This window comes from Corallococcus sp. CA041A (genome assembly GCF_003612075.1).
In the GTDB taxonomy this organism is placed as follows: Bacteria; Myxococcota; Myxococcia; order Myxococcales; family Myxococcaceae; genus Corallococcus; species Corallococcus exiguus.
In genome coordinates this window covers 1-46579 of sequence record NZ_RAWF01000037.1, presented here as the reverse complement: position 1 = coordinate 46579, position 46579 = coordinate 1, and the positions used below count along the sequence as shown (strand labels likewise).

Genomic DNA, 46579 nt, shown 5'->3' with positions numbered 1-46579 from the left:
GGCTCGGGGGGTTGTGGGGCTGGGGCGCGTGCCTAGCTTGGCCGCGTCCATGAAGAACGAAATGCACCCGACGGCGCGCCCGACGCGCGTGGCTCACGTGATGTATGGCCTGGAGATGGGCGGACTCGAACAGCTGGTGGTCCGGCTGTCCCAGCATGGCCGCGAGCGGGGCATCGACTCCGTGGTGCTGGCCCTGGGGCCGGACGGTCCGGTGCGCGAGCTGCTCCAGCGCGCCAACGTCCCCACGGTCTGGTTGGGAGGCCTCGCAGGCATGACGCCCGCGGCCATCCGCCGGCTGGCCCAGGAGGTGGATGCCTTTGGCGCTGACGTGGTCCATGGCCACGACGTGGGGCCCTGGCTCAACGCCGTCGCCACCCGGACGCTGCGTCCGCGCACGCCCGTGATGGGCACCTTCCATCAGACGGTGGAGCCGCAGGGCAAGCTGCGCCCCGCGGCCATGGCCGCCGCCATGTTCACCCAGTCCCTGGTCGCGTGCGGCAGCGAGGTGCGCGCCAGCCTGGAGCGCTGGAGCCCGAAGCTGCTCTCCAACGTGGTCACCATCGAGAACGGCGTGCCGCTGGAGGTGGCCACGGGCGAGGAGGCCCGCCGGGCCGCGCGTGAGCGGCTGGGTCTTCCCCAGGACGCCACGGTGGTGGGCTACCTGGGCCGCCTCTCCGAGGAGAAGGGCCCGGACCTGCTGGTGGACGCCTTCCTGCGCCACTTCGCGGACGCGAAGGACACGCACCTGGTGATGATTGGCCCCGGCCCGATGGAGGCCTCGCTGCGCGCTCGTGCCGCCGCGTCTCCGCTGTCAGGACGGGTGCACTTCACGGGCGCGCTGCTGGAGGCGAGCAAGCTCCTGCCCGCGTTCGACGTCTACGTGCAGCCGTCCCGCCGTGAGGGCCGCTCGCTGTCGCTGCTGGAGGCGATGGCGGTGGGGCTGCCCACGGTGTCGCACGCCATCCCGGCCATCCGCGAGGTGCACAGCGATGGTCAGACGGCGCTCCTGGTGAAATCCGAAGACGTGGATGCGCTCGGTGGCGCGGTGAAGCGTCTGGCCCACGACGCGGAGCTGCGCTCCCGGCTGGGCGAGGCCGCGAAGCGCGAGGCGCAGCGCTACTCGCTGTCCACGATGGTGGATACGTACGCGAAGCTCTATCGGGGTGCCGCGGCTCGCGCGCAGGCGTGAGAGGGCACGGAGGACCACGCGTGCCGCACTCCACCATCCTCCATGTGCGCAGCACCTGCGGCCTGTATGGCGCGGAGCGGGCGCTGCTGTCGCTGGCCTCGTCCACGCCGTCGCCGTGGCGCGCGCAGGTGTGCAGCCTCGTTTCGCCCGGGCGGGTGGACGTGCTGTCGGGCGCGGCTCGGGAGCAGGGGCTGGACGCGCTGACGCTGGAGGTGCCCGGCCGCTTCAGTGCGATGGCCGTGGCGACGCTCGCATCGGAGGTGCGCAGGCGCGGCGTGGGGCTGCTGCACGCGCATGACTACAAGTCGCTCACGCTGGGAGCCGCCGCGAGCGCGCTCGCCGGAGTGCCGCTGGTGGCCACGTACCATGGGGACACCGGCGCCACGCCCGCGCTGATCGCCTATGAGGGCTTCGCGCGCGTGCTGGGTAACTGCACACGCGCGGTGGCGGCGGTATCGCGCGAGCTGACCGCGCGCCTGCGCCGGTACGTCCACCGCTCGCCGGTGGTCTACATCCCCAACGCGCTGCCGCTCGCGGATGAATGCACGGAGGAGGAGCGGCTCCTGGCCCGTGAGGCACTGGGGCTCGCGCCGGAGGGTTCCGTCATCGCGCTGGTCGGACGCCTGTCGGTGGAGAAGGGGCCCCAGGTGCTGCTGGACGCGATGCACCGGCTGGCCCGGACGCCTGGCGCCACGGTGCCCACGCTGCTGCTGGTGGGCGATGGCCCGCTGCGCGAGTCGCTGGAAGCGCAGGCTCAAAGGCTGCCGGTGCGCTTTCTGGGATTCCGCTCGGAGGTGCGCAGCGTGTACGCGGCGGCGGACGCGGTCGTGATGCCATCCCTGCGCGAAGGCATGCCGCTGGTCGCGCTGGAGGCGATGGCGCTAGGAAGGCCGCTGGTGGCTTCCGGAGTAGGGGAGTTGCCCCACGTGCTGGGCACGGGGCGCGGGCTCGTGGTGCCTCCGGGCGACGCGGGCACGCTGGCCTCGGCGCTCGCGGGATTGCTCACGGCGCCTGGATGGCGCACGCGGATGGCGCAGGCGGCGCGTGAGTACGTCGTGGCCCACCACGCACCGGAGCGGATGGCGAATCGCTACATCGAATCCCTCTACCTGCCCGCCATGATGGACCCACGCGACGAGCAAGTCGCGGCCGGGTAGGGCAACCGAGGCATCACCGCCTCATTTCCCGGAAATCGCCGCGGCACCCCTCCTGTCCGAGACGGGCCAAGCCTGTCCGACAGTCGGACCGGCTTTTCACGGCTCGGATGGGCGGAGGCCCTCGTCGGCTTCGGCCGCCCAAAAGCTGTAGGACAGTCGGACAGGTTTTCAGGGGCCGGATGGGCGGAGGCCCCCGTCGGCTTCGGCCGCCCAAAAGCTGTAGGACAGTCGGACAGGTTTCCAGGAGCCGGATGGGCGGAGGCCTCCGTCGGCTTCGGCTGACCAGAAGCTGTAGGACGGTCGGACAGGTTTCCAGGAGCCGGATGGGCGGAGGCCCCCCGTCGGCCTCGGCCGCCCAAAAGCTGTAGGACAGTCGGACAGGTTTCCACGGTTCGGGTGGGCGGAGGCCCCCTCCAGCCGAGGCCTCCGAGAACGTGTCCGACTGTCGGACAGGTTTGTGCCGTGCTCTCCCGGCGGGCGAGCCCCTCGCGGAACCCATGTCCGCGGGCCTGGACGTGCGGTGGCGGCCCACCGCACCGGGCCGGAGACTCAGTTGGCTTCCGCTCCGGAGAGCTTCTCCCCTTCGCCGCTCACGGACACCGCGTTCAGGTAGAGCTCGCCCAGCCCGGCCCCGATGCCGTCCCATGCGAAGGACTCCGCCATGCGCCGGGCGTTCTGTGCCAGCCGGCTGCAGAGGTCCGGATCCTTGCGCAGCCGGCGCAGCGCGATGGCGAACTCCTCGGGGGACTCCGCGAGGAGGACGTGCTGCCCCTCCACCACCGGCAACCCCTCCACCGCCAGGCGCGTGGCCACCACGGGCACGCCCGCCGCCGCGGCCTCCAGTACCTTCAGGCGCGTCCCGCTGCCTGCTCGCAGCGGAATGGCCGTCGCCAACGCGCGCGCCAGGTACGGCGCCACCGACGGCACCGAGCCCGTCACCACCAGCCGCTCGTTCTCCAGGGCTCGCACGGACGCGGGCGGACTGCGGCCCACCACCATCAGCTTGCTGGTCGACAGGTCCGACGACACCAGCGGCCACACCTCGCGCGCCAGCAGCAGCACCGCGTCTTCATTGGGCCACCAGTCCATGGAGCCCACGAAGACCAGGTCGTCGCCCTTGCTCTCACGTGGCTCGAAGTCCGGCAGCTTCACGCCGTTGGGTACCACCTGCACCCGCTTCGCTCCCATGGCGCGCAGCTGCTCCGCGTCCACGGACGAACACGCCAGCACGGTGTCCGCCTGCCTCACGCACTCGCGCTCCAGCCGCTCCACCCGCTTGAACTGCCATTTCAGGAATGGACGCATCGGCGGCGGGCTCAGCGGCGCCATCCGCGCGAGCAGCTGGCTCTCCACGTTGTGCTCGTCGATGACCAGGTGCGCGGACGGGTTGAGCTGCCGCGCCACCGGCAACAGCTGCGCCATGTGCAGGTGGTCGAAGTGGATGATGTCGAAGGGGCCTCGCTCCGCTAGCACCCGGCGCAAGGCGTCCTGCACGCCCTGGCGCGCGAAGCGGACGTAGGTGAGCGGCGTGCCCCGCAGGAAGGCCCTCGTGCTGTTCAACGTCTCCTCGGGGGCCACGCGCGGCAGGTCCACCAGATGCAGCCTCGATGCCGGAACGCCCAGCTCTCCCAGCCAGCGCTTGAAGCCCTCTGCGTCGTTGCCCGCCCGGTGCACCGCGAACACGTCCAACGAGAAGCGCGAGGCAAGGGCGCGCACCAGCTCGAGCGTGCGCAGGGTGCCGCCCGTATCCGAAGGCAGCGGAACATAGGGAAGGATGGCGAGTACGCGTCGCACGGTGGGAATCCAGGCCTGCTTCAGGAGACGGGTGAAGCCCGGCCGCGTGCTCCTCACCGCGGCCACCGGCTTGGTAAGCACCCTCGTTCCATGGGCCCAGGCCCACGCGGCGCTTTCCCGTCAATGGACAACACATCGTCCATCCGCGGCGTAACGGGATGCTGCATCGCGTCTTCCGAGCAACAGCCGTATTCCCGGCGGTCTTGACCCGGCGGGTGGGCCCCTGCCCGTGAGGGGCCTCGAAAAGGCGCGCTGTTTCCGGCATGAGGACGCACGGCGCAACGACGGAGGATGCCATGGGCCTTGAGCAGACGCAGGGGGCCGCGGCGCGCGAGCGAATCGCGCGGGTGCGGCAGGTGATGCGGGAGCGTGGTGTGGCGGCGGTCTGGGTCCCGACGAGCGACCCGCACCTGTCCACCTACGTGCCGGCCCGCTGGAAGGGGCGGGAGTGGGCGTCTGGCTTCACCGGCTCGCTGGCCACGCTGGTGGTGACGGCGGACTACGCCGGCCTCTGGGTGGACAGCCGCTATTGGGATCAGTCGGACGCCCAGCTGAAGGGCAGTGGCATCGCGACGGTGCGGACGACGAACGCGCCCGGGCAGTCACACCTGGACTGGCTGGCCGCGAACGTGCCGCCGGGGCAGACGGTGGCGGTGGATGGGGCGGTGCTGGGCCTGGGCGTGGCGCGCTCGGCGGCCTCGCAGCTGTCCGCGGCGGGGTTGGTGCTGCGCACGGACCTGGACGTGGTGGCGGAGGCGTGGGCGGACCGGCCGCCGCTTCCCTCCGCGCCCGTGTTCGCGCACGCGCTGTCACCCGTGCCGCGGACCGACAAGCTGCGGGCCGTGCGCGCGGAGATGGGCGTGCTGGGCGCGACGCATCACTTCATCTCCACGCTGGATGACGTCGCGTGGCTGATGAACCTGCGCGGCGCGGACGTGGACCACCTCCCGCTGTTCCTCGCGCACCTGCTGGTGGAGCCCGGTGGGGCCCGGCTGTTCATCGGGGAGGGGAAGGTGCCGGACGCGCTGCGCTCGGCGCTGGAGGCGGATGGCATCACCCTCCACCCGTATGGCGAAGCGGCCCGCGCGCTGGGGGCGTTGGCGGACGGGACGCGGCTCCTGGTGGATCCCCGGCGCATCACCCACGGCCTGCGGCAGGCGGTGCCCAAGGGCGTGACCGTGGTGGAGGGGCTCAACCCATCCACCGTGGCCAAGTCGCGCAAGACGGACGCGGAGCTCTCGCACTTCCGCGACGCGATGGAGCAGGACGGCGCGGCGCTGTGCGCGTTCTTCGCCTGGTTCGAGTCCGCGCTGGGCCGCGAGCCCATCACCGAGCTGACCGTGGATGAGCGTCTCTCCGCGGAACGGGCGCGGCGCCCGGGCTTCGTCTCGCTCAGCTTCTCCACCATCGCCGCGTACAACGCGAACGCCGCCATGCCGCACTACCGGGCCACGGAGGCCTCGCACGCGACGGTGTGCCTGCCGGGGCAGAAGCCGCAGGGCCTGCTGCTCATCGACTCCGGCGGCCAGTATCTGTCCGGCACCACGGACATCACCCGCGTGGTCCCCGTGGGCGAGCCCACGCCCGAGCAGCGGCGCGACTTCACGCTGGTGCTGCGCGGAAACATCAACCTGTCCCGCGCCCGTTTCCCTCGGGGGACCCGCTCCCCGAACCTGGACGCGCTGGCGCGCGCGCCGCTGTGGGCGGAGGGGCTGGACTACGGCCACGGCACGGGCCACGGCGTGGGCTTCTTCCTCAATGTCCACGAGGGGCCGCACGGCTTCTCTCCGACCCTGCCCAATGACCTCACCACGGCGATGGAGCCGGGGATGATCACCTCCAACGAGCCCGGCCTCTACCGTCCGGGCCGCTGGGGCATCCGCATCGAGAACCTCATCGCCGCCGTGCCGGACCGCAAGACGGAGTTCGGCGACTTCCTGCGCTTCGAGACGCTGAGCCTCTGCCCCATCGATACGCGGCTGGTGGACCCGGCCCTGCTGTCCCGCGAGGAGGTGGATTGGCTCAATGCCTATCACTCCACCGTGCGCGAACGGCTTGAGCCCCACGTCGAAGGTGCGGCGCGCGACTGGCTGCTCCAGCGCACCCAGCCGCTCTGAACCGCACTGCTCGCGACCTGACGGAAAGGCAGACGCGTCACTGGACGCGTCGCGCTGAAGGCGCGCAAGCTGAGCTGAGCGGGGGGCCGGCTCCGCATGTGATGGGAAGGACTTCGCATGCGACTGACCCGAGTGCTGTTCCCCCTGCTGGCGATTCTCCCCCTCCTGGCCTGTGGAGACAGCAATGGCGGCGTGGGGGAGAGCTGCGGTGAGGACGGCTGTGATTCCGGCCTCTCCTGCCGGAGGGACTTCCCCGGCACCTTCTGCGCGCAGGACTGCACCGCGGAAGGGGAGGGCGGAGGCTGTCCGTCCGGCACGCTGTGCACGCGCCAGTTCGACGCACTGATGTGCTCGCCCGTCTGTGACGCCGAGTCCGACTGCCGGGACAGCTACGCCTGCAACGGCGTCAGCAACACGAACCTCAAGGCCTGCCAGGTCAAGCTGTAGACGTGACAGGTGGTTTTGCAAGCCTGGCCATTGATGAATGGAATCCAGGGAATGCAGGCTCGTGGGCATGAACGGTCCCTCCTGGTCGCTTCGTTCCCTCCCACCCGCGGTCCGCCCGACCTCTCCAGTGCCCCGGTGGACCAACGCAGCTGCCACGCGGGCTTCGTGCTGACCACGACCCACTTCGAGACCTGGTCCGCGCCCAGCTCCATCTGGACGGGCACTTCCCGCAACTACACCCCGGGCCTCTTCGAGCGCGCCCCCAACGACGTCATCGCCATCATTGACGGACTGGGCACCCAGCGCGTCCTGGTGCGTTAGCTGGTTCGGGCGGACAGTGTCCGCTGGCGGGGAATGGCCAGGACCCCGGACATGGGCTGGATTGGGGCCCATGTCCAAGTCCCCGCCGTCGCGCCGCTGGATGCTGACCGCCTTCCTCGTCTGGCTCCCCGGGCTCGTGCATGTCTTCCCGTTCCTGGGCGTCTACATGCTGATGTTCAACAAGGCCTACGCCCTGGCGATGTTCGTCGGCTTCGCCCTCACCGGGCTCGCCCTGGGCCTCATCCAGGCGCTCACGCGCGGCCTCAGGGCGCTGTGGGTCACCCCGGCGTCCTTCGTCGTGGGGTGGACGCCGTTGCCGCTGCTCATGTCCATGGACGCCCCCTTCGGCGTCGTGTGGGTGCTGACCCTGTTCACCTCCGCCGGGTGCGTGGGCCTGGGCCAGTGGATGCTCCGCTCCGACGCTCCGGCCTGAATCGCCCTGGAGGGCATGACGCGGCCGGACAGGAGCGGGGGCTCCTCGGGGAAATTACATAGCGTCCGCTATGCCTCCCTGCGTCATGTGGGGCCCGCGCGATCCATGTAACCCGCAGAGCGACACTGGCGTATCGCCTGCATCGCTCCGGGATTCACGCGATTGCGGAGAGTCAGGCAACATTCGCCGCGAAATGTAGAGAATCCCGGGGACTTTTCTCGATTCTCGAAAACGTAGGAGCTCCGCCCATGACCACCCCCATTGATGGTTCCGCCGCCGCCGCTGCCCGTGCCGCCGCCGAAGCCGCCGCGCGCGCCGCCGCCGAGGCCGCTGCCCGCGCCGCCGCCGCCGCGAAGGCCGCCGCTGACGCCGCCGCGAAGGCCGCCGCCGAGCAGGCCGCGAAGCAGCAGACGCAGCAGCAGATGCAGCCGCAGACGAAGCAGCCCACGGTGAAGCTCTTCAATGACGGGTTCTCCTCGGGCGGCGCGCAGAACAACCGCGGCGGGGTGAACCGGCTGACGGGCGAGACGACCAACCCGTTCGCCACGCCGCTGGGCACCAGTGGCGGCCATGCGCGTCCCCTCACCGGCCCGGTGCCGGGCAGTGCCAACGGCGCGGTCCCGGTGCGGGCCGACGTCAACGGCGCTGCTCCGGCGGGGGAGACGCAGCCGCCCCACGCGGAGGCGCTGCCGGACAAGCCGGAGGATTTGCCCAAGCTCTTCCCGGAGCTGAAGGACAAGAGCAAGGAGGACCTGAAGAAGGCCTACGACTCGCTCAACAAGCTGGGCACCGGCTCCTTCTCCGAGAAGGCCACCGCCCTGGGCGAGCTGGCCTCGCAGTTCCCGGAGACCGTCCCCAACGCCCTGGAGCGCATGGGCATCAAGGACGACAAGCTGGCGAAGCTGGCCACCAACTCGGACGCGCTCACCTCGCTGGGCAAGCTGACGGACCCCAAGGCGAGCAAGACCGACAAGGCGCAGGCGGCCCTCACCCTGGCGAAGGCCGCTGGCGACATCTTCGCGCCCGAGGACCTGAAGGGCGTGCTGGACACCGCGCTCAAGGGGCTGCCCGCGGCGGAGAAGCTGGTGGGCGCCATTGGCAAGTGGACGGACCCCAACGCCTCCGCCACCGACAAGGCCTCCGCCACGCTGGAGCTGGGCAAGGCGCTCAAGGACTTCGCCGGGGACAAGTTCCCCGCGCTCGCCAATGACCTGCGCAAGCTGGACGGGTCGCTGCGCGCCGCGGGCGCCGCCATCACCCTGGCGGACCCCAACGCGTCCACGCAGGACAAGGCGCTGGCCGCGGCTCAGCTGCTGGCGGAGGTGCCCGACCTCAAGAAGGACCTCAAGGCCTTCGCGGACGTCCTCAAGAACGCGGGCGTGAAGAACGCGACGGACGTGGCCCAGCAGGGCTCGCAGCTGGCCAACGTGAAGGTGAAGGGCCTGGATCCGCAGCTCGCGTCCAAGCTCACGCCGGATCAGCTGAAGAAGCTGGAGTCCGCCGCCACCAGGCTGGGCGGTCCGGAGTCGATGGAGGCCGCGCTCAAGGGCATCACCGACCCCAAGGCCCTGGACAACCTGGTGGGCCAGCTGGGCAAGGTGGACGCGGAGGCCGGCAAGAAGCTGGTGAGCGCCCTGGGCGGCATGGAGCACAAGGTCCTCAACGAGGTCCTGTCGGATCCGAAGACCACGGAGCAGTTCGCCAAGCTCGCGGGCAAGCTGGACGGCGACGCGGCGAAGATCGTGTCCAAGCTGGTGACGGACATGGACTCCGGCGCCGTGAAGGCGCTGCTCAAGCTCACGGACGGCCTGGGCGCGGACGCGCTCAACACCACCGTGAAGGGCCTGGGCCCGCTGCTGGACAAGGCGGGCAGCAAGCTCGTGGGCCAGGGCCTCAAGGTGATGGAGAAGGTGCTGGGCAAGATCGGCGTGGAGATCACCGCCGACGTGGCCGGCAAGGTCTTCAAGAACCTGGCGAAGGTCGTCCCGGTGGCGGGCGCGCTGCCCAACGCCATCGACGCGGTGAAGTACGAGAAGGAATCCCTGGAGCTGCACGGCAAGAACAACGACCTGGGCTACTTCGCGCACACCGCCGCGGCGCTGAACGTCGCGGACGGGGCCCTGGGCATCGCCCTGGATCTGACCGGCGTGGGCGTGGCCGTGGACGTGGGCGCCAGCGTGCTGCTGGGCGCCGCCGAGCTGGCGATGGACATCGGCTTCAGCCAGGAGAAGGCCAAGTACGAGGCCGACCCGGAGGGCTACAAGGCCCCGGACTGGATGAAGGCCGTGAACCTGGCGGGCGCCGCCGCGCAGGGCCCCGCGGGCCTGGCGCACATGGCCGCGTACTACGGGCCGGAAGGCACCGCGCAGCTGATCCAATGGGGCGTGGAGAAGGCCGCCAAGGGCGCAGTGAAGGCCGCCGAGTTCGTGGGCGTGTCCCAGGCGGAGCTGGCCGGCGACGGCCTCAAGGGCGCCGCGAAGGTCATCCACAAGCTGGCGGACGTGGTGCGCAACCCGTCCAAGTACGGCGAGGCCGCGGTGAAGGCGGCCACGGAGGCCTTCAACACCGCCATCGAGAAGGGCGGCGAGCTGGCGAAGGAGGCCAAGGAGGTCCTCGACGGCGTCATCGACGGCGCGAAGAAGCTGGGTGAGAAGGGCCTGGAGACGCTCAAGTACATCGCCCAGAACCCGGGCGAGGCCGCGAAGAAGGCGCTCGACGGCATCAAGAGCGTGGTGGACTCCGGCCTGGACCTGGCCACGGACGCCGGCAAGGCGCTCTACAAGCAGGCCGTCTCCACGCTGAATGACCTGAAGGCCGGCTACGACAAGCTCACTGGCGCCGCGAAGGAGAAGGCCAAGGAGCTCATCGACGGGGCGACGACGCTCGTCTCCAACACGGTGAACAAGGCCAAGGAGCTGGGCGAGAAGGGCCTGGAGCTGCTGGCCTGGACCGCGCAGAACCCGGGCGAGGCCGCGGCCAAGGCCAAGGAGGCCATTGGCGACGCCCTGGCCAAGGGCGGCGAGCTGGCCAAGAAGGCCTGGGAGTCCGTGAAGGACCTGGGCGCCGCGGGCGCCGAACTGGCGGAGGGCCTGGTGAAGGGCCTGGCCAACGCGGGCGAGAAGGCCGTGGAGACGCTCAAGTACATCGCGGAGAACCCCGGCGAGGCCCTCTCCAAGGCCGGCGAGTGGGTGGGCAGCACGCTGTCGAGCATGGCGCGCAAGGGCGGCGAGCTGGCCACCAAGGCTGCGGGGGCCATCAAGGACTTCGTCGACAACCGCGTGTCGTGGGCCAAGGACTTCGCCAAGGACCTGCTCAAGGACGGCGTGGAGTCCTTCAAGAACGTCGCCAAGGCCTGGAAGGACAACCTCACGGAGGGCGGCAAGGAGCTGCTCGTCGCCGTGGCGGACCTGGGCGACGCGGGCGTGGATGCGCTCAAGGACCTGGCTGGCGCGGGCGGTCAGCTGGCGGAGGCCGCCATCGGCCACCTGGGCAATCTGGCGAAGGACGGCGTCGAGGCCGCCAAGGACGCGCTCGGAGTGCTCGCGGACCTGGGTGGCGAGATCGGCGACCTCGCCGGGGACGTGGCCGGCAAGGTGAAGGACTTCTTCGACGACCTCATCCCGGACGACATCCCCGGCATCCCGGGCATCTAACCCACCGCGTCACAGGCCTGTAGCGCCGCACGGGGTCTGTTCCTTCAGGGGAACAGGCCCCGTTCGCGTTGATTGTGTGTGATTGAAAATTTCCACAAATCACCGTGGGTCAACGGCTGTGAAGCAAGGCGGACCCGGGGTGTCATCGTTGCCCGTTCGTGACAGGCCTCATAGTCCAGACAAGTTTGAGCGGAAAATTACGAACTGGTTAAACTGTGAGATCTTTATTTCCAGATCTCACGCAACTCACAGGGAGGGGTCTGGATAATCGGGGCAGGAATCACAGCCTCCACCGAGGAATCCCCGAATGAGCCTCTCCGCGACGACGTCCCAGCGCACGAACTCTGTCTTCTCGAATCGTTCCCAGGCTGTGACGACGAGCCCGGTTCGCAACAGCTCGAACCCCAACGCCATCCTGTCCCAGTACCAGCCGACGGGCGCCTCCGCGCGCACGGCGCGGCAGGACGGGCTGCAGCCGGGCGTGGCCGCGTCGACGAAGATGGCGCAGACGGACCTGGCGCGCCTGAAGCAGTACAAGGGCAACATCGAGGCGGCGGCGGCGAAGCACGGCCTGCCCCCCGCGCTGCTGGCGGCCATCGCCAGCCGTGAGTCGCGCGCGGGCGCGGCGCTGGACCGGACGGGCCACGGCGACGGCGGCAACGGCTTTGGTGTGATGCAGGTGGATCACCGCTACCACACGACCAAGGGTGGCCCCACCAGCGCGGAGCACATCGACCAGGCGGCGGGCATCCTCAAGGGCTACGTCAACGACATGAAGAAGGCGCACCCGGACTGGTCCGAGGCGCAGCAGCTTCGTGGCGCGGTGGCCGCGTACAACTCCGGCCCGGGCAACGTCCGCACCCTGGCGGGCATGGACGTGGGCACCACGGGCAATGACTACTCCAACGACGTGTGGGCGCGCGCGCAGGCGCTGGCGCCGCACTTCGGCGGTGCCGCGACGCCCGGCGCCACCAACACGAACGCCAACACCCCCACGCGTCCGTCGCAGACCGCCGACACCTTCGAGCCCGCGAACACCCCCCAGCGGCCGGGGGCGAAGACGTGGACCCCCGCGCCCTCGATGGACCAGGTGAAGGTGCGTGGCAACAACCTGCGCGAGGGCATGCAGGGCCCGGCGGTGAAGCAGCTCCAGGAGATGCTGGGTGTCCCGGCGGACGGCAAGTTTGGCCCCGTCACCAAGAAGGCCGTGGAGGACTTCCAGCGGGCGAACGGCGTGAAGGCGGGCAGCAACGCGGGCCAGGTCGGCCCCGACACGCTCAAGGCGCTGCAGGGCAACCGCCCCGGCACCACGAACAACACCCAGGGCACGAACAACACCCAGGGCACGAACAACACCCAGGGGACGAACAACAACGGCGCGGTGCTGGGCAACGGCGTCCGCATCGACACCAACAACGCCACGCTGAAGAAGCTGGCCACGTCCCGCCTGAACAACGGCCAGACGGGCTACTGCGTGCGCACCACGCTGGACAACATGACCCGGCTGGGCATCCCGAACACGCCGGCGGCGACGGGCAACGACCCGAACAACCCCCGCGGCGGCATGGCGCAGATGCTGCGCAACGGCTGGGAGTCCATCCCGTTCCCGGGCGCCCAGCAGAAGGCCATCAAGAGCCCGTACGGCAACGCGACCGCGAACGTCGTGTCCGCGGACCAGTACCGGAAGCTCGTGGCGGACGGCAAGGTGCCGGACGGCGCCATCATCTTCCAGTCGCGCCACGGCTGGGACTACAGCGGCGGCTCCAAGGGCAACGACATGGGCATCGTGCGCAACGGCGGCAAGACGACCCACAACTACCAGGACATGAACTCCATCATCTATTCGGACTGCAAGGAGGTCGTCATCCTGGTCCCGAAGGGCGCCATCCAGCGCGACTGATGTGAGTCGAGTCGGGTAGGTCGAGGAGGGGGCTGGAGCTGAAAAGCTTCAGGCCCCCTCTTTCGTCAGCAGCTCCGCGCCCAGCTTCCTGGCCGCGTCCAGGAACTCGTCCCCCAGCTTCGTGCCGCGCACGGCGCGCGCCAGTGACAGCGCGCCGTACATGAGCGCGATGGCGGTCAGCGCCTTCTCCCGGCGCCGCGCCCCAGCGGGCAGCAGCTCCGCGTACGACTGGACGAACTCCTGCAGCTCCGCCTCCAGCGCGCCCCGGTAGGGCTCCCCCGCGCGTGACACCTCCGAGGTGATGCTGGGCAGCGGGCAGGTGGGCGTGACGCCGTCGCGGTGCTTGCGCGACAAGTAGCGCACCAACACCTTGAGCGCGGGCGCTTCCGGCGCATCCTCCTTCGCCTTGCGCAGGAGCGCGTTCCACGTCGTGCGAGCGGTCGCCCGGAGGGTCTCCGTGAAGAGGTGCTCCTTCGAGTCGAAGTGACCGTAGAAGCCGCCCACGGTGAGCCCCGCCCCCTTCATCACGTCCATGATGGAGCTGGCCTGGATGCCCCGCTCCAGCAGCAGCGTGGCGGCGGACGCGAGGATGGCGTCATGCGACTTCTGCTTCTGCTCCGTCTTCTGCGTCATGATGGATGACGGCAGTAATCTTGCCGCCATCCACCGTCAAGATGGCGCTCCCTCGCGCGCCTGCTACTTCTTCTTGCGCGAGCCGTCCTCGTAGAAGGCCTCGTCCTCCACGAGTCCTCCGTCGGGGTTCCAGCGCTTGCGCTCGGTGACGCGGTCCTTCGTCCACTGCGAGTCCTCGATGAGGGTGCCGTTCTCCGCCCACACCTGGCGGCGGCCTTCCGCCTTGCCCTTCACGTAGTGCTCGCGGCGCTCCGTGCCGCCGTCCGGGAGGAAGCTCTCCGTCACGCCGTCGGGGTCAAAGCCGTTGTGCCATTCACCCTTGACCAGATTCCGCCGCTCGCGCAGCGCGCCGTCGTCCTCGAAGAAGGACTCCACCGCGCGGTCTCCGGTCACGACGAGCTCATGCTTGCGCTCGCCGTTCTGGAAGTACTCCACGCGCTTCACCTGCTGGCGGCTCTTCCAGGTGACGACCTGCTTCTTGCCGCCGTCCTTGAAGAACTCCGTCTCGTCGCCCTCCCGCTCGCCCTTGGCCCAGGTCGTGGAGGTGAGGGCCTTCCCGTCGGAGTACCGCGTGCTCACGCCGTCGAGCACGCCCGCGGCGTACGCATTCGTCGCGGTGCGCTGCCCGTCCTTGTCGAAGAGCTCCGTCACGCCTTCGCGCCGTCCGTTCTTCAGCTGGATGACGGCGCGCTTCTGTCCGTTGGGGTGGAAGAACACGAGCGGCGAGGGCCCCTTCCAGACGCAGTCCTTCAGGCCCGCCTCCCACGAGGACTGGAGGCCACAGCCCGCCTTGGTCAGCCGCCCGGTCTCGTCGTAGTCCTCGTAGGTGCTCTTCGCGTCCTCCGGCTGCCGGTCCACGCGCCGGGACACCTTGCCGTTGGGGTGGTAGCGCAGCATCTCGCCCTGCTCGTTGTCGTCCACGTAATGGCTGGTCTCCACCAGCCGGCCGTCCTCGTGGCGCTTGAATCCGCCCTGGCGCTTGTCGGCCTTGTACTCCTGCTCCACGGCGCGGCCGTCGGACCAGCGGCGGACCTCCCAGCCGTCCTTCTTGCCGTTCTTGAACGCGACGGTGTGCGTCTCCTTCTTCGTGTCCTCGTCCACGCAGCGCACGGTGCCGGTGAGGTTCTTGGTGGTGTTGCCGTTGTCCAGGTTGATGGGCTTGCCCTGGAACGAGCAGTGCTCGATGGCCCACGCGGGCGCGGAGAACAGGGGCACGGACAGCACGAGAAGACGCATCACGGAAGGCGCGCGCATGGAGGGCTCACGAAAGAGGAAGGTGGATGCACCGTAGCCGCGAAGCGCCGGGTCCTGGAACGGCTTCCGGGCCCACACCCGCCATGGACATGGCGAGGGGGCCCGGAGGGAGACCGCGAAGTTGCGAAGGGGCTCTTCAGCGCGAGGCGACGGCCTGCGTCTCCGGCTTCGGCTCCAGGGTGGCCTTGGCGGCGTCGATGGCGGCCTGGATGTCCAGCTTGCCGCCGGTGATGACCTTGCCCTTGAGGTCCGGGTCCTGCTCCACCGTCTTGAGGATGAGGTCGCGCACCTGCACGGCCGTCAGGTCCGGGTTCTCCGCGAACATGCGCGCGGCGGTGGCGGCCACGGTGGGGGTGGCCATGGAGGTGCCGCTCATCTCCTCCCAGTCGTTGCCGGGCACGGTGCTGAGCACGTCCTCGCCCACGGCGGCCAGGTCCACCACCTTGTCGCCGTGCGACGAGAAGCGGGCCAGCTTGTCGTTGTTGCGGTCCATGGACGCCACGGTGAGGACGTTGGGCAGGTCCACGTTGGCCGGCATGTCCGGCACGTTGTTCATGTTGCTGCCGTTGCCGTTGGCCGTGGCCGCGAGCAGCAGGATGTCCGCGTCCGCCAGCTTCTGGATGGCGGCCTCCCAGCGCTTCTGGGACGCGGCGTCGCGGTAGGAGTCACCGAAGCTCGCGTTCGCGGCGCGGATGTTCACGCCGTGCTCGGTCTTCATCTTCACCAGGTAGTCCACCGAGCGCTCGAAGTTGGTGAGCAGGTCCGCGCCGTCGTACAGGCCGCCCACGCTGAGAATCTTCGCCTTGCCCGCGGCGATGCCGGTGTTGCCCTCGCCGTTGTCCTCGGCGGCGATGATGCCCGCCACGTGCGTGCCGTGGTCCGTGCCCTCGCCCTTGAACGGGTCGCCCTTGCCGGTGCCCACGTTGAAGCCGTGGATGTCGTCCGCGATGCCGTTGCCGTCGTTGTCGATGCCGTCCCCGTCGATTTCACCGGGGTTCGTCCACATCGCGTCGTCCAGGTCGGTGTGCTTGTAGTCCACGCCACCGTCGATGACCGCGATGACCGGCTCGCCCGTGAGCTTGGGCTTGGGCTGAGACGGATCCACCGGCTTCGTGTCGGCGATCTTGTTCGCGCCCGGCTTCACCGCGACGTTGCCGCCACCGAAGGCGAAGGCCGACGCCGGCACGCTGGCGCCCGGGGTCGAGGGACGGCCCGTCGGGCGGTCCACGAAGTTGGAGGGACGCGCACCCTGGGAGTCGAAGCCGTCACGCACCGTCAGGGGCTTCGCCTTGGGCGCCTGGGCGCGCGAGGTGGCCGTGTTGGTGGTGGGGGCGATGGAGGCGGGCGACTTGCGGTTGATTTCCATGGTGTTCCTCCGAGGGGGGATGAGGAGCGGCCTACTGACTCCTACATTGTCGCATGGCGCCATTTTAAGTTTCGTCCCCAATGGTTTTTCGGCGGGGCGAGGGCGTTAGGACAGGTCCACTTCCAAGGAGGACGCATGAGCCAGGAGCAGTGGACCGAGGTCGACCGCTACATCACCGACCACATGGTGGCGCCGGACGCCGAGCTGGACGCGGCACTGGAGGCGAGCGCGAAGGCGGGGCTGCCCGCCATCAACGTGGCGCCGAACCAGGGCAAGCTGCTGATGCTCCTGGCCCGGATGCATGGGGCGAAGCGCATCCTGGAGGTGGGCACGCTGGGCGGCTACAGCACGCTGTGGCTGGCGCGGGCGCTGCCGCCGGAAGGCCGCATCATCACGCTGGAGGCGGTGCCCAAGCACGCGGAGGTGGCCCGGGAGAACATCGCCCGTGCGGGCCTGTCCGACGTGGTGGAGGTGCGGCTGGGCAACGCGGTGGACACGCTCGCCCAGTTGGAGAAGGAGGGCCAGGCGCCGTTCGACCTGACCTTCATCGACGCGGACAAGGTGCGCACGGCGGAGTACTTCGCGTGGGCGCTCAAGCTGTCGCGCAAGGGCAGCGTCATCCTCACGGACAACGTCGTGCGCAAGGGTGGCGTCGTGGACGCGGACAGCACGGACGCGAACATCCAGGGCATGCGCCGCTTCTACGAGGCCGTGGCCGCCGAACCCCGCGTGAGCGCCACCGCCGTGCAGACGGTGGGCAGCAAGGGCTACGACGGCTTCTCGCTCGCGCTCGTCACGGGCGACCCGAAGTAGCGCTTGCGTCGCGGCCCCGTGCACCGGACGCACGGCCTTCGTGCGCCCGGTGCAGGTGGGAAGCGGACTACCAGACCTTCACGCGCTGCTCCGGCGTCAGGTAGAGGCCCTGGCCCGGCTTCACGTCGAACGCGGGGTACCACGCGTCCAGGTTGCGCACGGTGGCCGCGCGGAACATGCCGGGCGAGTGGCCATCCGTCACGAGCAGCCGGCGCAGCAGCGGTTCGCGGAACTTGTTGCGCCACACCTGCGCGAAGCCCAGGAAGAAGCGCTGCTCGCCCGTGAAGCCGTCCAGCGTGGGCGCGGGCTTGCCCTCCAGGGACATCACGTAGGCGTCATGGGCGATGGAGACGCCCGCCACGTCGGCGATGTTCTCGCCCAGCGTCAGCTCGCCGTTCACGTTCATGTCCGGCAGGGGCTTGTACGCGTTGTACTGCGCGGCCAGCGCCTTGCCCGCGGCCTTGAACTGCTCCAGGTCCTTGGGCGTCCACCAGTTGGCCAGCTTGCCCTTCGCGTCGAACTGCGCGCCCACGTCGTCGAAGCTGTGGACGATTTCGTGGCCGATGACGGAGCCGATGCCGCCGTAGTTCACGGCCGGGTCCGCGTTCGGGTCGAAGAACGGAGGCTGGAGGATGGCGGCCGGGAAGATGATGGAGTTCTGCTGCGGCGAGTTGAGCGCGTTGACCTCCTGGGGCGTCATGAACCACTCCATGCGGTTCACGGGCTTGCCCAGCTTGGCCAGGTTGCGCTGGTGCTCGAAGAGCTCCGCGCGCTCCGCGTTGCCGAAGGCGTCTCCCTTCACGATCTCCAGGCCGGAGTAGTCACGCCAGGTGTCCGGGTGGCCAATGCCCACCTGCACCGTGCCCAGCTTCTCCTTGGCGCGGGCCTTGGTCTCCGGCGACATCCACTCGAGCGCGTCGATGTGACGGCCGAGCGCGGCCAGGATGTTGCGCACCATCAGGTCCGCCTCGGCCTTGGCGGCGGGCGGGAAGTGCTTCTCCACGTAGCGCTTGCCCACCGCTTCACCCATGGCGAAGTTGGAGAAGTTCACGCCGCGCTTCCAGCGGTCGCTCAGCTGCTGCGCGCCGGAGAGCGTCTTCCCGCTGAAGTCGAAGCCCGCGTCCACGAAGGCCTTCGACAGGTACGGGGTTCCCTGCTGGATGGCGTGGAAGGCCAGGTAGTCCTTCCACGTCTGCAGGGGCTCGCTGCCCACCAGCTTCGCGATGCCGGTGATGGCGGACGGCTGCCAGACGATGAAGTCCTTCTGGGCCGCGAGGCCGGCGCTCGCGAAGTACGCGGCCCAGTCCATGCCGGGCGCCTTCTTCGCGAAGTCCGTCTGCTTCCAGGGGTTGTTCACCTTCTCCACGTCCTGCGTGTCCTGCGCGGACCAGTGGATCTTCGCGATCTTCATCTCCAGGCCGAAGATGGCGCGGGCCTTCGCTTCCGCGTCGGGGATGCCGGCGTTCTTCAGCTGGGTCGCGATGTGCTGCTGATACTTCTCCCGCACCTCTTTGAATCGCGGCGTGTCCTTCAGATAGAAGTCGCGGTCCGGCAGGCCCAGGCCGCCCTGGAGGATATAGGCGGCGTAGCGGCTGGGGTCGTTCAGGTCCTCCGCCACCCAGAGGCCCAGGAGCCGGTCCGTGGTGGAGTGCCCGGTGTTGAGCGGATCCACGTCGCTGCGCATCGTGGTGCCCAGCAGCGAGGCCAGGCCCTTGCGGTTGGCCACGGCGGCGATGCGATCCATCTCCGGCTTGAGCGGCGTGGCGCCCTTGGCCTCGATGGCGGCCTCGTCCATGAAGCTGGCGTAGAAGTCACCCAGCTTGCGCTCCTCGCTGCCGGCGGGGGCGTCCGACTTCCCGGCGGCCTCCAGCAGGTCGCGCGTCTGCTTCGTGGCGTCCTCGGCCAGGCGCGTGAACATGCCGAAGGAGGAGCGGTCCGGGGGAATCTCCGAGGTGTCCGCCCACTTGCCGTTGACGTAGCGGTAGAAGTCGTCGCCCGGAGCGACGGACGTGTCCATGCCCGGAGTGTCGATACCGAAGCTCCCGAAGTGCGGCTTGGGAGCGGCGGGGGCGGCCGGAGCCGGAGCCGGGGTGGCGGCGGCCTGGGCCGGCGGGGACTTCTCCGCGGGCGAGGTGGAGGCGCACGCGGTGATGAGCGCGGAAGCGCAGACGCCGAGCGTCATGCGCGCGGCGCCAAACGGCGGTCTGGAACGGAACGACATGGAGGCTCCTGGATGTTGCCCGTACGGGGTGGCGCACTCTGGCGCACGCGGGCGCGCCCCCAACAGCGCAAATGGCGGTTTCATCCCAGCCATTGCGTTCTGGACGTCCGGGGACGATGGCGCGGTGCGGTGTCCCACGGGCATCGAGTTCTGACTACGGTCAGGGGTTGAGCCATCCGGAGGGCCCATGACTCCCACCGCGTTTCGTCCCGCATACACGGTCCAGACCGCGCGCACCGTGCTCCGTTGCTGGTCACCGGCGGATGCGCCGCTGGCACTGCGAGCCATCGAAGCCAGCCTGGAACACCTGCGTCCCTGGATGGAGTGGGCGAAGCGCTATCCCATGAGCGTCGAGCAGCAGGCCGGGCAGCTGCGCCGGATGCGCGGTGTCTTCGACCTGGGACAGGACTTCGCCTACGGCGTGTTCAGTCGCGACGGCTCCGAGGTTCTTGGCGGCACGGGCCTGCATCCCCGGGTGGGCGAGGGGGCCCTGGAGATTGGCTACTGGATTTCTGCCAGTCACACGGGCCGGGGGCTCGCCACGGAAATGGCAGGGGCGCTCACCCGCGTCGCCTTCGAAGTGGAGGGCGTGCGCCGGGTGGAGATCCATTGCGACCCCCGCAACGTCCGCAGCTCGGCGGTCGCCCGGAGGCTGGGTTTCGTTCACGAAGGCACGTTGAGACAGCGGCTCGTCGCACCCGACGGCGCGCTCCGGGACACGATGATCTGGACCCTGCTCGTCGAGGAGTACGCCGCCAGCCCCGCCGCCGCGACCGTCGTCGAGGCCTTCGACGTGCTGGGGCAGAAGCTGCTCTGAGATAACAAACAACGCGCTTGGTTTGGAATTCTGCTTATTCTCGTCTGCGTATTGACTCGGGAATCAACGGGTCTCAATATGGCCGCGCTTCACTCCCCAGCCGCCCCCTGAGGTGTCTCAATGACTTTGAAACTCCCTGCGTGGTGCAAGCATTTGCCAGTGGTCATGTTGTTCCTGTTGCTGCCGCTCACGGGCCTGGCCCTGCCGACCACCGGCTTCCGGTTCGTCGACATCCCCGGCAGCGACGGCACCATTCTCAAGGCGAACTACATCGCGCCCACGACGCCGGGTCCGCATCCGGCCGTGGTCTTCATCTCGAGCTGGGGACTCAACGACCTGGAGTACCTGGCCCAGGCCAACGCGATGGCGCAGAAGGGCTACGTGGCGCTGTCCTATACGCCGCGCGGCTTCTGGGCCTCCGGCGGTGGCATTGATACGGCCGGACCGGCGGACATCGCGGACACGTCGCGCGTCATTGATTGGATGCTCGCCAACACGACCGCGAATCCCTCTCGCATCGGGCTCGCGGGTGTTTCTTATGGCGCGGGCATCTCGCTCATCGCCTCCGGCTTCGACTCGCGCGTGAAGGCGGTGGCGGCGCTCTCCGGCTGGTCGGACCTGGTGGCGTCGCTGTTCGGCGGAGAGACGCGGCGTCCGCAGGCGGTGGCGCTGCTGAACCTCGCCGCGACCCTGCTGGGCCGGCCTGGCCCCGAGCTGAGCACCACCATCAACGACTACTTCGCCAACCGGAACATCGAGTCCATCAAGGCCTGGGGGCGCGTGCGCTCGGCGGCCACGTACATCAGCCAGATCAACGCCAACAAGCCCGCCATCCTGATGGCCAATGCGTATGGCGACAGCCTCTTCCCGCCCAACCAGCTCGTGTCGTTCTACGGCCAGCTCGCGGGTCCCAAGCGGCTGGAGTTCGCGCCGGGCGACCACGCCGTCGTGGAGGCCACGGGCCTGCTGGGCCTGCCCAACGGCGTCTGGACCAGCGTGACGCGCTGGATGGACCAGTACGTCGCGGGCGTGGACACCGGCATCTCCCGTGAGGCGCCCGTCGTGCTGCGCACCTACGACGGCGACACGGAGGGCTATGCGTCCTGGGCCCAGGTCTCCAAGGGCACGCAGCGCTTCGGCCTGGGCGCCATCCGCGTCCTGGATGGCACCGGCACGCTGGGCGGCACGCCGTCGTCGAGCGGCTCGCGGACCGTCTGGTCCGGCTTCGACACGAACGCCGACGCGGGCGTGGCGCTGCTGACCAACGGGCTCCAGGCGCTGACCGGCATTCCGCCCGTGGTCTGGCTGCCGGGCGTCAACCGCCTCAACGCCGGCGTCTGGACGTCGTCCCTCACCACGAGCGGCGTCGCCATCCGGGGCTCGGCCACGCTGCGCCTGCGCGTCACGCCCTCCACCGCGTCGGGCACGGTCGTCGCCTACCTGTACGACCTCCTGGGCGACTTCGGCGGGCTCATCACCCATGTGCCCCTCTCGTGGAAGAACGCGACGCCGGGCGTGCCGCTCGACCTGGACCTGACGTTCCCCGCCACCGCGTACGACGTCCCCGTGCTGCACCGGCTGGCGCTCGTCGTGGACACGGAGGATCCGCTCTACCTGGACGCCAACACCACCGGCGCGACGCTGTCGCTCGGCGGGCCGTCCTGGTTGGACCTGCCGACGCGCTGACCACCGCGTGACGGGGATGGAGGGCGCGCTTGCTGGACGCCCTCCGTCATTCCAGCGGGCGTGTCCGGTGTGTTAACGCTCCCGGCGCCCATGGGAACCGCCGTCTCGGAACGCACCCGCGTCGCCCTGCTCGTCCTCGCTGGCGGCGTGCTGGCCCTGTTGCTGTCGCATCATCCCGCCATCCTGTCCGGGCTGCGCCTCGTACAGGGTGACGAGGGCGACGTGCGCTTCAACCACTACGTCCTGGAGCACGGCTGGCGCTTCGTGACCGGCGACCCGGCGCACGCGCGCTTCTGGGATCCGCCGATGTTCTACCCGGAGCTCAACGTCGCCGCGTACTCCGACGTGCTCCTGGGCGTGGCCCCGTTCTACTGGCTGTGGCGCGCGCTGGGCCTTGGCGCGGACCTGTCGTGGCAGGCGTGGTCGCTCACCATGGCGGCGCTCAACTACGCCGCGGCGGTGTGGCTGCTGCGGCGAGGCTTTGGCCTGCGCGTCTTTCCCGCAGTGGTGGGCGCGGTGCTCTTCACGGCCGGCGCGCCGCGCATCAACCAGCTCAACCATCCGCAGCTGGAAGGACAGTTCTTCGCGCTCATCGCCGTGGGCGCGGTCATCGCGCTGACGCGGCCGGAGACGGACCGGCGGCGTGGGATGGCCTGGTCCGCGCTGCTGGTGGGCGCGTTCGTGGCCCAGCTCTACGCGGGCTTCTACTGGGGATGGTTCCTCTTCTTCTTCCTGCTGCTGGCGTTCATCGCCGGGCTCGTCTTCCGGGACACGCGCGGTCCGCTGCTGACGGCGCTGCGCCGCCACCTCCCGGCGCTCGCGGGCTTCGGAGTCTTGGGGCTGGCGCTGCTCGCGCCGCTCGTCCTGCACTCACGTCAGGCCATTGGCACGGTGGGGCTGCGCACCTTCGCGGAAGTCTCGCCCATGGTGCCGCGCTTCTGGAGCTGGTTCTTCGTGGGCCAGGACAGCTGGCTGTACGGGTGGACCAACAGCTTCTCCAAGTTCCAGCGCATGCCCGTGGCGTGGGAGCACCGCCTGGGCTTCGGCTTCGTCACCCCGGTGCTCGCGGGCATCGGCCTGTGGCAGGCGCGCTCACGGCCCGCGGTGCGACTGCTGCTCGTCGTGGCGGTGGCCACGGTGGTGCTCGCGTCGCGCTACACCGGCGGCTACACGCCCTGGTGGCTCGTCTTCCACGGCGTGCCCGGCGCGGCGGCCATCCGGGCCCTGGCCCGCATCGGCATGTGGCTGCTGGTGCCCGCGGCCGTGGGGTTGGCCCTGTACCTCCAGCGGCAGTGGGACTCCGGACGCGCGGCGCTGGCGGTGGGCCTGGGCGCGCTGTGTCTCCTGGAGCAGGGCCTCAACAGTCCCGCCTATGACCGGCACGAAGCTCGCGCGGACGTGGAGGCGGTGGCCGCGCGCATCGCACCGGGCTGCGCGACCTTCTTCTACGCGCCGACGTCCGGTGAGGCCCAGGAGTGGAAGTACCAGCTGGACGCCGTGTGGGCGTCCGGCGAGCACGGCGTGCCCACGGTGAACGGCTACTCGGGCAACTACCCGCAGGGCTGGAAGCTCCAGGACAACCGTCGCTTCAACGCGGAGGCCTCGGCGCGCATCGACCGCGACCTGGAGGACTGGATGCGCTCACGGAACCTGGCGCCCGGGAGCGTCTGCCGCATCGAGGTGCCCGCGCGGCGGTAGGACCCACCGCGCGGAACAGCCTTCGGGGCTACTTGGCGATGGTGGCGTAGTCGCCCTTGAGCGCGACGCCGGTAACGAAGCTGCCGGCGTGGCACTCGATTTCGGTGGCGCTCTTGAACTCCACCTTCTTGTAGTAGCTGACGACGTTGACCACCGCGTTGGCGCCGTTCTTCTTCGCGCCCTCCTGCAGGGCGATGATCGCGGAGAGGGCGGCCCACTTGCAGGCGTAGTCGTCCGACTTGCCCACGCCGTTGGTCTTCTTGTTCGAGGTGTCGCTGCCCAGCGTCTTCAGCACGTTGGGCGTCTTCGCGCCCGCCATGAAGAACTTCACCGAGCCGTCCAGCTTCTGCTTGGCCTCGGGCAGGGCCATCACGTCCGCCAGCTTCACCTTCGTCACGGTGTCGCGCGCCAGGGCGGGGCTCGCGGCGGTCAGGGCCAGCAACAGGAGGGCTTTCTTCATGGCGGTGTCTCCAGGCATCAAGGCCAGCGGCGGAAGATCAACGAGGTGTTGATGCCACCGAAGGCGAAGTTGTTGCTCATCACCAGGTCCGTCTGCAACGCACGTCCCTCACCCACGACATAGTCCAGGGGCGCGCACTTCGGATCCACGGAGTCCGCGGTCAGGTGCAGCGTGGGCGCGAACCAGTCCGAGCGCATCATCTGGATGGTCATCCACGCCTCCAGCGCGCCGCAGGCCCCCAGCGTGTGGCCCATGTAGCTCTTGAGGCTGGAGATGGCGACCTTCTCCCCGAAGACGGTCTTCGTCGCCGCGCTCTCCGCCACGTCGCCCGTGTCCGTCGCCGTGCCGTGCGCGTTGACGTAGGGGATGGCGGAAGCAGGCACGCCCGCGTCCTCCAGCGCCAGCCGCATGGCCTCCGCCATGGTGTCCGCGTTGGGCTGCGTCACGTGGCGGCCGTCGCTGTTGGTGCCGTACCCCAAGAGCTCCGCATGGATGGTGGCGCCGCGCGCCTTCGCGTGCTCCAGCTCCTCCAGCACCAGTGTGCACGCGCCCTCGCCCAGCACCAGCCCGTCGCGCTCGGCGTGGAAGGGGCGGGGGGACTGGTGCGGCGCTTCGTTGTGCTTGGTGCTGGTGGCGAAGAGGGTGTCGAACACCGCCGCGCCCGTGGCGTCCAGCTCCTCCGCGCCGCCCGCGAGCATCGCCACCTGGCGGCCCAGCTTGATGGCTTCATACGCGTAGCCAATGCCCTGGCTGCCGGAGGTGCACGCGCTGGACGTGGTGATGATGCGCCCGGTGACGCCGAAGAAGACGCCGATGTTCACCGCCGCCGTATGGGACATCATCCGCAGGTACGTCGTCGCGGTGATGCCCTCCGTCGTCTTGTGGGTGATCATCTTCCCGAAGTCGCCCATGTTCTCCGGCGTCCCCGCTGAGGAGCCGTAGGCGATGCCCATCTTCCCGCTCTTCACCAGGGGGCTGCCCAACAGGCCCGCGTCCTGGAGCGCCAGCTCGCTGGCCCGCGTCGCCATCAGCGCCACGCGGCCCATGGTGCGCGTCGTCTTGCGCGAGTACGCGGACGGCGGCAGCTCGAAGGGCAGGGCGGGCGCGCCCAGCCGCGTGTTCAGACCTTCGTAGGCCTTCCAGGGCTCCATCACCTGGACGGCGTTCTGGCGCGCGCGCAGCCGCGCCTCGACCGTCTTCCAGTCATGGCCCAGGGGGCTCAGCGCACCGACTCCGGTGACGACTACGCGCTTCATCCGATCATCCCCCCGTTCACCGAAATCACCTGCCGCGTGATGTAGGCCGCTTCTTCCGACATGAGGAAGGCCACCGCGGCGGCGACCTCCTCGGGCTTGCCCATCCGGCGGGCGGGAATGATTTTGAGCGCCTCCTCCAGGACCTCCGGAGGCACCATCTCCGTGTCGATGAGGCCCGGCGCCACGCAGTTGACGGTGATGTCGCGCTTGGCCAGCTCCACCGCCAGCGCCTTCGTCGCGCCGATGATGCCCGCCTTGGCGGCGCTGTAGTTCACCTGGCCCCGGTTGCCCATGAGCCCGGACACGGACGACAGCGTGACGATGCGGCCCGGCTTCTTGCGGCGCACCAGCGGCATCGTGAGCGGGTTGAGCACGTTGTAGAAGGCGTCCAGGTTGGTGTGGATGACGCCGTCCCACTCTTCCGCCGTCATCGCGGGGAAGGCGTTGTCGCGAGCGATGCCCGCGTTGCACACCACGCCGTAGTAGCAGCCGTGGGCCTCCACGTCCGAAAGCAGCGCGGCCTGCGTGGCGGCGCGGTCCGCCACGTCGAACTGGAGCACGCGGGACTCGCGGCCGGCCTCACGAATCTGGGCGGCCACCGCGTCCGCCTCCTCGCGCTTGCTGCGGCAGTGCACCACGACGTCGTAGCCGTCGCGGGCCAGGCGCAGCGCGATGGCGCGGCCGATGCCCCGGCTGGAGCCCGTCACCAGCACCGTCTTGTCACCCATCTGTGTTGCCCCTTCCCAGGTCCTGCCCCGGTTGCGGCTCGTAGACCGTCAGCGCCGCCGTGGCCACCTGCTCCGTCCCGATGCGCAAGGTGCAGTCGAACTGGCCCAATCCGTTGTCCGCGGAGAACTGGCGGTGGACCTCGATGCGCAGGGTTTCGCCCAGCTTGAACGTGGGGCGGTTGCACTCGTAGCGGCGCGTGCCCAGCAGGAAGCCCACCCGGGGCGTGCCGCCGCGCTTGCGCGCATGCCACCCGGCCCACGCGGCCACGGCCTGCGCCATGTACTCGATGCCCACCCAACCGCCCACGACGCCGTCCGCGTAGAAGAGGCTGTCCTCGCGCACGGTGACCTCCGCGAGCAGCGAGTCCGCGTCGCCTTCCAGGACGCGGTCGAGCAGCCGCATGCGCCCCTGATGGGGCACCAGTTCCTCGACGGGCTGATCAATCACGATGCGCATCATGCGCGCTCCAGCACGAGGGCGGCGTTGCTGCCCCCGAAGGCGAACGAATTGCTCAGCACGCTCTTCACCGGACGCCCCAGCGACTCCCCCGGCTTCACCAGCGACAGCGCCGGCAGCGAGTCGTCCACGGCCCCGTCCCAGAAGTGCCCGGGCAGATGTCCCTCCGGGTTGTCCACGAGCGTGAGGAACGCGAAGGCCGCCTCCAGCGCGCCCGCGGCCCCCAGCGTGTGGCCGGTGAGCGGCTTGGTGGAGCTGGCCTTCACGCCGGGTCCCAGCAGCGCGTGCACCGCGCGGGTCTCCATGGCGTCGTTCTGCGGCGTGGCGGTGCCGTGCAGGTTCACGTAGTCCACCTGCTCCGGCGAAAGTCCCGCGCGCTTCAGTGCCTGCTGGATGGCTGCCATGGCGCCCTTGCCGCCGGGCTCGGGCGCGGAGATGTGGTGCGCGTCGGAGGACTCGCCCCAGCCGGACAGGCGCACCGGCCCCGGCTCGCGCGTCATCAGGAACAGCGCCGCCGCTTCGCCGATGTTGATGCCGTGGCGGTGGGCGCTCATCGGGTTGCAGCGCTCCTCGCTCACGGAGTCCAGCGAGCGGAAGCCCGCCACGGTGAAGCCGCACAGCGAATCCACGCCGCCCGTCAGCACCGCGTCCACGGTGCCCGTGCGCAGCATCCGCGCCGCGCTGGCCAGGGCCTTGGCACTGGAGGAGCACGCGGTGGAGATGACATAGGCGGGGCCCCGCGTGCCCAGCACGTGCGAGAGCGCCAGCGCGGGGGAGCCCAGCTCCTGCTGCTGCAGATGGAAGCGGGGCGGCAGCTCGCCCGTGGCCATGTGGCCGGCGATGGCCGACTCGCTTTCACCGATGCCGGAGGTGCTGGTGCCCATCACCACCGCCACGCGCGAGGGACCGAAGCGGGCCACGGCCGCGTCAATCTCGGCGCGCACCTGCTCCAATGCCGTGAGCAGGAGCGCGTTGTTGCGGCTGTGCTGCGAAGGGGGCAGGGCGTCCTGCGCCGCGAGCGGTGCGGTGACGACGCCCAGGTGCAGCGGACGGTCCGCGTACCCGGCATGCGAGGCGACGCCGGAGACGGTGTCCGCGAACAGCGCCCGGGCCACCTCCTGCTTCCCGGAGCCCAATGCGCAGACGAGGCCCAGCTGGTTGAGGAAGACAGGAGGAGGCATGGGCTGTCACTCGTCCGCGACGTGCGATTCGATGGTGAGCTGGTAGTGCTCGGAGTGGTTGGTGAGCTGCGTGCGCCCTTCCCAGCGCGGGGTGCCATCGTAGCGCACCGACACCCATTCCCTGCCGTTCTTCGACAGGGTCCGCTGTCCCGGTCCGTCCTCCAGCGTCCAGCCCACGGGCAGGGCGGCGCGCACGGCGTCGGCCGGCCAGTAGACGAGCTGCACGTCCCGGATGACGAGCGCGGAGTTGAACTGGGCGGGCAGGCGGGGGTCCCGCTCCTCGTCCAGGTGGCTGCCGTCCCAGCGCAGGGTGAGGATGCGGTGCCCCATGGCCAACCCGGCCAGCTGCATCTGGGCCGGGTCCACCTCCAGGAGGGCCTCCAGGGAGCGGGGGCCTCCGGGGTCCTGCTCGTGCGCGAAGACCAGCTGCTGCGCCAGGCTCACGGACGCCCCGAGGGCGGCGGGAGCCAGGCGCAGCTCCGGCAACGGCTCGCCAGGAGCGGCGGGCCGGGGCCGGGGCGTGCTGGTGCAGGCCACCAGCCCCGCGACGAGCAGGGCGGTGACTACGCCGCGCACAGCGCCTCGAGGACGGTCAGGCGCCGCTTGCTGTCCGCCACGTAGGGGTTGTTCTTGTCCCACGCGTAGCCCGCGAGGATGGCGGAGATCATCCGGCGCACGTCTTCCGACGGGTTCGGGTGGAAGATGATGTCCTGGAAGCCGCCCTCGTACCAGGACTCCACGAAGGTGCGGAAGGTGTCCACGCCGGCCTTGAGCGGCTTCGCGTACTCGTTCTCCCAGTCCACCTTCTCCCCCGCGAACTCACGGGCGATACAGGCGGAGGCGAGGCTCGCGGACTTGAAGGCGATGGTGACGCCCGAGGAGAACACGGGGTCCAGGAACTCGCCCGCGTTGCCCAGCAGCGCGAAGCCCGGGCCCCACAGCGACTTCACGTTGGCCGCGTAGCCGGTGAGCTTGCGCGCGGGCGTGTCCCAGACGGCGTTCTTCAGGAGGTTCTGCAGCGACGGCGCCTCCTTCACGATGGCCTGGAGCCGCTCCGTGTCCGTGCCGGTGTACTGGTCCAGGAACTCCTTCTTCGCGACCACGCCCAGCGAGCAGCGGCCGTCGGAGAAGGGGATGGTCCAGTACCAGACGTGCACGTGCTCCGGGTGCGTCGTGACGCGGATCTTGTTCCGGTCGAAGGTGCCGAGCGGAACGTTGTCCACCACGTGCGTGAAGATGGCGCCGCGCACGGGGAAGTTCGACGGCGTCTCCAGGTTCAACATGCGCGGCAGCACGCGGCCGAAGCCGCTCGCGTCCAGGAGGAAGCGCGCCTTCACCTGGTACGTCTCGCCTTCAGGGGAGCGCGCCGTCACCACCGGCTGCCCGCTGGAGAAGTCCACGGTCAGCACCTCGTGGCGGAAGCGCACGGTGGCGCCCTTCTTCTCCGCGGCCTGGGCCAAAATCTGGTCGAAGCGGGCGCGCTGCACCTGGTAGGTGGTGGCCCAGCCGGGGCTGAACTTCTCGCGGAAGTCGAAGTCCGTGTACTTGCCGGCGCGCTCGAAGGCGGCGCCGTTCTTGTACTGGAAGCCCGCCTCCACCACGTCCTGGAGGAAGCCGGCTTCCTGGATGTACTCCATGCTCTGCGGCAGCAGGCTCTCGCCAATGGAGAAGCGGGGGAACTGCTCGCGCTCCAGCACGAGGACATCACGGCCCTGCTTGCGAAGGAGGCCCGCCGCGACGGAGCCCGCGGGGCCCGCGCCGATGATGAGGATGTCCGCCGATTCAGTTTTCAATGTGTGTCTTTCCCGGGTGGAAGTCGGAAACAAGGGGTGAGGATCCAGATGGTGACCTCGCCGAGCAGCATGGCGAGGCCGAACGAGCGCAGCGCGGGCGTGGCGGAAAGACCCAACAGCCCGAAGGAGAGGAGCGTGCTCACGCCGGCCAGCGCCACCGCGAGCCACGCGGAGCCGTCACCGGGGTGCTCCAGAAGGAAGATGCCGTAGTCCACGCCCATGCCCAGGAGCAGCACCAGCCCCAGCACGGTGAACAGCTGCAGCGGCGCGCCCGCCCACCCGAAGATGGCGAGCGTCAGCAGCGTGCCCAGCACGGAGGGAACCCACGCGCGCCACGCCTGGCGCCCGAAGCGAGCCACCAACGTGAGCAACACCGCGAAGTAACCCGCGACGATGAGCCCGCCCATGATGCGGCGGTAGCGGCTGAGCAGGCCGGAAATCTCCGCCGTCTTGTCCACCCAGCGGACGCCCTCCAGGCCCTGGGCCACCTCTTCCAGACGGGGCAGCACCTTGGGGTCGTTGAGGCCGCGCAGCATGAGGACGCTGTATTGCGCCTTGCCCAGCGTCCCCAGCCACTGCTGCCGGATGACCGCCGCGGCGGGACCGGCGAGGAATTGCTTGGGCGTGAGCGGCTCCGGGGAGAACGCGGCGCGCGTGGGGGCTTCACCCGTGGACTCGCTGACGGCGGCGACCGCCTGGGCCTCCGCGCGGGCGCTCAGGGCCGCGTCCTCGCGCTGCTGTGCTTCGGACGGAAGCCAATCAGACACGGCGCGGTAGCCCGCGAACACCTTCTCGGAGACGAGCGAGTCCAGCTTCGTCTTCAGCACGGCTTCGCGCGCGAGCACCTGTTCGTCGTTGTCTCCCTGCACCAGGAAGAACTGCGCCGGACTGGGCAGTCCCAACAGGCGCCCCAGTTCCCGCTGATCCGCGATGAGGTTCGCGGGTGCGCCCTGCAGCTGGCGCAGGTCGTCCCGGGGCTCCAGCTTCCAGATGCCCACGGCCACGAGCACCGTGACGACCGCGCCGGACAGCCACCACGCCGGGGTGGAAGCGATGCGCGGCCAGCGGGTGATGGACGCGGAGAAGCGCTCCGCGAAGGGCGTGATGGGCAGGGCGCCCGTGTCCAGCGAGGGGAACCAGCACACCACGGTGAGGAACGCGGCGGTGAGGCCCGCGGCGGAGAACACCGCCATCTGCCGCAGGCCCGGGAAGGGCGCCACGCCCAGCGCCAGGTACGCCACCACGCTGGTGACGAGCGCGAGCACCATGCCGGGCAGGAGCGCGCGCATCACCGGACCGCGCTCCGAAGGGGCCTTGCCCTGACGCGCGGCGAAGTAGTGGAAGCCGTAGTCCTCCGCCACGCCCACCAGGCTGGAGCCGAAGACGAGCGTGAGCAGGTGCACCCGGTCGAACACCAGCGCGGTGACCGTGAGCGCCACCGCGCAGCCCAGCGTGAGCGACACGCCCACGAGGAGGATGGGCCGCAGCGAGCGGAATGTGAGCCATACGAGGATGAGCACCGCCGCCAGCGACCCGAAGCCGATGGTGGACATCTCCCAGCTCGCCTGCGCCGCGGCGGCCTCCGCGTACAGCGGCACGCCCGCGGCCACCAGCCGTCCGCCGGGCACCGCTGCTTCGACCCGCGCGCGCGCCCGCTCCACCGTGGCGGTGACGCGCGAGCCGTCCCCCAGCGCGAAGGCGGACACCTTGCTCTTCCACATGAGGAGCACCCACTCGCGCTCCTCGCCGGACAGCCACATGCGTCCGTCGCGGGGCCGGGCGGACGTCTCCGCCGCGCGGGCCTGCCACCAGTCCTGCCACAGGCCCAGCGGATCCGCGTTCCAGTCCGTCAGCTGCGCGCCCGCGGGTTGATACAGCTTCATCAGCGCCGTGCCGCCCAGCTCCTCCGGCGTCGCGTGCGCCAGCCACTTGCGCTGCGCGGGCGTGAGCAACCGGTCGCGATAGGGACGGTAGAAGTCCACCGCCTGCTCCAGCGCGGAGGTGTCCACCACCGCCGGCTCCAGCAGGTCCGAGGACTCCGTGAGCACGCGCGTGGCCTCGTCCGCGGCCTTCTGCGCGGACGGCCAGTCCTTGGCGCCCACCAGCAGCACGAGCTGCCGGCCGGCTTCGTCCGCGAGCTTGCGCGTGGCGGCGTCCACCTCAGGCGCCTGCTCGTCCTCCGGCAGGAGCGCGAGCACGTCCGTGTCCAGGCTCGCGGAGCGCCAGAACCGCACCTGGTGAATGCCAACGGCGAGCACCACCAGCGCCCACAGGATGGCCAGCTTATTTGCCAAGGCGTTCCGCTTCCGTGGCGTCGGGAGGAGGCGTCTGCGCGAGCTGCTCGAACGTAATGACGCTGCTGTCGCCGCGCGTCTCGTCCAATTGCACCTGGCGCACGTACCCGTCACCCTCCAGGTGGATGTGCTTGAAGACGCGCGCGAGCCCCGCGTCCGTGGGCGTCAAATCCAGCTTCCAGCCCTTGTCGCCGACCAGCGCGCCCTCGACCGTGAAGCGCTTCTGGAGCGCCGCGACGTCGCCCGACAAGAGCGCGAAGAGCAGCTCGTTCACCGCCGCCAGCGCGGGCTCCTTGGTGGAGTCCAGGTGATAGGCCGCGCCGCCCGTGGCCTGCTGCGCGCTCAGCGACTTGCGCGTGAGCGTCAGCGTGGAAGCGAACGGCGTGCGCGTGTTCCAGAGCACTCCCTGGTCGCGGGCGAGGAGGAAGTCTCCCTTGGACACGAGCGGCTTCTTGAAGCCCTGCACGGTCTTCTTCTGTTCGAACTGGCCGCGCACCAGCGGCGCGTCCACCAGGCGCGCGCGCACGTCCTTCACCAGGTCCGCGGCGTGGGCGCTCACGGACAGCAGCGACAGCATCAACACGAGGAAGGGCTTCATCCCGGCCACACTCCCAGCTTCTTCCAGAGGACTTCCGGGCAGACGTATTCCATCTCGCCTGTCTTCAAGGACACCGCGACCTGGATGGTGTGGGCCTGGTTCACCTTGCGCCCGGTGTCCGCGTCGCGCAGCAGGTAGTCGAAGCGCAGCCGGTTCTCCCACTCGGTGATTTCGGCGCGCACGATGATGCGCTGCTTGTAGGAGATGGGGGAGACGTACTTGAGCTTCATCTCCACCACGGGCCAGCCGTACCCGGACTCGCGCATCTGCGGCCAGTCGTAGTCGTGCTTGCGCAGGATGACGGCGCGCGCCAGCTCCAGGTACTTCACGTAGTGGCCGTGCCAGACGATCTCCATCATGTCGAGATCGTGGAACGCCGGGTCGATCTCCAGCTCGCAGCTCAGGTCAGGCTTCATGCAGCCTCCACTCCCGACGGCGGATGGCGGTGATCAATCCCTGCAGCTCACCGTCCAGCGCCCGGTCCTCCACCAGCAAGGGGATGCGTGCTTCCAGGTCCGCGTGCATCGCGGCCATCGCGGGGCCGGGCTTCGCGTCCGCGTCAATCCGCTGACGCAGGGTGACGCCCTGGCGCGCCGCGATGAGCATGGCCGCGACCACCTGCTCCGTCAGCTCCAGCACGCGCAGGCAGTCGCGCGCGGCGATGGTGCCCATGCTCACCTTGTCCTGGTTGTGGCACTCGGTGGAGCGGGAGAAGACGGACGCGGGCATGGTCTGCTTCAGCGCTTCCGCGGTCCACGCGGAGACGCTGATCTGCGCCGCCTTGAGCCCGTGGTTGATGGCCGCGCGGGCGCCGGTGGACGCGGAGAGGTTCGCGGGCAGCCCGTGGTTGAAGCGCGGGTCCACCAGCAGCGCCAGCTGCCGGTCCAACAGGTCCGCCACGTTGGCTACCGCGGTCTTCAGCCCGTCCATGGCGAAGGCGATGTGGCCGCCGTAGAAGTGGCCGCCGTGCAGCACCCGCTCGCCGTCCGGGTCGATGAGCGGGTTGTCGTTGGCGCTGTTCAGCTCGTTCTCGATGAGCGTGCGGAAGTACGGCAGCGCGTCCTCCAGCACTCCGATGACGTGCGGCGCGCACCGCAGCGAGTACCGGTCCTGGAGCCGCTGCTCGTTGCGAGGCGGCCGGTCCGTGACCAGGTCCGCGCGCAGCCGGGCCGCCACGCGCTGCTGGCCCGCGTGGGGCTTCGCCGCGAAGAGCGTCTCGTCGTAATGGTGCGCGTTGCCGGCGCTCGCCAGCACGTTGAACGCCGTGAGCCGCGTGGCGAGCCGGGACACGTACTCCGCCCGCTCCCACGCCAGGCACGCCAGGGCCGTCATCACGGCGGTGCCGTTCATGATGGCCAGGCCTTCCTTCGGCCGCAGCTTGAGGGGCGCGATGCCCAGCTCCTTCATCACTTGCGCCGCGGGCTTGCGCTCGCCCCGGTGCCACACGTCGCGCTCGCCGCAGAGCACCGCCGCCACGTAGGACAGGGGCGTCAGGTCGCCGGACGCGCCCACGGAACCTTCCGCCGGAATCATGGGCAGCACGTCGTGCTGGAGCAGCAGCTCCAACTGGGTGAGCAGCGGCACGCCCACGCCGGAGAAGCCCTGCGACAGCGACGCCAGCCGAGTGGCCAGCACCGCGCGCGTCTCCTCCGGGGTGAGGAACCGGCCCGCGCCGATGCCGTGGTACGTGTAGAGGTGGTGCGGCAGCTCCGCGACGAGCGCGGGCGGGATGGACACCGTCACCGAGTCGCCGTAGCCGGTGGTGACGCCGTAGATGACGCCGTCCTCCGCCAGCAGCCGGTCCAGGAACGCGGCGCCCTTGGCGATGCGCTGGCGGAAGGCCGGGGCCGTGCCCAGCTCCGCCGGACGCTCGCGGCGCGACAGGGCGCCCACGTCCTCGAGCGTCAGCCGTCCGCCGTCGAAGCGGACCGGGGTGTCAGAAAGTGGGGGGCTTCGCGGAGACATGCACCTGATCCCAGAAGGGAAAGAAGTTGAACCAGTCGTAGGGCGCGCGCTGGAGGAGCGCCGTCACCCGGGCTGCGTAGTGCTGCGCGCAGTCGGTGAGCGCCTGCTCGCGCTTGCCCCGAGGCAGCACGACGCGCTCGAAGAGGCGCTCGAAGTGGATGGTGTAGCCCTTGCCCTCATGGATGCAGCCCAGCAGGTAGAGCGGACACTTGAGCAGCGCCGCCAGTACGTAGGGGCCCACCGGAAATGGCGCCGGGTGGCCGAGGAAGTCGACGCGCACGGTCTGGGCGGAATTCACCGGGATGCGGTCGCCCGCGATGACCACGAACTCTCCGGCCTCCACGCGCTCGTTCAGCGCGACCGCGGTGGCCGGGCCCATGTCCGTGACCTCCATCAGCCGGAAGTCGTTCTCCGGGTTGAGCCGCTTGAGCAGGCGGTTGAACTGCTCCGCGTGCAGCGTGTGCACCAGGATGTTGAGCTTCACCTCGCCCCGGCGCTCCGCCATGGTGCGGCACAGCTCCAGGCAGCCCATGTGCGCGGTGACGATGATGCCGCCCTTGCCGGACTTCGCCGCCTCGTAGAGTTCCTCGCGGCCTTCGGTGCGGACGCTCTCGAAGCGGTAGCGCCCGCTCACCGCGAGCAGCTTGTCCAGCATGGTCTCCGCGAACATCAGCACGTGACGCACACTGTCGCGCCAGTGGGGCTCGCGCCCCAGGGCCCCGGTCGCGGTCTGCATCCGCTTCAGGTACTGGCGCGACGAGTGCTGCAGCACCGGCCGCCGGAGCCAGTTCACCAGCACCACCGGGTAGAGGCAGACGCGGAAGGGCCAGCGCCCCAGCAGCCGGTGGACCCAGTAGAGGATCCAGATGCCAGCCACGAAGGTGGTTTCCCCCATCTCCGCCCAGTGGCGGGACTTCATTTCGCCACCTTGTTCCAGAGGAGCACGGGCAGCCGCACCAACATCCCGAAGAAGAGCCGGGCGTGCATGCCGGAGATGCGCACGTTGTCCCAGAGCACGTCGAAGTGGGAGATGCCGTCGGTGGGGTAGCGCACCTGGGTGGGCTGGTTGAGGATGCGCATGCCGCGCCAGAACAGGCGCACCAGCACCTCCACGTCGAAGTCCATCCGCTTGCCGATCTTCACCGAGTCGATGAGCGCCACGGTGGGCCGCAGCGGATACACGCGGAAGCCGCACATGGAATCGCGGATGGCGAACGACAGCGTGTTGATCCACACCCAGATGTGCGTGGCGTAGCGGCCGTACAGCCGGCCCTTGGGCACGGACTCGTCATAGACGGGCGTGCCGCACACCATCATGTCCGGCTGCGCCTTCGCCAGCTCCAGGAAGCGCGGGATGTCGTTGGCGTTGTGCTGGCCGTCCGCGTCGATTTGCAGCGCGTGGCTGTAGCCCCGGGAGAGGGCCGCGCGCAGGCCCGCCATCATCGCGCCGCCCTTGCCCTCGTTCTGGGGCAGGCGGACCACCTCCACGTGCTCGCTGTCCTCGCGCGCCAGGCCGTCCAGCACCGCCGCGCAGCCGGGCTCGCTGCCGTCGTCCACCAGCACGCAGGGCAGCCCGTGGCTGCGCACCGCCTTCACCACCGCGCCCACGGCCTCGCCGTGGTTGTAGACCGGAATCACCGCGCAGACCTTCATCCTGCCCCTCCCCCCAACACGATGCGGCCGCTGGCGTGCGAGCCCGCGGCTGACGTCAACTTGAACCCCAGCCGCCCGGACTCCTTCGCCCAGGTGAGCTCCAGCGACAGCAGCGTGCCGGGTGGAATGACCTGCTGGAACTTCAGCGTCTCGATGCGGAGGAAGTCCGGCGGCAGCGCGAAGTGCTCGCGGCCCAGCAGCAGTGACCACTCCACCTGCACGACGCCGGGCAGGATGGGCGAGCCCGGGAAGTGCCCTTCGAAGTAGGGCGAATTCGCGGGGACCTCCACCGCCAGCAGCACGCGCTCGTCGGAGCGCTCCAGCACGCGGAACGGGGGACGCTTCGGGTCGAAGAGCGCGGTGAGCGCCGCCTCGGTGGATTTGCCCTGGGAGTTGACCGGCATGGCCTCCAGATACCGGAACCGGCGCGGCAAGGCACTGGACTCGAAATGCGGGGCCAACTTCTCGCGCAGCGCCTGGCTCAGGGACCGCCTGCCCCCCGACTCCTGGAGCCGCCAGCCTTCCGCGTCCGGCACCCCCACCACCGCCAGAATCACCCGGTGGCCTTCGGTGAGGGGCAGCACCCGGGCCTCGCGCAACAGGCCCCCGGCCACGAGGGTCCGCTCCATGGCGGAGAGCGACACGCGCTTCTCCTCCAGCTTGAGCAGCCGGTCGCGGCGCCCCAACAGCTCGAAGCCGCCGGGCACGGGCCGCGCGCGGTCCTCCGTGGTGAACCACTCGCCCGGGGGCAGGTCCAGGTGGGGGGATTGGACGCGGAGCGCGTCGTCTTCCGCGCGCACCTCCACGCCCGGCATCGTGCGCCAGGACGCGCTGTCGTCCGTGTCGCGCCGGCGCCATGCGACGCCGCCCGTCTCCGAGCTGCCGTACACCTCCACCGGCGCCCGGCCCAAGAGGTCGCGGCAGGCCTGGAGCGCTTCGGGGGTGAGCGGCCCACCGGAGGAGAACATCCCGCGCAGATTCCCGCGCACGGCCGCCCAGTCCAGCGTGGCCGGCAAGCGCTTCAGGTGCGCGGGGCTCGCCACCAACAGGCCGGGGCCGGTCTGGAGCGCGGCCAGGATGTCCTCCGGATAGGGCAGGGCATTCGCATCGAACGGGCGGCCGGACGTCAGCGGCCACAGCACCCGGAACAGCAGTCCGTAGATGTGCTGGTGAGACACGGTGGCCAGCACCGGCACGTCCCCCACGGCCTCGTCGAACAGCCGGCCCAGCGTGGCCACCTCGCTGGACAGCTGCGACAGGCGCTTGGGGATGGCGGTGGGTTCTCCGCTGGAGCCCGACGTGTAGACGACCAGCGCGGCGAGCCCGGGTGACAATGCCTGGAACGCGGCGGCGGTCCCGTCCTCGTTCATCGCGGGCGCCAGCGGCCCCTGTCCCTGGGGGGCCCGGCCCGCGAAGCCGTCCACGTGGGCCTTCAGCGCGTCCAGCGTGGCGGGGCGCGCGTCCGCGGGCAGGTAGATGCACACCCCCGCGTGCCAGGCGCCCAGGAGCGCGGCGGCGAACTCGAAGGTGTCCTCGGTGAAGAGGGCGTAGCGCTGGCCTCCGTGCGCCGCGAAGGCCGAGCGCCAGCCGGCGACCCGGGCGCGGAACGCACCGAAGTCCCGCACGCCGTCCTCGCTCCGGGCCACGGGGTGCCCGGCGGGACGGCCGTGGACGAGGAGGGTTTCGAGCGCGAGCGGCTCAGCCATGGGCGTGCCGTGCGCGCACCCGCTGCCGCACCACCCACTCGCCCGCGAACAGCAGGCCCATGAGGCCGTAGGCGATGAGGCCGTTGTAGAGCGCCCAGGTCGCGTCGCTCGCGAAGAGCGCCGTGGTGAGCGCGAGCGCGCCGTTGAGGACGAAGAAGCCGCACCACACCTGCGTTACCCGGCGCGTGTAGGCCACGCCCGACGGCGGCAGGTCCTTCTCCCGAAGCCGCGCCAGTCGCTCAATCACGCTGGGTGGATACACCAGGCTGGTGAGGAATACGGTGAGGAGCACCGCGTTCACCAGCACCGGGTAGAGCTTCAGGGGCAGGGCGTTGTTGCCCAGCATGCTGGAGCCCGCGAGCACCAGGGCGCCCACCGCGGCCGCGAGCCACATCTTCTCCCGCGTGGCCACCGCGCGCACCACCGCCATGGCCGCCAGGGGCAGCGCCATCCAGCGGGGCTCGAAGTGGCCCAGGCCCAGATAGACGAGCGGGGGGTAGGCGAGGCTCAAGAGCCCCAACAGCACCGGACGCAGACGTTTCACGCCGCGGCGGAGTCGCTGCCGAGCAGACCGTACAGCGCGTCCACCACGTCCTGGATGGTCCGCACGGAGCGGAAGACTTCCGGCGGAACGCGCTGGCCCGTCACCGGCTTCAGGCGCACCAGCAGGTCGATGGCGTCGATGCTGTCGATGTCGAGGTCGTCGTGCAGACGCGCCTCCGGGACGATGCGGGACGGCTCGATGTCGAAGGTTTCCTGGAGGATGGCGCTCAGGCGCTCGAACAGCTCGTGCTTGGTCATGGGGTGAGTCCTCGCTTTGGTTTTGACGGGGGCTGCTTAGGAACGGGTGCGGTGGGTGCTGACGAAGTCCGCGAGCGCCCGAACACTGGCGAAGTGACGGCGATTCTCCTTGGAGTCGCTCGCCAGCACGACGCCATAGGACTTCTGCAACGCGAGGCCGAGCTCCAGGGCGTCAATGGAGTCCAGCCCCAGCCCTTCGACGAACAGCGGCGCCGCCGGATCGATGTCGTCCGGCTTCAGGTCCTCGAGGTTCAGCGTGTCGATGACCAGCCGCTTTATTTCCTGCTCAAGCTCCAACATGTTCCTGGCTCCCCCTGGAGAAATGGTCGTGCAGCCGGGTGGTGAGCTGGCGCGCGGCCTTCGCCGCCTCGCCCGCTTCCGCGTCCTGGGCGGACACGTGGATGTCGTCCTCCACGCGGATGACGTAGTGCATGGGCTTTTCCGGCACCTTCCACCAGGGCATGCCCTTGGTGAGGCCCCGAGGCTCGCAGCGGATGATGACCGGCGTGATGTCGCACGGGCCGCGCACCGCGATGTTGGCGGCGCCTCGCTGCAGCTGCATGTTCCCGTCGAGCGGTGTGCGCGAGCCCTCCGGGAAGATGATGAGGTTGTTGCCGGCCTTCACGGACTCGATGCAGTCCTGGACGAGCCCGGGCCCGGAGTCGTTGCTCAGGTAGCGCGTCGCCCGGATGGGGCCGCGTGTGAACGGGTTGTTCGCCAGGCTCGCCTTCACCACGCAGTCCGCGTTGGGGACCAGTGAGATGAGGAACACCACGTCGATGAGCGACGGGTGGTTGGCCAGGATGAGCAGCCCGGAGCGCGCCAGCTTCTCCACGCCTTGCAACTCGTAGCGCAGCACGCCCAGCGCGCGCATGTAGCCGATGAAGAAGCGGAACGTGTAGTGCACCGCGAGCCGCGCCAGCCGCTGCTGCCGCTCCGGGTCGCGCACGAAGAGCGCGAGCAGCGGAAAGTAGATGAGGCGCAGCGCCAGTCCCCCCAGCCCGAAGGTGGCGAAGGACAACCCGGTGGCGAAGATGCGCCACGGACGGTCGAGCATCTCAAGCATGGCGCGCCCACCGCCAACACCGGCCGCCCGTCGCGTGCTCCCACCGCGAGGCGCCGGAAACGAGGAATCGCAGGGCACGCAGGTCCGCCGGGAGGTTCGCCGCATCCAACGGCGCGACGGGCGAGTCTGGGGCGCTGGCCGCGCAGTCCAGGTGGATGGCGTCCGCGCCCGTGCTGGCGGAGAGGAGGCAGGCCCATGCGTGGGGAAACGCCACGTCCCGGGAGAAGTGTTCCCACGGCGTGGGAACGGGCTCTTCGTAGACGACGACCATCACCCGGGGGACGCCGTCCGACAGCAGGCCGCACGCCTCCGTGAAGGCGGCCTCCACCGTCTCTTCTCCCGCGGCGATGGCGGCGTAGGCGGACGTGTCCCCCCGAGCGATGGAGTAGAGCGCGCCGATGGCGTTGTGCACCGACAGGCTGAAGGAGGTGGGCGACAGCGGCTCCGAGCGCGCCAGCTGCGTGAGCAGCTCCACCGAGCGGCCCAGGTCGCCATAACGCGATGCGAAGATGACGGGCGCGTCCGGCGCGTCCACGTGCGCGTTATACGCAGCCTGCAACGCGATGCGGCCCAGCCGGTCCACCCGGCGGCGCATCATCGCGGGCATCGCCGCGAGCGCGGGCGTGCCTTCCGCGGGGAGCGGATGCGGGGTCGCGAGCCACGTTTCCCAGGAAGCAGGATGGACGAGCCCGGGGGCCCAGGCGGCCCAGCGCTGTACGGAGAATCCCACCATCGTGACGGAGAGGCCCCAATCGCCCCCAAAGACAACCTTTACCAAACCATTCACAGGGTGACAATTGGGCGGCCGACCCGAGCGGGCCAGACGCCGGGAGCCCGCCCTGTCGCCTGCCCTGTGTCCGTTACAACCCCGGGTTCTTGTTGATGAAAGACGCAACGCGGCCTCGGCCTTCACGTTCTTCCGGGTTTGTCCAGGGAGGTGACGCGCCCGTGTGTCGCGCGGAGTGCGAAGCGCCCCGCGAGTCATTCGAAATGGGCGGCGGAAACGGGTTGTGATGGCGGCTTGCGTGACGTGGCGGCGGGCGCGCCTATTCACGCGGCGCGTGCTTCCTCCGCGAGTTTCAGGACTCGGAGGGGAAGAGGGCGCGCAGTTCGCGGAGCGTGCGGGGCCTGGCGCCGCGGGGGCCGGTGACCCAGATGCGCTCGGGCTCCAGCGCCAGCTCACGCCAGGACACGGCGCCGCCGTCGGGCAGCAGCACCTCGCCGTCCAGGCGCACCACCGAGTGGCGCCGGGACACCGCTTCCAGGCCGAACAGCAGCCGCTCCACGTCCGACCAGCGCGCGGGGGCGAACAGCAGGTCCACGTCCGACAGCGGCCGCACGAAGGGCACGCCAGAGCGGTGCTGCCAGGCCAGCGAACCGAACACGCCCACCGTCAAATCCAGCGCGGTGCCCAGGGCGATGACGTCATCCAGGGCAGGGCCCCAGGCCGCGGGGGCGGAGGCGCGCACCTCCTGCACCGTGGGCGGCGGCAGGTGGCGCTCCACGGCGGACAGGGCCCCGTGCAGTGACAGGTGGCGGCGGTCGGGCAGGGTGAGCCCCAGCCGCAGGTCGTCCTCCTGGTCCGGTGGCTCCTGCCGGGCGACGGCGAAGGGCCGGCCCTGATCCCTCCACGCCGTGACGTGCGCGAGGACGTCCGGGACCAGGGGCGAGCGCAGGGCCTCCGCCCAGTTGGCGCCCAGGTACACCCAGTCATGCCGCACCGGACGTTCACCGCCCATCAGCGGGCATCTCCTGCCGCCAGGGGGAAGCCGTGCCCGCTTCCGCGACGCGGGACGGGGCTGCCCCCGGGACAGGCGGAAGCGGAAGCGGTGGAACTCACTCCTCGATTCATTACCCGGATTCACGCCGCCGGTGGGAGCGATCCTGCACCGGTCGGCGCCGGTTGCTCCCGGCCGCGCGAATCTCCCCGGAAATCCGGGTGGGAGCCGAGCGCACGCCTCAGGGATTCCCCTGAGACGCGGGGCGCTAGCGGGGTTTCTGGAGAATGGGGTTTACGGCGCTCACGTGCTGGCGGCGCATGTCGATGAGGATGTCGTAGTTGCGCGGCTCCGGGGCGACGGGGCCGGCGGCGAAGCGGTAGAGGCCGCTCACGTCGCGCTCGCGGGGGAAGCGCTCCTTCACCAGGGCCTTGAGCATCTCCTTGGCCACCCACTCCGCGTCCACGGAGACGGAGCCGAACTCGTCCAGATAGTGGAACGGCGCGGTGGAGTCCGACTGCTTCGCGGTGAGGACGAAGACGCGCGGCTTCCTGTCCGGGACGACGAGGCTCGCGCCCTGCGCCATCACCGCCAGTTCCCGGCCCTGGGGCAGGGCGAACAGCTCCAGGGACTGTTCGTGCGCGAGCAGGGCGCTGAAGGCCACGAACGCGGTGAGCAGGCCCGTGGCCATGCGCGGGCCATGCCTGGGCCAGATGGTGCCCAGGTTCACCAGCGACGCGGCGAAGAACACGGCCCACACGCCCGTGAGCGCGTTGAGCGTGCGGTAGGTGGGCCACCGCTCCCCGGCGAGGAAGCTCACCGAGTACGCCACGCCCGACAGCGTCACCAGCGCCAGCAGCCAGCGCCCCACGCCCCCGAGCCCCGAGCGGCGCCCCTCCACCGCGATGCCCACGCCCAGGAGCGTCAGCGTCAGCACCACCATGGCCCAGTAGCCGTCCATGTCGCCCAGTGGCGCCTCGTTGAGCGCGGACAGCGCGAGCGCGTTGGGGAACACGTGAGTGAGCGCCCAGACGGTCTTGTCCACCCAGTGCTTCTCGAAGCTGAGCCGGGGCGAGGGCGGGAAGATGCCCGCCTTGAACAGCACCTGCGTGACGGCGTACGCGAGCGCCAGGCCCGCGGCCATCACCAGCAGGTGCTTGAGCATCCATCGCGCCGTGTCCTTCAGCGACACGTCGCGGTGCACCACCAGCGCCGCCGCCAGCAGCACTGCGGAGAACAGGCCGCTCACCTGATAGATGAGCGTCGCGCTTGCCATGCTCCCCACCGCGGCCAGCGCGTACGGCCACCGGACGGAGGCCTCCGCTCCCGGCGGACCGATGGCGCGGCGGGCGAAGGCGAACGCGCCCAGGCCCAGCATCAGCGCCAGGGCCTGCGGCCAGCAGATGCTCCAGTTGGCGATGACCTGCGCGGACGGCGTGACCGTGAGGAACCCCGCCAGCAGCGCGGCGGAGCCCGTCCGCCAACCCTCCTTGCGCAGCAGCAGGAACACCGCCGCCGCGAGCACTCCCAGGCCGGCCACGCCCATCAGCCGCAGTCCCACCAGCCCGTCGATGCCGTTGGCCGCCTTCGCGGACACCTCCAGCATCCAGCCGTAGAGCGGGCGGCCCTGCGACGCGCAGAAACGGAGGATCTTCCCCGGCTCCTCGCGCGCCTCGCGCAGGATGGCGTAGTCGTCACGCAGGCCATACCGGTGGATGACCGCGCTCCAATAGATGAGCCAGGGAAGCAGGAGCAGCAGGGCCACGGTGCCGGGAACCACCAGCGCGCGCGGCGGGAGACGCTTCATCAACGAGAAGGCCATCGAAGTTGACGCAACGTAGCAGAAGCCTCCCACTGACTCCCGGAGCAACCGGGACACGGCAGGGTTCCAGTCACGGTGAGAAGGGCGGGGCTCCAACCACCTGCGTGTCCTCACCGAACTCCGGGCCTCGGGGCTCTCTCACGATGTTGAGCACGGGCCGCGCGTCCGCGAGCGACGGAGTGAAGAGGGAGGGCTGGTCGGGGTCCGCGAACACGGTGGCGAAGTCCTCCGGGGCCAGGCCTCGCGCGAGCCGGGCCGCGAACGAGTCCTTGAGCTGGCGCACGTAGTACTCGACGTCGTAGTCGCGCGCGTCGTCGCCCGCGGGCTCGCCTGGAGTGGGGCGCGGGGCGGGTTCGCCGTCCTCGGTGAGTGCTTCCGGGAGCAGGCCCGCGCGGCCGCCGGTGGCGCGGTAGATGCGCACGCGCTCGCCCAGGGACCAGTGCTCGCGGCCGTTCGTGAGCAGCGCTTCGTACGGCAGCTCCCTGCGCTGCTTGCGCGTGGCCAGGTACTGCGAGGGGGACTTGGTCAGCCGCACCTGCGCGGAGACCTCGAAGGTGGGCACCCGGCGCCGCCGGAGCGCCATCACCGCGTCCACGTACGTGTCGCGCACGGTGCGCACGTCGCCGGCCAGCAGGTGCTGGAGGGCCCGGCGCAGGAAGTCTTCTCCATAGGGCTCCGCGCGGCTGGAGCGGAAGGCCACGCCGCGCAGCAGCAGGGGCCCGGTGTAGGGCTGGAGCGCGTAGTTCTTCGGTTCGTGCGACAGCATGGCGGCGTAGCGCCCGTCGAACTCCAGCTTCACGCGCGGCGGCAGCAGGGCCGCGACTTCGGACACCACGCGGCGCTCGTCGGTCTCCGTCCAGGTTTCTGGCACCGCGAAGTAGACGCCGTCCGTGTCGGCCTCCAGCAGTGTCACGCCCCGGTGTGCCAGCTCGCGGCACATCAGGCCCAAGAGCTCGCGTCCGCGCCGCGTCACCTCGTTGGCGGCGTGCACGTCCGAGAAGCGGGTGAGGCCCACCGCGCCCATGTAGCCGTAGGCGGAGTTGATCAGCAGCTTCATCGCCGCGGAGATGGCTTCGTATGTGTGGCGCTCCGGAGAGCCGGGCGGGGCCTTCTTCCCCTTGGCCTTCGCGTCCAGGCGCTGATCCACCAGCCGGTCCACCAGCGCGAGCAGCGCGTTCAGCCGGTCGCGCTTCGGTCCGATGCGGTACTGGCGCATCAGCGACGGGTAGAGGCTGGCCACGTCCGCCTTCACGATGTGCCGCGCGACGCCGGAGGCGAACAGGTGCAGCGCCGCGCCGCTGTGGGACGTGCCGTCGCCGGATTCGTGCCCGGGCAGCGCCGCGCCCGAGCGCACGTAGGCGCGCACCAGCAGCGGATCCAACACGCCCGTCGCTGGGCCCGCGTCCGCCAGCCGCTCGTAGCGCCGGGGGGCCATGCGCGCGAGCGCGAACGCCGCGCCGCCCATGAGGTGCGCCAGCCCCGCGGCCTCCGTCACGTCCTCGCGCGCGTAGCGGCGCACGCGCTCCGGGTCCTTCAGGAAGACCTCGTGCACGCGCGCGCCGGGGATGAGCTCGCGGTCGGGCCCGGACAGGCCCAGGTGCCGCGCCACCGCCTTGAGTCCGTGGCCGGGCAGGTCGCGGGCGGCGAAGTCGTGGCGGCGCACGGCGTCCAGCGTGTCGATGAACTCGCGGCCGGGGACGGTGTAGCGCGCGCGGCGCATGGCGTCCGCGTCACGGCCTCCGGGCCCTCGGTTCAGCGCGGCGCCCCTCGCGGACGGGCGGTGGCGCAGGCCCGGCAGCCCCGCTCGGCCCAGCGCCAGCGACACGTTCAGCCGCTTCGCGCGCTGGTCCAGGAAGGGCAGGTCGAAGCCGTGCAGGTTGTGGTTCTCCACCACGTCGGGGTCGGCTTCGCGGATGCGCGCGACCAGCCGGCGCAACAGGTCCGCCTCACCCGCGTCTCCGTCCGCTGTCACCTCCAGCGTCTCCGCCCGGCCGTCTGGATCCCTCACCGCCACGAGGAAGATGCGGTCCCTGGATGGGTCCAGGCCGGTGGTCTCCAGGTCGAACTGGAGCCTTCGCAGGTCGTCGAAGACCAGGTCGCGGAAGTACGTGCGGCCGGTGGCCACCAGGTACTGCTCCTCCGGAGGCAGCACCAGCGCCGCGGCCGGGCCCAGGTCGCGCAGGTGGCCCACGCGTTGATCCAACCGCTTCGATGCGCCCTTGAGCACCGCGGACGCCAGCGCGCGGCCGTCATCCGCGCTAACGAGGAAGCGCAGCGCGCCGGGGCCCTCCAGTTCACGGAACGTCATCGCGCCCGGCACCGGCGGCATGCCTTCCGGGCGGAGCGCGTCCCCCAGGTGCTCCAGGTCCTGGAGCGACGAGAGCAGCACCCAGGGCCGGTACCTCGCGTCCTCGCGCAGCCTCGCGTGCGTGCCCTGATGCCGCTTCCAGATGAAGGCTCGCCCGTCCGGCTCCGCCCAGACGGACACGATGCCCGGCGTGGGGTCCCATCCCCACAACCACTCGTCCTCCAGCGGATGGGGCGGCGGGACCATGGGCGGGGACTCGGGGGACAGAAGGCGCGGCGCGCGGGCGCTGCTCCGGCCGCTCATAGGCGCGCGAGGGCCCGCTTCGCAAGGGTGGGCGGACAGGAGCGGCGTGGCGCTGTCGGAAGGGCTTCGCATCGCTGGGGCTCGGCCCCAGCTTGAGGGCACCGGCTGACAGCGGTATGTCAGGATTCATCGTCATGCAGCGCACTGAGCGACTCTTCGCCCTCGCCGAGTACCTGAGGGGCCGCCGCACCGGCGTCACCGCGGAGGTGCTGGCGGAGCGCTTCAGCGTGACGGTGCGGACCATCTACCGGGACCTGGACGCGTTGCGCGCCGCGGCGCTGCCGGTGGGCGCGGAGCGTGGCCGGGGTGGTGGCTACGCGCTGGACCGAGGCTACAGCCTGCCGCCGGTGAACTTCACCGCGCGCGAGGCGGCGCTGGTGGTGGCGCTGGGACGCTTCGCCATCGACATGCGGCTGTTGCCCTTCACTGGGACGCTGGAGTCGGCGCTGGACAAGGTGCGCTCGGCGTTGTCCACGTCCGCGCAGCGGGAGCTGCTGGCCCGGCTGCGCGAGCTGACGTTCCTGGGCGTGCCGTCCCTGCCCACGCGCAAGCCCGTGCGCGAGGCGCTGGAGCGCGCGTGGTTCGAGCGACAGCCGCTGCGCATCACCTACGTGGACAGCAACTTCCTGGAGACGGTGCGCGAGGTGCGCATCGAGTCCGTGGTGATGGACCGGCACGAGACGCGGCTGGACGCGGTGGACCTCGCGTCCGGGGAGCGGCGCCACTTCCGGCTGGACCGAATCACACGCGCGGAAGTGGTGGGGGCCTGAAGCGCGAAGGAGGGGCCGTGCTCCTGTCGCGGCACCCTCCTGCCGTGGGCCTCAGCCGCGCGAGGGGAAGACGCCTTCCGTCGCGATGATGAAGTTCACGCAGGTGTATGGGTTCTGGATGGGCACGGGCTGGTTGCCGCCGGAGATGCCCACGGCCTGGGGGCCCATCACCGTGCTGGGGGTCGTGACGTAGGGCAAGGG

General features: G+C 70.1%; 40 protein-coding genes. 13 read left to right on the top strand and 27 right to left on the bottom strand.

The features are described from left to right. Both D7V77_RS09605 and D7V77_RS09600 read left to right on the top strand, forming a co-directional pair. Nucleotides 1-1189 (top strand): glycosyltransferase family 4 protein (locus D7V77_RS09605; protein WP_233596778.1); only part of this gene is annotated, 1189 nt, incomplete at its 5' end. Nucleotides 1190-1209: 20 nt separating this feature from the next. Further along, nucleotides 1210-2346 (top strand): glycosyltransferase family 4 protein, encoded by a 1137-nt coding sequence (locus D7V77_RS09600; protein WP_158624369.1) that lies wholly within the window; start codon nt 1210-1212, stop codon nt 2344-2346. Nucleotides 2347-2895: 549 nt separating this feature from the next. Here D7V77_RS09600 and D7V77_RS09595 read toward each other — a convergent pair. After that, a complete protein-coding gene (locus D7V77_RS09595; RefSeq protein ID WP_158624368.1) occupies nt 2896-4140 on the bottom strand; it encodes a glycosyltransferase family 4 protein in 1245 nt (414 codons plus the stop codon). Nucleotides 4141-4436: 296 nt separating this feature from the next. On the opposite strand from D7V77_RS09595, the gene D7V77_RS09590 reads away from it, so the two are divergent. From D7V77_RS09590 to D7V77_RS09560, 6 genes are all read left to right on the top strand, one after another. Further along, nucleotides 4437-6257, top strand: coding sequence for an aminopeptidase P family protein (locus D7V77_RS09590; protein WP_120575965.1), 1821 nt, complete (start codon nt 4437-4439; stop codon nt 6255-6257). Between the two features lie 117 nt (nt 6258-6374). Beyond that, a complete protein-coding gene (locus tag D7V77_RS09585) occupies nt 6375-6704 on the top strand; it encodes a hypothetical protein (RefSeq protein WP_120575964.1) in 330 nt (109 codons plus the stop codon). Nucleotides 6705-6869: 165 nt separating this feature from the next. After that, complete coding sequence (locus tag D7V77_RS09580; protein WP_233596777.1) at nt 6870-7025, top strand: hypothetical protein; 156 nt, start codon at nt 6870-6872, stop codon at nt 7023-7025. 70 nt (nt 7026-7095) lie between these two features. Beyond that, nucleotides 7096-7458: a hypothetical protein gene (locus D7V77_RS09575; protein WP_120575963.1), complete on the top strand. Its 363-nt coding sequence runs from the start codon at nt 7096-7098 to the stop codon at nt 7456-7458. A gap of 248 nt (nt 7459-7706) precedes the next feature. Further along, on the top strand, nt 7707-11111 hold the full coding sequence (locus tag D7V77_RS09565; RefSeq protein WP_199733758.1) for a Dauer Up-regulated: 3405 nt from the start codon (nt 7707-7709) through the stop codon (nt 11109-11111). 307 nt (nt 11112-11418) lie between these two features. After that, nucleotides 11419-13011 carry a peptidoglycan-binding protein gene (locus tag D7V77_RS09560; RefSeq protein ID WP_120575961.1) on the top strand — a complete coding sequence of 531 codons (1593 nt, stop codon included), beginning with the start codon at nt 11419-11421 and terminating at the stop codon, nt 13009-13011. A 48-nt stretch (nt 13012-13059) separates the two neighbouring features. Here D7V77_RS09560 and D7V77_RS09555 read toward each other — a convergent pair whose 3' ends face one another. The 3 genes from D7V77_RS09555 to D7V77_RS09545 all read right to left on the bottom strand — a co-directional run bounded on the left by D7V77_RS09555 (nt 13060) and on the right by D7V77_RS09545 (nt 16264). Next, nucleotides 13060-13644 (bottom strand): TetR/AcrR family transcriptional regulator, encoded by a 585-nt coding sequence (locus tag D7V77_RS09555; RefSeq protein ID WP_120575960.1) that lies wholly within the window; start codon nt 13642-13644, stop codon nt 13060-13062. A gap of 63 nt (nt 13645-13707) precedes the next feature. Further along, nucleotides 13708-14898, bottom strand: a complete 1191-nt coding sequence (locus D7V77_RS09550) for a toxin-antitoxin system YwqK family antitoxin (protein WP_147452027.1) — start codon at nt 14896-14898, stop codon at nt 13708-13710. A gap of 136 nt (nt 14899-15034) precedes the next feature. Further along, nucleotides 15035-16264 carry a S8 family serine peptidase gene (locus D7V77_RS09545; RefSeq protein WP_120575958.1) on the bottom strand — a complete coding sequence of 410 codons (1230 nt, stop codon included), beginning with the start codon at nt 16262-16264 and terminating at the stop codon, nt 15035-15037. A 135-nt stretch (nt 16265-16399) separates the two neighbouring features. Between D7V77_RS09545 and D7V77_RS09540 the strand changes: the two genes are divergently transcribed. Further along, nucleotides 16400-17077, top strand: coding sequence for an O-methyltransferase (locus D7V77_RS09540; RefSeq protein ID WP_120575957.1), 678 nt, complete (start codon nt 16400-16402; stop codon nt 17075-17077). Nucleotides 17078-17144: 67 nt separating this feature from the next. On the opposite strand, the gene D7V77_RS09535 is transcribed toward D7V77_RS09540, so the two are convergent. After that, nucleotides 17145-19298, bottom strand: coding sequence for a M13 family metallopeptidase (locus tag D7V77_RS09535; RefSeq protein ID WP_172808381.1), 2154 nt, complete (start codon nt 19296-19298; stop codon nt 17145-17147). A gap of 187 nt (nt 19299-19485) precedes the next feature. Here D7V77_RS09535 and D7V77_RS09530 point away from each other — a divergent pair, with 187 nt between their 5' ends. The 3 genes from D7V77_RS09530 to D7V77_RS09520 all read left to right on the top strand — a co-directional run bounded on the left by D7V77_RS09530 (nt 19486) and on the right by D7V77_RS09520 (nt 23499). Next, entirely contained in the window at nt 19486-20115 is a 630-nt protein-coding gene (locus D7V77_RS09530) for a GNAT family N-acetyltransferase (protein ID WP_120575956.1), read from the top strand. 165 nt (nt 20116-20280) lie between these two features. Next, nucleotides 20281-21801, top strand: coding sequence for a CocE/NonD family hydrolase (locus D7V77_RS09525; RefSeq protein WP_233596776.1), 1521 nt, complete (start codon nt 20281-20283; stop codon nt 21799-21801). A gap of 90 nt (nt 21802-21891) precedes the next feature. Next, nucleotides 21892-23499, top strand: a complete 1608-nt coding sequence (locus tag D7V77_RS09520; protein WP_120575954.1) for a hypothetical protein — start codon at nt 21892-21894, stop codon at nt 23497-23499. A gap of 28 nt (nt 23500-23527) precedes the next feature. On the opposite strand, the gene D7V77_RS09515 is transcribed toward D7V77_RS09520, so the two are convergent. From D7V77_RS09515 to D7V77_RS09410, 22 genes are all read right to left on the bottom strand, one after another. Continuing rightward, complete coding sequence (locus D7V77_RS09515) at nt 23528-23959, bottom strand: excinuclease ATPase subunit (RefSeq protein ID WP_120575953.1); 432 nt, start codon at nt 23957-23959, stop codon at nt 23528-23530. 17 nt (nt 23960-23976) lie between these two features. Further along, the gene (locus tag D7V77_RS09510; RefSeq protein WP_120575952.1) at nt 23977-25215 is read right to left on the bottom strand and encodes a beta-ketoacyl-ACP synthase; all 1239 of its coding nucleotides are present in this window, start codon (nt 25213-25215) and stop codon (nt 23977-23979) included. After that, on the bottom strand, nt 25212-25943 hold the full coding sequence (fabG, locus tag D7V77_RS09505) for a 3-oxoacyl-ACP reductase FabG (protein WP_120575951.1): 732 nt from the start codon (nt 25941-25943) through the stop codon (nt 25212-25214). The genes D7V77_RS09510 and fabG overlap by 4 nt, the downstream gene beginning before the upstream one ends. Next, nucleotides 25936-26403, bottom strand: a complete 468-nt coding sequence (locus tag D7V77_RS09500) for a hotdog family protein (protein WP_120575950.1) — start codon at nt 26401-26403, stop codon at nt 25936-25938. Before D7V77_RS09500 ends, fabG begins: the two co-directional genes overlap by 8 nt. Beyond that, the gene (locus tag D7V77_RS09495; protein ID WP_120575949.1) at nt 26400-27581 is read right to left on the bottom strand and encodes a beta-ketoacyl-ACP synthase; all 1182 of its coding nucleotides are present in this window, start codon (nt 27579-27581) and stop codon (nt 26400-26402) included. The genes D7V77_RS09500 and D7V77_RS09495 overlap by 4 nt, the downstream gene beginning before the upstream one ends. A 6-nt stretch (nt 27582-27587) precedes the next feature. After that, nucleotides 27588-28157, bottom strand: coding sequence for a DUF3261 domain-containing protein (locus tag D7V77_RS09490; protein WP_120575948.1), 570 nt, complete (start codon nt 28155-28157; stop codon nt 27588-27590). Next, nucleotides 28145-29374 (bottom strand): NAD(P)/FAD-dependent oxidoreductase, encoded by a 1230-nt coding sequence (locus D7V77_RS09485; protein WP_120575947.1) that lies wholly within the window; start codon nt 29372-29374, stop codon nt 28145-28147. Before D7V77_RS09485 ends, D7V77_RS09490 begins: the two co-directional genes overlap by 13 nt. Then, nucleotides 29371-31668 carry an MMPL family transporter gene (locus tag D7V77_RS09480; RefSeq protein ID WP_120575946.1) on the bottom strand — a complete coding sequence of 766 codons (2298 nt, stop codon included), beginning with the start codon at nt 31666-31668 and terminating at the stop codon, nt 29371-29373. The genes D7V77_RS09485 and D7V77_RS09480 overlap by 4 nt, the downstream gene beginning before the upstream one ends. Beyond that, the gene (locus D7V77_RS09475; RefSeq protein ID WP_120575945.1) at nt 31658-32266 is read right to left on the bottom strand and encodes an outer membrane lipoprotein carrier protein LolA; all 609 of its coding nucleotides are present in this window, start codon (nt 32264-32266) and stop codon (nt 31658-31660) included. The genes D7V77_RS09480 and D7V77_RS09475 overlap by 11 nt, the downstream gene beginning before the upstream one ends. Next, the gene (locus tag D7V77_RS09470) at nt 32263-32682 is read right to left on the bottom strand and encodes a thioesterase family protein (RefSeq protein WP_120563610.1); all 420 of its coding nucleotides are present in this window, start codon (nt 32680-32682) and stop codon (nt 32263-32265) included. Before D7V77_RS09470 ends, D7V77_RS09475 begins: the two co-directional genes overlap by 4 nt. Further along, nucleotides 32672-34231 carry a histidine ammonia-lyase gene (gene hutH, locus D7V77_RS09465; RefSeq protein ID WP_120575944.1) on the bottom strand — a complete coding sequence of 520 codons (1560 nt, stop codon included), beginning with the start codon at nt 34229-34231 and terminating at the stop codon, nt 32672-32674. Before hutH ends, D7V77_RS09470 begins: the two co-directional genes overlap by 11 nt. Then, the gene (locus tag D7V77_RS09460; RefSeq protein WP_120575943.1) at nt 34203-35150 is read right to left on the bottom strand and encodes an acyltransferase; all 948 of its coding nucleotides are present in this window, start codon (nt 35148-35150) and stop codon (nt 34203-34205) included. The genes hutH and D7V77_RS09460 overlap by 29 nt, the downstream gene beginning before the upstream one ends. Beyond that, on the bottom strand, nt 35147-35884 hold the full coding sequence (locus D7V77_RS09455) for a glycosyltransferase family 2 protein (protein WP_120575942.1): 738 nt from the start codon (nt 35882-35884) through the stop codon (nt 35147-35149). The genes D7V77_RS09460 and D7V77_RS09455 overlap by 4 nt, the downstream gene beginning before the upstream one ends. Further along, the gene (locus D7V77_RS09450; protein WP_120575941.1) at nt 35881-37590 is read right to left on the bottom strand and encodes an AMP-binding protein; all 1710 of its coding nucleotides are present in this window, start codon (nt 37588-37590) and stop codon (nt 35881-35883) included. The genes D7V77_RS09455 and D7V77_RS09450 overlap by 4 nt, the downstream gene beginning before the upstream one ends. After that, entirely contained in the window at nt 37583-38134 is a 552-nt protein-coding gene (locus D7V77_RS09445; protein WP_120575940.1) for a hypothetical protein, read from the bottom strand. Before D7V77_RS09445 ends, D7V77_RS09450 begins: the two co-directional genes overlap by 8 nt. Beyond that, nucleotides 38131-38391 carry an acyl carrier protein gene (locus D7V77_RS09440; RefSeq protein WP_120563604.1) on the bottom strand — a complete coding sequence of 87 codons (261 nt, stop codon included), beginning with the start codon at nt 38389-38391 and terminating at the stop codon, nt 38131-38133. Before D7V77_RS09440 ends, D7V77_RS09445 begins: the two co-directional genes overlap by 4 nt. A 36-nt stretch (nt 38392-38427) precedes the next feature. After that, nucleotides 38428-38691: a phosphopantetheine-binding protein gene (locus D7V77_RS09435; protein WP_014398640.1), complete on the bottom strand. Its 264-nt coding sequence runs from the start codon at nt 38689-38691 to the stop codon at nt 38428-38430. Next, nucleotides 38678-39457, bottom strand: a complete 780-nt coding sequence (locus D7V77_RS09430) for a 1-acyl-sn-glycerol-3-phosphate acyltransferase (protein WP_120575939.1) — start codon at nt 39455-39457, stop codon at nt 38678-38680. The genes D7V77_RS09435 and D7V77_RS09430 overlap by 14 nt, the downstream gene beginning before the upstream one ends. Further along, entirely contained in the window at nt 39450-40190 is a 741-nt protein-coding gene (locus tag D7V77_RS09425) for a beta-ketoacyl synthase chain length factor (RefSeq protein ID WP_233596775.1), read from the bottom strand. The genes D7V77_RS09430 and D7V77_RS09425 overlap by 8 nt, the downstream gene beginning before the upstream one ends. 346 nt (nt 40191-40536) lie before the next feature. Then, entirely contained in the window at nt 40537-41196 is a 660-nt protein-coding gene (mdcG, locus tag D7V77_RS09420) for a malonate decarboxylase holo-[acyl-carrier-protein] synthase (protein WP_120575938.1), read from the bottom strand. Nucleotides 41197-41443: 247 nt separating this feature from the next. After that, a complete protein-coding gene (locus D7V77_RS09415; protein WP_233596779.1) occupies nt 41444-42982 on the bottom strand; it encodes a hypothetical protein in 1539 nt (512 codons plus the stop codon). Nucleotides 42983-43067: 85 nt separating this feature from the next. After that, a complete protein-coding gene (locus D7V77_RS09410; RefSeq protein WP_120575936.1) occupies nt 43068-45551 on the bottom strand; it encodes a ribonuclease H-like domain-containing protein in 2484 nt (827 codons plus the stop codon). A gap of 191 nt (nt 45552-45742) precedes the next feature. Between D7V77_RS09410 and D7V77_RS09405 the strand changes: the two genes are divergently transcribed. Then, nucleotides 45743-46378, top strand: coding sequence for a YafY family protein (locus D7V77_RS09405; RefSeq protein ID WP_120549247.1), 636 nt, complete (start codon nt 45743-45745; stop codon nt 46376-46378). Nucleotides 46379-46579: the final 201 nt, after the last annotated feature.

Bases quoted from the DNA above. Each gene is read 5' to 3' on its own strand.
- D7V77_RS09590 (WP_120575965.1), top strand. From the start codon at position 4,437: ATGGGCCTTGAGCAGACGCAGGGGGCCGCGGCGCGCGAGCGAATCGCG.
- D7V77_RS09585 (WP_120575964.1), top strand. From the start codon at position 6,375: ATGCGACTGACCCGAGTGCTGTTCCCCCTGCTGGCGATTCTCCCCCTC.
- D7V77_RS09575 (WP_120575963.1), top strand. From the start codon at position 7,096: ATGTCCAAGTCCCCGCCGTCGCGCCGCTGGATGCTGACCGCCTTCCTC.
- D7V77_RS09565 (WP_199733758.1), top strand. From the start codon at position 7,707: ATGACCACCCCCATTGATGGTTCCGCCGCCGCCGCTGCCCGTGCCGCC.
- D7V77_RS09560 (WP_120575961.1), top strand. From the start codon at position 11,419: ATGAGCCTCTCCGCGACGACGTCCCAGCGCACGAACTCTGTCTTCTCG.
- D7V77_RS09555 (WP_120575960.1), bottom strand. From the start codon at position 13,644: ATGACGCAGAAGACGGAGCAGAAGCAGAAGTCGCATGACGCCATCCTC.
- D7V77_RS09550 (WP_147452027.1), bottom strand. From the start codon at position 14,898: ATGCGCGCGCCTTCCGTGATGCGTCTTCTCGTGCTGTCCGTGCCCCTG.
- D7V77_RS09545 (WP_120575958.1), bottom strand. From the start codon at position 16,264: ATGGAAATCAACCGCAAGTCGCCCGCCTCCATCGCCCCCACCACCAAC.
- D7V77_RS09540 (WP_120575957.1), top strand. From the start codon at position 16,400: ATGAGCCAGGAGCAGTGGACCGAGGTCGACCGCTACATCACCGACCAC.
- D7V77_RS09535 (WP_172808381.1), bottom strand. From the start codon at position 19,298: ATGTCGTTCCGTTCCAGACCGCCGTTTGGCGCCGCGCGCATGACGCTC.
- D7V77_RS09530 (WP_120575956.1), top strand. From the start codon at position 19,486: ATGACTCCCACCGCGTTTCGTCCCGCATACACGGTCCAGACCGCGCGC.
- D7V77_RS09525 (WP_233596776.1), top strand. From the start codon at position 20,281: ATGTTGTTCCTGTTGCTGCCGCTCACGGGCCTGGCCCTGCCGACCACC.
- D7V77_RS09520 (WP_120575954.1), top strand. From the start codon at position 21,892: ATGGGAACCGCCGTCTCGGAACGCACCCGCGTCGCCCTGCTCGTCCTC.
- D7V77_RS09515 (WP_120575953.1), bottom strand. From the start codon at position 23,959: ATGAAGAAAGCCCTCCTGTTGCTGGCCCTGACCGCCGCGAGCCCCGCC.
- D7V77_RS09510 (WP_120575952.1), bottom strand. From the start codon at position 25,215: ATGAAGCGCGTAGTCGTCACCGGAGTCGGTGCGCTGAGCCCCCTGGGC.
- fabG (WP_120575951.1), bottom strand. From the start codon at position 25,943: ATGGGTGACAAGACGGTGCTGGTGACGGGCTCCAGCCGGGGCATCGGC.
- D7V77_RS09500 (WP_120575950.1), bottom strand. From the start codon at position 26,403: ATGATGCGCATCGTGATTGATCAGCCCGTCGAGGAACTGGTGCCCCAT.
- D7V77_RS09495 (WP_120575949.1), bottom strand. From the start codon at position 27,581: ATGCCTCCTCCTGTCTTCCTCAACCAGCTGGGCCTCGTCTGCGCATTG.
- D7V77_RS09475 (WP_120575945.1), bottom strand. From the start codon at position 32,266: ATGAAGCCCTTCCTCGTGTTGATGCTGTCGCTGCTGTCCGTGAGCGCC.
- D7V77_RS09470 (WP_120563610.1), bottom strand. From the start codon at position 32,682: ATGAAGCCTGACCTGAGCTGCGAGCTGGAGATCGACCCGGCGTTCCAC.
- hutH (WP_120575944.1), bottom strand. From the start codon at position 34,231: ATGTCTCCGCGAAGCCCCCCACTTTCTGACACCCCGGTCCGCTTCGAC.
- D7V77_RS09460 (WP_120575943.1), bottom strand. From the start codon at position 35,150: ATGAAGTCCCGCCACTGGGCGGAGATGGGGGAAACCACCTTCGTGGCT.
- D7V77_RS09455 (WP_120575942.1), bottom strand. From the start codon at position 35,884: ATGAAGGTCTGCGCGGTGATTCCGGTCTACAACCACGGCGAGGCCGTG.
- D7V77_RS09450 (WP_120575941.1), bottom strand. From the start codon at position 37,590: ATGGCTGAGCCGCTCGCGCTCGAAACCCTCCTCGTCCACGGCCGTCCC.
- D7V77_RS09440 (WP_120563604.1), bottom strand. From the start codon at position 38,391: ATGACCAAGCACGAGCTGTTCGAGCGCCTGAGCGCCATCCTCCAGGAA.
- D7V77_RS09435 (WP_014398640.1), bottom strand. From the start codon at position 38,691: ATGTTGGAGCTTGAGCAGGAAATAAAGCGGCTGGTCATCGACACGCTG.
- D7V77_RS09430 (WP_120575939.1), bottom strand. From the start codon at position 39,457: ATGCTTGAGATGCTCGACCGTCCGTGGCGCATCTTCGCCACCGGGTTG.
- D7V77_RS09425 (WP_233596775.1), bottom strand. From the start codon at position 40,190: ATGGTGGGATTCTCCGTACAGCGCTGGGCCGCCTGGGCCCCCGGGCTC.
- mdcG (WP_120575938.1), bottom strand. From the start codon at position 41,196: ATGGGCGGTGAACGTCCGGTGCGGCATGACTGGGTGTACCTGGGCGCC.
- D7V77_RS09415 (WP_233596779.1), bottom strand. From the start codon at position 42,982: ATGAAGCGTCTCCCGCCGCGCGCGCTGGTGGTTCCCGGCACCGTGGCC.
- D7V77_RS09410 (WP_120575936.1), bottom strand. From the start codon at position 45,551: ATGGTCCCGCCGCCCCATCCGCTGGAGGACGAGTGGTTGTGGGGATGG.
- D7V77_RS09405 (WP_120549247.1), top strand. From the start codon at position 45,743: ATGCAGCGCACTGAGCGACTCTTCGCCCTCGCCGAGTACCTGAGGGGC.